This is a genomic window from Streptomyces sp. NPDC047022, assembly GCF_040644155.1.
GTDB lineage: Bacteria > Actinomycetota > Actinomycetes > Streptomycetales > Streptomycetaceae > Streptomyces.
Window position 1 is genome coordinate 56,943 of the sequence record NZ_JBEYVV010000023.1, and the last position, 55,778, is coordinate 112,720.

At 70.4% G+C, this 55,778-nt stretch carries 53 protein-coding genes and 3 tRNA genes (1 of these 56 only partly in view); 32 read left to right on the forward strand and 24 right to left on the reverse strand.

The features are described 5' to 3' along the window. A protein-coding gene (gene rdgB, locus ABZ845_RS22310) for an RdgB/HAM1 family non-canonical purine NTP pyrophosphatase (protein ID WP_360982307.1) crosses the window boundary here: on the forward strand, window positions 1-173 show its 3' portion. 430 nt of this gene lie to the left of the window's left edge; only the last 173 of its 603 coding nucleotides appear in the window; its start codon lies beyond the left edge, outside the window; it ends in the stop codon at window positions 171-173. Between the two features lie 70 nt (window positions 174-243). On the opposite strand, the gene ABZ845_RS22315 is transcribed toward rdgB, so the two are convergent. From ABZ845_RS22315 to ABZ845_RS22335, 5 genes are all read right to left on the reverse strand, one after another. Further along, window positions 244-327 (reverse strand) — tRNA-Leu (locus ABZ845_RS22315). 43 nt (window positions 328-370) lie between these two features. Then, window positions 371-1,393, reverse strand: coding sequence for an HNH endonuclease signature motif containing protein (locus ABZ845_RS22320; RefSeq protein WP_360982309.1), 1,023 nt, complete (start codon window positions 1,391-1,393; stop codon window positions 371-373). A gap of 224 nt (window positions 1,394-1,617) precedes the next feature. Further along, a complete protein-coding gene (locus ABZ845_RS22325) occupies window positions 1,618-3,411 on the reverse strand; it encodes an AMP-dependent synthetase/ligase (protein WP_360982311.1) in 1,794 nt (597 codons plus the stop codon). Window positions 3,412-3,728: 317 nt separating this feature from the next. Further along, on the reverse strand, window positions 3,729-4,070 hold the full coding sequence (locus ABZ845_RS22330) for a co-chaperone GroES (protein ID WP_360982313.1): 342 nt from the start codon (window positions 4,068-4,070) through the stop codon (window positions 3,729-3,731). A 43-nt stretch (window positions 4,071-4,113) separates the two neighbouring features. Next, the gene (locus ABZ845_RS22335) at window positions 4,114-4,452 is read right to left on the reverse strand and encodes a DUF3618 domain-containing protein (protein ID WP_360982315.1); all 339 of its coding nucleotides are present in this window, start codon (window positions 4,450-4,452) and stop codon (window positions 4,114-4,116) included. A 196-nt stretch (window positions 4,453-4,648) separates the two neighbouring features. Here ABZ845_RS22335 and bcp point away from each other — a divergent pair, with 196 nt between their 5' ends. Further along, a complete protein-coding gene (gene bcp / locus ABZ845_RS22340) occupies window positions 4,649-5,116 on the forward strand; it encodes a thioredoxin-dependent thiol peroxidase (RefSeq protein WP_360982317.1) in 468 nt (155 codons plus the stop codon). A 75-nt stretch (window positions 5,117-5,191) separates the two neighbouring features. Here bcp and ABZ845_RS22345 read toward each other — a convergent pair whose 3' ends face one another. Then, complete coding sequence (locus ABZ845_RS22345; RefSeq protein ID WP_360982318.1) at window positions 5,192-7,621, reverse strand: transglycosylase domain-containing protein; 2,430 nt, start codon at window positions 7,619-7,621, stop codon at window positions 5,192-5,194. 225 nt (window positions 7,622-7,846) lie between these two features. Here ABZ845_RS22345 and ABZ845_RS22350 point away from each other — a divergent pair, with 225 nt between their 5' ends. The 4 genes from ABZ845_RS22350 to ABZ845_RS22365 are packed head-to-tail and all read left to right on the forward strand — an operon-like array spanning window position 7,847 to window position 11,463. Continuing rightward, window positions 7,847-8,647 (forward strand): ABC-2 family transporter protein, encoded by an 801-nt coding sequence (locus ABZ845_RS22350; RefSeq protein ID WP_360982406.1) that lies wholly within the window; start codon window positions 7,847-7,849, stop codon window positions 8,645-8,647. Further along, window positions 8,640-9,485 carry an ABC transporter permease gene (locus tag ABZ845_RS22355; protein ID WP_360982319.1) on the forward strand — a complete coding sequence of 282 codons (846 nt, stop codon included), beginning with the start codon at window positions 8,640-8,642 and terminating at the stop codon, window positions 9,483-9,485. Before ABZ845_RS22350 ends, ABZ845_RS22355 begins: the two co-directional genes overlap by 8 nt. A gap of 7 nt (window positions 9,486-9,492) precedes the next feature. Next, the gene (locus tag ABZ845_RS22360; protein ID WP_360982321.1) at window positions 9,493-10,518 is read left to right on the forward strand and encodes an ATP-binding cassette domain-containing protein; all 1,026 of its coding nucleotides are present in this window, start codon (window positions 9,493-9,495) and stop codon (window positions 10,516-10,518) included. 33 nt (window positions 10,519-10,551) lie between these two features. After that, complete coding sequence (locus tag ABZ845_RS22365; RefSeq protein WP_360982322.1) at window positions 10,552-11,463, forward strand: DUF1707 domain-containing protein; 912 nt, start codon at window positions 10,552-10,554, stop codon at window positions 11,461-11,463. A gap of 42 nt (window positions 11,464-11,505) precedes the next feature. Here ABZ845_RS22365 and ABZ845_RS22370 read toward each other — a convergent pair whose 3' ends face one another. After that, window positions 11,506-12,843, reverse strand: coding sequence for an SGNH/GDSL hydrolase family protein (locus ABZ845_RS22370; protein ID WP_360982324.1), 1,338 nt, complete (start codon window positions 12,841-12,843; stop codon window positions 11,506-11,508). A gap of 341 nt (window positions 12,844-13,184) precedes the next feature. Between ABZ845_RS22370 and ABZ845_RS22375 the strand changes: the two genes are divergently transcribed. Further along, the gene (locus ABZ845_RS22375) at window positions 13,185-14,543 is read left to right on the forward strand and encodes a DUF445 domain-containing protein (protein ID WP_360982326.1); all 1,359 of its coding nucleotides are present in this window, start codon (window positions 13,185-13,187) and stop codon (window positions 14,541-14,543) included. Window positions 14,544-14,628: 85 nt separating this feature from the next. Then, window positions 14,629-16,095 carry an MFS transporter gene (locus ABZ845_RS22380; RefSeq protein WP_360982328.1) on the forward strand — a complete coding sequence of 489 codons (1,467 nt, stop codon included), beginning with the start codon at window positions 14,629-14,631 and terminating at the stop codon, window positions 16,093-16,095. Between the two features lie 100 nt (window positions 16,096-16,195). Here ABZ845_RS22380 and ABZ845_RS22385 read toward each other — a convergent pair whose 3' ends face one another. Beyond that, window positions 16,196-16,498: a hypothetical protein gene (locus tag ABZ845_RS22385; RefSeq protein ID WP_360982330.1), complete on the reverse strand. Its 303-nt coding sequence runs from the start codon at window positions 16,496-16,498 to the stop codon at window positions 16,196-16,198. Between the two features lie 215 nt (window positions 16,499-16,713). On the opposite strand from ABZ845_RS22385, the gene ABZ845_RS22390 reads away from it, so the two are divergent. Next, the gene (locus ABZ845_RS22390) at window positions 16,714-17,187 is read left to right on the forward strand and encodes a carboxymuconolactone decarboxylase family protein (protein ID WP_360982332.1); all 474 of its coding nucleotides are present in this window, start codon (window positions 16,714-16,716) and stop codon (window positions 17,185-17,187) included. Window positions 17,188-17,261: 74 nt separating this feature from the next. On the opposite strand, the gene ABZ845_RS22395 is transcribed toward ABZ845_RS22390, so the two are convergent. The 4 genes from ABZ845_RS22395 to ABZ845_RS22410 form a co-directional block, all read right to left on the reverse strand. Then, window positions 17,262-17,774 carry an NUDIX hydrolase gene (locus ABZ845_RS22395; protein ID WP_360982334.1) on the reverse strand — a complete coding sequence of 171 codons (513 nt, stop codon included), beginning with the start codon at window positions 17,772-17,774 and terminating at the stop codon, window positions 17,262-17,264. Next, complete coding sequence (locus ABZ845_RS22400) at window positions 17,771-18,955, reverse strand: XRE family transcriptional regulator (RefSeq protein WP_360982336.1); 1,185 nt, start codon at window positions 18,953-18,955, stop codon at window positions 17,771-17,773. Before ABZ845_RS22400 ends, ABZ845_RS22395 begins: the two co-directional genes overlap by 4 nt. 670 nt (window positions 18,956-19,625) lie before the next feature. Further along, window positions 19,626-22,766, reverse strand: a complete 3,141-nt coding sequence (locus tag ABZ845_RS22405) for a DUF3427 domain-containing protein (RefSeq protein ID WP_360982408.1) — start codon at window positions 22,764-22,766, stop codon at window positions 19,626-19,628. A 131-nt stretch (window positions 22,767-22,897) separates the two neighbouring features. After that, a complete protein-coding gene (locus ABZ845_RS22410; RefSeq protein ID WP_360982338.1) occupies window positions 22,898-23,917 on the reverse strand; it encodes an SEC-C domain-containing protein in 1,020 nt (339 codons plus the stop codon). 133 nt (window positions 23,918-24,050) lie between these two features. Between ABZ845_RS22410 and ABZ845_RS22415 the strand changes: the two genes are divergently transcribed. Next, on the forward strand, window positions 24,051-24,842 hold the full coding sequence (locus ABZ845_RS22415) for a class E sortase (RefSeq protein ID WP_360982340.1): 792 nt from the start codon (window positions 24,051-24,053) through the stop codon (window positions 24,840-24,842). A gap of 4 nt (window positions 24,843-24,846) precedes the next feature. Here the strand turns inward: ABZ845_RS22415 and ABZ845_RS22420 are convergent, their stop codons facing one another. Beyond that, a complete protein-coding gene (locus ABZ845_RS22420) occupies window positions 24,847-26,241 on the reverse strand; it encodes an MFS transporter (RefSeq protein ID WP_360982342.1) in 1,395 nt (464 codons plus the stop codon). A 200-nt stretch (window positions 26,242-26,441) separates the two neighbouring features. On the opposite strand from ABZ845_RS22420, the gene ABZ845_RS22425 reads away from it, so the two are divergent. The 4 genes from ABZ845_RS22425 (at window position 26,442) to ABZ845_RS22440 (ending at window position 29,406) form a co-directional block, all read left to right on the forward strand. After that, the gene (locus ABZ845_RS22425) at window positions 26,442-26,984 is read left to right on the forward strand and encodes a winged helix-turn-helix transcriptional regulator (RefSeq protein ID WP_360982344.1); all 543 of its coding nucleotides are present in this window, start codon (window positions 26,442-26,444) and stop codon (window positions 26,982-26,984) included. A gap of 44 nt (window positions 26,985-27,028) precedes the next feature. Then, window positions 27,029-27,364: a DUF6412 domain-containing protein gene (locus ABZ845_RS22430; RefSeq protein ID WP_360982410.1), complete on the forward strand. Its 336-nt coding sequence runs from the start codon at window positions 27,029-27,031 to the stop codon at window positions 27,362-27,364. A 147-nt stretch (window positions 27,365-27,511) separates the two neighbouring features. Beyond that, the gene (yidC, locus tag ABZ845_RS22435) at window positions 27,512-28,300 is read left to right on the forward strand and encodes a membrane protein insertase YidC (RefSeq protein ID WP_360982346.1); all 789 of its coding nucleotides are present in this window, start codon (window positions 27,512-27,514) and stop codon (window positions 28,298-28,300) included. Window positions 28,301-28,545: 245 nt separating this feature from the next. After that, the gene (locus ABZ845_RS22440) at window positions 28,546-29,406 is read left to right on the forward strand and encodes a fumarylacetoacetate hydrolase family protein (RefSeq protein ID WP_360982348.1); all 861 of its coding nucleotides are present in this window, start codon (window positions 28,546-28,548) and stop codon (window positions 29,404-29,406) included. A 60-nt stretch (window positions 29,407-29,466) separates the two neighbouring features. Here ABZ845_RS22440 and ABZ845_RS22445 read toward each other — a convergent pair whose 3' ends face one another. Continuing rightward, entirely contained in the window at window positions 29,467-29,982 is a 516-nt protein-coding gene (locus ABZ845_RS22445; protein ID WP_360982350.1) for a heme-degrading domain-containing protein, read from the reverse strand. Beyond that, window positions 29,979-31,046 (reverse strand): Gfo/Idh/MocA family oxidoreductase, encoded by a 1,068-nt coding sequence (locus ABZ845_RS22450; protein ID WP_360982352.1) that lies wholly within the window; start codon window positions 31,044-31,046, stop codon window positions 29,979-29,981. The genes ABZ845_RS22445 and ABZ845_RS22450 overlap by 4 nt, the downstream gene beginning before the upstream one ends. A 55-nt stretch (window positions 31,047-31,101) precedes the next feature. Between ABZ845_RS22450 and ABZ845_RS22455 the strand changes: the two genes are divergently transcribed. The 12 genes from ABZ845_RS22455 to ABZ845_RS22510 all read left to right on the forward strand — a co-directional run bounded on the left by ABZ845_RS22455 (window position 31,102) and on the right by ABZ845_RS22510 (window position 42,105). Beyond that, window positions 31,102-32,235, forward strand: a complete 1,134-nt coding sequence (locus tag ABZ845_RS22455) for an ROK family transcriptional regulator (protein ID WP_360982354.1) — start codon at window positions 31,102-31,104, stop codon at window positions 32,233-32,235. Between the two features lie 81 nt (window positions 32,236-32,316). Then, window positions 32,317-33,126, forward strand: coding sequence for a hypothetical protein (locus ABZ845_RS22460; protein ID WP_360982356.1), 810 nt, complete (start codon window positions 32,317-32,319; stop codon window positions 33,124-33,126). Window positions 33,127-33,184: 58 nt separating this feature from the next. Next, window positions 33,185-33,940 (forward strand): GntR family transcriptional regulator, encoded by a 756-nt coding sequence (locus ABZ845_RS22465; RefSeq protein WP_360982358.1) that lies wholly within the window; start codon window positions 33,185-33,187, stop codon window positions 33,938-33,940. Window positions 33,941-34,093: 153 nt separating this feature from the next. Continuing rightward, window positions 34,094-35,215 carry a TIGR03364 family FAD-dependent oxidoreductase gene (locus ABZ845_RS22470; RefSeq protein WP_360982360.1) on the forward strand — a complete coding sequence of 374 codons (1,122 nt, stop codon included), beginning with the start codon at window positions 34,094-34,096 and terminating at the stop codon, window positions 35,213-35,215. A 68-nt stretch (window positions 35,216-35,283) separates the two neighbouring features. Then, the gene (locus tag ABZ845_RS22475) at window positions 35,284-35,979 is read left to right on the forward strand and encodes a phosphonatase-like hydrolase (protein ID WP_360982362.1); all 696 of its coding nucleotides are present in this window, start codon (window positions 35,284-35,286) and stop codon (window positions 35,977-35,979) included. Then, window positions 35,976-37,043, forward strand: coding sequence for an ABC transporter ATP-binding protein (locus ABZ845_RS22480; RefSeq protein WP_360982364.1), 1,068 nt, complete (start codon window positions 35,976-35,978; stop codon window positions 37,041-37,043). Before ABZ845_RS22475 ends, ABZ845_RS22480 begins: the two co-directional genes overlap by 4 nt. Before the next feature lie 70 nt (window positions 37,044-37,113). Beyond that, window positions 37,114-37,917, forward strand: coding sequence for a 2-aminoethylphosphonate ABC transporter permease subunit (locus ABZ845_RS22485; protein WP_360982412.1), 804 nt, complete (start codon window positions 37,114-37,116; stop codon window positions 37,915-37,917). Next, window positions 37,904-38,701, forward strand: coding sequence for an ABC transporter permease subunit (locus tag ABZ845_RS22490; RefSeq protein ID WP_360982366.1), 798 nt, complete (start codon window positions 37,904-37,906; stop codon window positions 38,699-38,701). The genes ABZ845_RS22485 and ABZ845_RS22490 overlap by 14 nt, the downstream gene beginning before the upstream one ends. A 91-nt stretch (window positions 38,702-38,792) precedes the next feature. Then, entirely contained in the window at window positions 38,793-39,857 is a 1,065-nt protein-coding gene (locus ABZ845_RS22495; protein WP_360982368.1) for a 2-aminoethylphosphonate ABC transporter substrate-binding protein, read from the forward strand. Window positions 39,858-39,946: 89 nt separating this feature from the next. After that, complete coding sequence (locus ABZ845_RS22500; protein ID WP_360982370.1) at window positions 39,947-40,726, forward strand: HAD-IIA family hydrolase; 780 nt, start codon at window positions 39,947-39,949, stop codon at window positions 40,724-40,726. A gap of 102 nt (window positions 40,727-40,828) precedes the next feature. Continuing rightward, complete coding sequence (locus tag ABZ845_RS22505; RefSeq protein ID WP_360982372.1) at window positions 40,829-41,437, forward strand: hypothetical protein; 609 nt, start codon at window positions 40,829-40,831, stop codon at window positions 41,435-41,437. 2 nt (window positions 41,438-41,439) lie between these two features. After that, window positions 41,440-42,105: a class F sortase gene (locus ABZ845_RS22510; RefSeq protein WP_360982374.1), complete on the forward strand. Its 666-nt coding sequence runs from the start codon at window positions 41,440-41,442 to the stop codon at window positions 42,103-42,105. A gap of 77 nt (window positions 42,106-42,182) precedes the next feature. On the opposite strand, the gene ABZ845_RS22515 is transcribed toward ABZ845_RS22510, so the two are convergent. Both ABZ845_RS22515 and ABZ845_RS22520 read right to left on the reverse strand, forming a co-directional pair. After that, window positions 42,183-42,860, reverse strand: a complete 678-nt coding sequence (locus ABZ845_RS22515; protein WP_360982376.1) for a FadR/GntR family transcriptional regulator — start codon at window positions 42,858-42,860, stop codon at window positions 42,183-42,185. 92 nt (window positions 42,861-42,952) lie between these two features. Continuing rightward, window positions 42,953-43,026: transfer RNA gene (locus tag ABZ845_RS22520), tRNA-Lys, on the reverse strand. 222 nt (window positions 43,027-43,248) lie between these two features. Here ABZ845_RS22520 and ABZ845_RS22525 point away from each other — a divergent pair. The 4 genes from ABZ845_RS22525 (at window position 43,249) to ABZ845_RS22540 (ending at window position 48,226) form a co-directional block, all read left to right on the forward strand. Beyond that, window positions 43,249-44,421 (forward strand): peptidoglycan-binding protein, encoded by a 1,173-nt coding sequence (locus ABZ845_RS22525; protein ID WP_360982378.1) that lies wholly within the window; start codon window positions 43,249-43,251, stop codon window positions 44,419-44,421. Window positions 44,422-44,670: 249 nt separating this feature from the next. Next, complete coding sequence (locus ABZ845_RS22530) at window positions 44,671-45,816, forward strand: SPFH domain-containing protein (RefSeq protein ID WP_360982380.1); 1,146 nt, start codon at window positions 44,671-44,673, stop codon at window positions 45,814-45,816. 175 nt (window positions 45,817-45,991) lie between these two features. After that, window positions 45,992-46,456 (forward strand): DUF3592 domain-containing protein, encoded by a 465-nt coding sequence (locus ABZ845_RS22535; RefSeq protein WP_360982382.1) that lies wholly within the window; start codon window positions 45,992-45,994, stop codon window positions 46,454-46,456. Window positions 46,457-46,537: 81 nt separating this feature from the next. Further along, window positions 46,538-48,226 (forward strand): AMP-binding protein, encoded by a 1,689-nt coding sequence (locus tag ABZ845_RS22540; RefSeq protein WP_360982384.1) that lies wholly within the window; start codon window positions 46,538-46,540, stop codon window positions 48,224-48,226. An 89-nt stretch (window positions 48,227-48,315) separates the two neighbouring features. Here ABZ845_RS22540 and ABZ845_RS22545 read toward each other — a convergent pair. From ABZ845_RS22545 to ABZ845_RS22575, 7 genes are all read right to left on the reverse strand, one after another. Further along, window positions 48,316-48,389: transfer RNA gene (locus ABZ845_RS22545), tRNA-Lys, on the reverse strand. A 78-nt stretch (window positions 48,390-48,467) separates the two neighbouring features. After that, a complete protein-coding gene (locus ABZ845_RS22550) occupies window positions 48,468-49,247 on the reverse strand; it encodes an IclR family transcriptional regulator C-terminal domain-containing protein (RefSeq protein ID WP_360982386.1) in 780 nt (259 codons plus the stop codon). A gap of 110 nt (window positions 49,248-49,357) precedes the next feature. Then, the gene (gene ehuA, locus ABZ845_RS22555) at window positions 49,358-50,134 is read right to left on the reverse strand and encodes an ectoine/hydroxyectoine ABC transporter ATP-binding protein EhuA (RefSeq protein ID WP_360982388.1); all 777 of its coding nucleotides are present in this window, start codon (window positions 50,132-50,134) and stop codon (window positions 49,358-49,360) included. Window positions 50,135-50,144: 10 nt separating this feature from the next. Continuing rightward, entirely contained in the window at window positions 50,145-50,795 is a 651-nt protein-coding gene (gene ehuD / locus ABZ845_RS22560) for an ectoine/hydroxyectoine ABC transporter permease subunit EhuD (protein WP_360982390.1), read from the reverse strand. Next, the gene (ehuC, locus tag ABZ845_RS22565; RefSeq protein ID WP_360982392.1) at window positions 50,792-51,520 is read right to left on the reverse strand and encodes an ectoine/hydroxyectoine ABC transporter permease subunit EhuC; all 729 of its coding nucleotides are present in this window, start codon (window positions 51,518-51,520) and stop codon (window positions 50,792-50,794) included. The genes ehuD and ehuC overlap by 4 nt, the downstream gene beginning before the upstream one ends. Further along, the gene (gene ehuB, locus ABZ845_RS22570) at window positions 51,517-52,422 is read right to left on the reverse strand and encodes an ectoine/hydroxyectoine ABC transporter substrate-binding protein EhuB (RefSeq protein ID WP_360982394.1); all 906 of its coding nucleotides are present in this window, start codon (window positions 52,420-52,422) and stop codon (window positions 51,517-51,519) included. Before ehuB ends, ehuC begins: the two co-directional genes overlap by 4 nt. 131 nt (window positions 52,423-52,553) lie before the next feature. Further along, a complete protein-coding gene (locus ABZ845_RS22575) occupies window positions 52,554-53,519 on the reverse strand; it encodes a D-2-hydroxyacid dehydrogenase (RefSeq protein WP_360982396.1) in 966 nt (321 codons plus the stop codon). Window positions 53,520-53,827: 308 nt separating this feature from the next. Here ABZ845_RS22575 and ABZ845_RS22580 point away from each other — a divergent pair, with 308 nt between their 5' ends. Both ABZ845_RS22580 and ABZ845_RS22585 read left to right on the forward strand, forming a co-directional pair. Continuing rightward, on the forward strand, window positions 53,828-54,592 hold the full coding sequence (locus tag ABZ845_RS22580) for a decarboxylase (RefSeq protein ID WP_360982398.1): 765 nt from the start codon (window positions 53,828-53,830) through the stop codon (window positions 54,590-54,592). Between the two features lie 93 nt (window positions 54,593-54,685). Further along, complete coding sequence (locus ABZ845_RS22585; RefSeq protein ID WP_360982400.1) at window positions 54,686-55,768, forward strand: LLM class flavin-dependent oxidoreductase; 1,083 nt, start codon at window positions 54,686-54,688, stop codon at window positions 55,766-55,768. The last annotated feature ends 10 nt before the right edge of the window (window positions 55,769-55,778 follow it).

Below are 55,778 nucleotides of genomic sequence, written 5' to 3' on the forward strand. Positions count from 1 at the left end.
CCCTTCGCCGCACCCCGGCCGGCACGAACGGCTTCGGCTACGACCCGATCCTCCAGCCGGAGGGCGAGACGCGCACCTGCGCGGAACTGGCCCCGGACGAAAAGAACGCGATCAGCCACCGCGGCAAGGCATTCCGGTCCCTGGTACCGGTGGTACGGGAACTGCTGGGCTGAGGCACGACTGCGACAGGGCGACGAAAGGGCCCGGTCCGTCCGCTCCGGCCGGGCCCCGCTGTCGTTGCTGTGCGGTCGGTGGGACTCGAACCCACACGGGATTTCTCCCACGGGCACCTAAAACCCGCGCGGCTGCCTATTACGCCACGACCGCCTACAAAACGGACATTTTGTATCGCTGTGCCATTCCGTACCGCTCAGTGTACGGGGAGCCTCGCCCCCTTCGTGGCCTGCCCGCCTTGTCGGCGGCACCATGTCGCCGTCAGCGCATGACAGTTCGGGCACAGGTACCGGAGGTTTTCGATGCGGTTGTCCAGCCAGTCGCCACTGATGTGGTCGATCTGGAGCGTGATCGGCTCTCCCGGCCACTGCCCTTGGTTTCCGCACGACGCGCACAGGTAGGGGATGCCCGCCTTTTGGAGGGCAGTGTGCAGCCGTTGGCGGTTGGGGCGCGCCGAGCCTGCGGGGAGCACCACCAGCACCTCTCCCGGCGTGCGGGAGGCGTATCGGGCCGTTCGCTCGGCAGCCCAGGGACGCCGTAGGAAGTGGCTCGTGTCCAAGTCCAGTTGACCGACCTTGCGTCGGACGCGCCTGTGATTGGTGTCGTTCACCTCGAGGTTCAGTGCGCGCATGACGTCGGCGTAGCTGGTGGCTTCGGCCACCGCCGCGCGCAGTGACTCCTCGTGGATCGCCGAACGCGCATTGCGGAAATGGGACGTGTCGATGTCCCGTTCCCGGAATATGCGCCCCAATGCGCCACGTGACCGGCTGTCGTCGGGAACCCCCAGGACTCCGGCCGCCTGGCGCACGCTTCGGGCGGACGCCGCGGCTGCCCGGAGTTCGTCGTCGGTGAACGGCAGGTCCATCTGCGGGCGGTCGATGCCCGGGAAGTGGCTGATGTCGATACCGGCCGCCGCGATGCGACGCCGGATGTGCGAGAGAGTCCCGGTCGCGGGTGTGGCGCCCAGTCTCAGCGCGACCTCGCGCAATGTCGTGGACGACGCGGCTGCCGCGGCGATGGCGGCGTCAGGGTATCTGCGCCATGGACTGCGCTGTTTGAAGTGGCTGGTGTCGATCCCGTGGGCGGCGACCCGTTGCTGCAGAACGCGCCTCTGCCCGCCGCTCGGCTTGAGCCCCAGGCGGCGCATGAGGTCGTTCCAGCCGCGGGACCGGGCGACGGCCGCTGCCAGCGTCCCTCGGTCGTATGGGCCGGTCGTCATCGCGTCGTCCCCCCCGTTGGTCTTCGGCCGCCCGTTCGGGGCCTCGTACGCAATAACGATCCAATCGTCCGACAGTCACGCATTCCTTCGAACCGGCGGCGTGTCTCCTGGAGGGAGACCCCACCCTTTTCGCGACGTCATGTCGCCGTCGGCGCATGACAGTTCGGGAGGGCAGCCGAAGGCTGCCCTCCCCCTGTGCCCTGGATGTCCCCGGATGTCCCCGCTCAGGACGAGTAGATGGCCTCGATCTCGTCCGCGTAATCCCTCAGCACCACGTTCCGCTTCAGTTTGAGCGACGGCGTCAGATGGCCTGACGCCTCCGTGAACTGGATGTCGAGGACGCGGAACTTCCGGACCGACTCCGCCTTGGACACCGCGGCGTTGCCGTCGTCTATGGCGCGCTGGATCTCGGCGAGCAGGTCGGGGTCCTCGCGAAGGCGTGCCGCCGGGGTGTCCTCCGGCTTGCCGTGCTCCTTGGCCCAGCGAGGCAGGAACTCGGAGTCCAGCGTCACCAGTGCGCCGATGAAGGGCTTGCCGTCGCCGACCACCATGCACTCCCCGACCAGGGCGTGGGCCCGGATGCGGTCCTCGATCACCGCAGGGGCCACGTTCTTGCCGCCCGCGGTGACGATGATCTCCTTCTTGCGGCCGGTGATGCGCAGGTAGCCCTCGTCGTCCAGGGTCCCCAGGTCGCCGGTGTGGAACCAGCCGTCGACCAGCGCCTGGGCGGTCGCCTTCTCGTTGTTCCAGTAGCCCTGGAAGATGTGCTCGCCGCGCAGCAGGATCTCCCCGTCGTCGGCGATGCTCACGGAGGTGCACGGCAGGGGCAGACCGACCGTGCCGATCTTCTGACGGTCGTGGGGGTTGAGCGTGCTGGCGGCGCAGGACTCGGAAAGTCCGTAGCCCTCCAGGACGGTGAGGCCAAGGCCGCGGTAGAAGTGGCCGAGGCGTTCACCGAGGGCGGCGCCGCCGGAGATGGCGTGCGTGGTCCGGCCGCCGAGGGCCGCACGGAGCCTGCTGAGGACCAGCCGGTCCAGGACGCGGTGCTTGAGCTTCAGCCCGAATCCGGGGCCCGACGGGGTCTCCAGCGCTCGGCTGTAGGCGATGGCCGTGTCCGCGGCCAGCTCGAAGATCTTCTCTTTGCCGCCGGTTCGGGCCTGGGCGCGCGCCGAGTTGTACACCTTCTCGAAAACCCTGGGCACGCCGAGCAGGAAGGTGGGCCGGAACCGGCCCAGTTCCTCGGTGACGTTCTTGACGTCGCTGACGTGGCCGAGCTTCACCATTCCCATCATGGCGCCGACCTCGATCACTCGGGCCAGGACGTGCGCCAGCGGCAGGAAGAGGAGGACGGAGGAGTCCTCGCGGAACAGCGGGGTGTTGCGGGCCATGGTGTTGCCGCACTCCGCGAGGAAGTTGCGGTGGGTGAGGACGCAGCCCTTGGGCCTGCCGGTGGTGCCGGAGGTGTAGTTGATGGTGGCAAGGGAGTCTGGGCCGGCAGCCGAGGCCGCCTCGTCCACCTGGGCGTCCGTCACATCGTGCCCCGCGGCGATGAGTTCGTCGACGCCGCCCGCCTCGATCTGCCAGAGGTGGGTGAGCAGCGGGAGACGTGGCCGCACCTCCTCCAGTACCGACCGGTGCGCGTCGGTCTCGATGATGCACGCCACCGCGCCGGAGTCACTGATGATCCACTCGATCTGTTCGGCGGAGGAGGTCTCGTACACGGGGACCGGGACCGCCGCGGCGAGCCAGATCGCGAAGTCCAGCAGTGTCCACTCGTAGCGGGTGCGCGACATCAGGGCGACCCGGTCGCCCGGCCGCACACCGGAGCCGATCAGCCCCTTGGCCACCGTGCGGACCTCGGCGAGGAAGGCGGTCGTCGTGACGTCCTGCCACTGCCCGGAGACCTTGCGGGCGAGCACGGCCTTGTCGGGGTGTCTGGCCGCGTTGTCGATGACGATGCCGGCCAGGTTGGCCCCCGGGGGCACGTCGTACAAGCGCGGAACGCTCAACTCACGCAAGGCCGTTCTCCTTGTCGGTGTGGCTTCGGAGGCACGCGCCCCAGCGGGGGTCCGGACGCTGATGGCCCGGAGGTTACCAACTGGTACGGGTCAGGTACAGGCACTGCCACATGCGGATCGACCGCTTCCCGAGCAGTGGATCGACCGCTTCCCGATCACACGCTTCAGCGTTCGGGCCGGCGATGTCAGGGGGAGTCCGGGCGGCTGGGTCTCGTCGGTCGTGAGGGATGTGTCGGAGCCTCCGCGTGCCCGCCCGGTCTGCCGACGGCACGGCGAAGGGGGCCGGTGACCAGGTCACCGGCCCCCTCCGGATCGGTCTACAGGTACAGGCCCGTGGAGTCCTCGGACCCCTCGAAGCGGTCCGCTGCGACGGCGTGCAGGTCGCGTTCGCGCATCAGGACGTACGCGATCCCGCGCACCTCGACCTCGGCCCGGTCCTCCGGGTCGTACAGGACCCGGTCGCCCGGCTCCACGGTCCGTACGTTCTGCCCGACCGCTACGACCTCGGCCCAGGCGAGGCGGCGGCCGACGGCCGCGGTCGCGGGGATCAGGATGCCGCCGCCGGACCGGCGCTCGCCCTCGGCGGCGTCCTGCCGCACCAGCACGCGGTCGTGCAGCATCCGGATCGGCAACTTGTCGTGGTGGGTCTTCTCGCTCACGCCTCGAACCTACCTGCCCTCGAGGGCCTGGCGCGCGCCCGGGTCAGCCCTTGCGCCGCCGGGATCCGAGGGCGAGCAGCCCCACGATCCCGACCGCGACCAGTGCCACGGGCACGACGCGCTCCAGACGCGGGGTGCCCTCCTCAGTGACGAACTGCCCCTTCACCTCGGTGACGACCCGGTTCACCCCGACGTAGGCGCGCCCGAGGGTGTGGTCGATGTTGGAGACCACCTTGGCCTTGGCGTCCCCGACGATCGTCTTCGGGTGCACCCGGACGCCGATCTCGTCGAGCGTCTCGGCGAGGGTTTCGCGGCGGCGCTTGATGTCCGCCTCGATCTGCGCCGGAGTCCTGGTGTCCGGTGTGCTCGACGTGTCCGCCACCGCGCTTCCTCCGTGGTCGTGTGCGGCATGTTCCGCAATTTCCGTGTCTGTGGTCGACAGTCTGTCAGTTCCATGCCCCGCGCACGCCCCGGGCACCCCCGTGGAGGCCGTCCGGTGGGGCCGGAAAGGAGACGGATGCAGGCCCGAAGGCGATTAGGCTCGGCGGGTAAGCCGCCCCCTGCCACGTGAGGTACCGATGAGCGAGCGACTCCAGCCCGGCGACACCGCCCCCGCCTTCACCCTGCCGGACGCCGACGGCAACGAGGTCTCCCTGGCCGACCGCAAGGGCCGCAAGGTCATCGTGTACTTCTACCCGGCCGCGCTCACCCCGGGCTGCACCAAGCAGGCGTGCGACTTCACGGACAACCTCCAGCTGCTGGCCGGCGCGGGCTACGACGTCATCGGCGTCTCCCCGGACAAGCCGGAGAAGCTCGCCAAGTTCCGCGAGAAGGAGTCCCTGGAGGTCACCTTGGTCGCCGACCCGGACAAGAAGGTCCTGGAGGCGTACGGCGCCTTCGGAGAGAAGACGATGTACGGCAAGAAGGTCGTCGGCGTCATCCGCTCCACGGTGATCGTGGACGAGGAGGGCAAGGTCGAGCGCGCTCTGTACAACGTGCGGGCGACCGGGCACGTGGCGAAGATCATCAAGGATCTGGGGATCTGAGGCTCGCTCTTCGAGGCGGGCCGGCCGTCGGCGGGCGGTGACCGCACGCCGCCGCGGCCACCCGCCTTCCCCGGCTCAGAACCTCGGCCCTCCCGGGGGTCCGCCCGCGCCCGCGGCTCCCGCGTTGCCGCCGGTCGCGCCCCCGGCGCCGGTCACGCCTCCGGCACCGGTGGCGCCCCCGTCGCCCGTGGTGGCGCCCCCGTCACCAGTGGTTCCGCCTGCGCCCGTGGTGCCTCCGGCGCCCGTGGTGACGCCTCCGTCACCTGTCGTTCCGCCGCCGGTGGTGCCCCCGTCGCCCGTGGTACCGCCGGTCCCGGTGGTGCCGCCGTTGCCCGTGGTGCCGCCGTCGCCGGTGGTGCCCCCGTCACCTGTGGTGCCGCCGTTCGTCTGGCCCTGGTCCAGACCCTGTGTGCTGTCGTCGCCGCCCGTCATGCCGCCGTTGTCGCCCGGCCAGGGTGTGCCCGACTGACCGTCCGTGGGGCCCGTCGTGGGCTCCAGGGTCTGGTCCGCGCCGGGCTGGAGCTGGAGGGTGAAGTCCTGCACTGGCTCGTCCGCCAGCGCCTTCCTCGTGAACTCGGCCCAGATCTCCGCGGGCGCCCCGCCGCCGTTGATGCGGGCCTGGCCCAGCGCGCCGTACAGCGACTCGTGCTTGCCGGTGTCCGGGTCCTGGCCCATCACGGAGACCACCGTCGCGAGATTCGGGGTGTAGCCCGCGAACCAGGCGGCCTGGTCCTCCTCCGCCGTGCCCGTCTTGCCCGCGGCGGGCCGGTCGGCGGCCTGCGCGGCCGTCGCGGTGCCGCTGTCCACCACGCTCTGCAGGACCGCCGTCGTGGTGTCCGCGGCCTCCCGGCTGACCGCCTGCCTGGTGTCCGAGTGCGGCAGCGGGATGTCCGTGCCGTCCCGGGAGACCTTCTCGACCATCGTGTACGTGCCGTGCTCGCCGTGGTTGGCGAGCGTCGCGTACGCCTGAGCCATGTCGAGCACGCTCGCGGTGGCGGTGCCGAGCGCGATCGACGGGGAGGGGGTCAGGTCCGGGGTGTTCCCGGGCAGCCCCAGGTCGATCGCGGTCTGCTTGACCTTGGACGGGACGACGTCCACCGCCATCTGCGCGTACACCGCGTTCACCGACTTGTCGGTGGCCGTGCGGACGGTGATCGGGCCGTAGGAGACGTTGTCCTCGTTCTCGGGCGCGTACGGCCCGCCGTTCCAGCCCTGCACCGGGCGTTTGTCCGTGCCGTCGTACACCGTGTTCGGGGTGATCGTCTCGCCGTCCTGTGTGCGGGAGCCGTTCTCCACGGCCGAGGTGAGCACGAACGGCTTGAACGTGGAGCCGACCTGGTAGTCCCGGCGGGTCGCGTTGTTGACGTACTGCTTGGTGTAGTCGACGCCGCCGTACATCGCGACGACCTTGCCGGTCGCGGGGTCGATGGCCACGCCGCCCGCGCGGACATAGCGGTCGGCCTTGTTGTTCTTCTTGTCGAGCTTGCTCATCACCCGGTCGTCCACGGCCTTGGTGAAGGCGTCCTGCTTGGACTTCTGGAGGGTGGTGGTGATGCGGTAGCCGCCGCCCGCCAGGCTGTCCTCGTCGACGATGTTGTTCGCGATCAGGTAGTCCTTGACGGCTTGGACGAGGTAGCCGCGCTGCCCCGACATACCGGACCCGGCCACCTGGTCCCGCGGCATCGGGAACGGCACCTTCTGCCGCTGCGCCTCGCTCAGCCAGCGCTTCTTGACCATGCCGTCGAGGACGTAGTTCCAGCGGGCGACGGCCGGCGCCTTGTTCTCGGGGTGCGCGATCACGTCGTACTGGCTCGGCGCGTTCAGCAGGGCGGCGAGGTAGGCGGCCTGCCCGACCGTGAGGTCCTTGGCCTGCACGCCGTAGTAGGCCTGTGCGGCGGCCTGGATGCCGTACGCGTTACGGCCGTAGTAGCTGGTGTTGAGGTAGCCCTCGAGGATGTCGTCCTTGCTCTTCTCGCGGTCGAGCTTGATCGCGATGAAGAACTCCTTCACCTTGCGGGAGACGGTCTGCTCCTGGCCCAGGTAGTAGTTCTTGACGTACTGCTGGGTGATCGTCGAGCCGGACTGCTTGCCCTTGCCGGTGGCCGTGTTCCAGCCGGCGCGGAGCATGGCCTTCGGGTCGACGGCGGACTCGGAGTAGAAGTCGCGGTCCTCTGCGGCGAGCGCCGCGTGCTGGGCGTCCCTGGCGATCTGCGCGAGGGTCACGTTCTCGCGGTTGACGGTGCCGTCGCGGGCGAGTTCGCTGCCGTCCGCGTACAGGTACACGTTGCTCTGCTTGGTCGCCGCCGCGTTCGCCGCCGGGATCCTGACCGTGTAGTAGCCGAGCGCGAACAGACCCATCAGAAGCAGGACCACGGTCAGGAACGTGCCGAACACCATGCGCCAGGTCGGCACCAGGCGGCGCCACCCGGTGCGCCGGGGCCGCCCGGACCAGCCCGGGGGCGGGTCGGCCTGGCTGCTGTGCTGCGGCTGCGGCTCGTCGCTCATGGTCGTGACGGACTCCCGTTTCGCGTCGTACGTTCCTGTACGCCCTCGTACGCCTTCTGCGTCCCCTGATGAAGACTGTCGCACCTTGCGTTCCGTTCCCGGTACGAACGAGGTGTCGTGGGCGAAAAACGTGTGGAACGCCACTCCGCGCGCGCGTTAGGCTCCTGCGCTTCGCCCGCACACACGCCGAAGGAGGATCCCGTGGGGCTGCCCGTGAGGGTTCCCGTGGGGACGGGGCGGCTGTACGCCGCCGTCGCGGCCGGTGGATTCCGGCGGTACGCGACCTACCGCACCGCGACCGCGGCGGGGGTGTTCACCAACACGGTCTTCGGTCTGGTCCTGGCGTACACCTATCTCGCCCTGTGGGACGAGCGGCCCCACCTCGGGGGGTACGACCAGGCGCAGGCCCTGACGTTCGTCTGGGTGAGCCAGGGCCTGCTGATGACGGTGGCCGTCTTCGGCGGCGGCTTCGAGGACGAGCTGGCCGAGCGCATCCGCACCGGCGACATCGCGATCGACCTGTACCGGCCCGCCGACCTCCAGCTGTGGTGGCTGGCCTCGGACCTGGGACGGGCCCTGTTCCACCTGCTCGGCCGCGGAGTGCTGCCGCTGGTGTTCGGGGCGCTCGTCTTCCCGCTGGCGCTGCCCGCCCGCCCGCTGGCCTGGGCCGCCTTCGTGGTCGCGGCCGCGCTCGCCGTGGTGGTGAGCTTCGCGATCCGCTTCCTGGTCGCGCTGTCCGCCTTCTGGCTGCTCGACGGCGCGGGCGCCTCCCAGCTCGCGGGGCTGACCGCGGTCTTCTGCTCGGGCATGATGCTGCCGCTCAACGTCTTCCCCGGCGCCCTGGGCGAGGCCGTCCGTGTGCTGCCCTGGTCCGCCCTGCTCCAGGCACCCGTGGACGTGCTCCTCGGCACGGCCGCCCCGCTGCCCACCTACGCCTTCCAGGCCGCCTGGGCCGTCGCGCTGCTCGCCCTGGGGCGGCTGCTGCAGTCGGTGGCGACGCGGAGGGTGGTGGTCCAGGGTGGCTGACTCCGCGTACGGCCGCCCTGGCCGTTACGGCCGCGTGCGCGAAGGGGTGCGCGCCTACTTCCTGATCACCGCCATGTGGATCCGCTCCACCATGGCCTACCGCGTCTCCTTCGTGATGACCGCGTTCGGCAATTTCGCCGGCACCGCGCTCGACTTCGTCGCCATCCTGCTGATGTTCTCGCGTACCGACACGCTCGGCGGCTACGGCCTGCGCGAGGTCGCCTTCCTCTACGGCCTCTCCGCCACCGCCTTCGGCCTCGCCGACCTCGCGCTCGGCTCGATGGAGCGGCTCGGGCGGCGGGTGCGCGACGGCACACTGGACACGTTCATGGTCCGTCCGGTGCCCGTGCTCGCCCAGGTCGCGGCGGACCGCTTCGGGCTGCGCCGCGTCGGCCGGGTCACCCAGGGCGTACTGGTCCTCGGATACGCGATCGCCGTACTGCCTCTGTCCTGGACGCCGCTGAAGGTGCTGGTGATCCCGCTGACGCTGCTGAGCGGAGCCGCGATCTTCTGCGCCGTGTTCGTGGCGGGCGCGGCCTTCCAGTTCGCCGCGCAGGACGCCTCCGAGGTGCAGAACTCGTTCACCTACGGTGGTCAGACGCTGCTGCAGTACCCGCCCACCGTCTTCGCGAAGGACCTCGTGCGCGGGGTGACCTTCGTACTGCCGCTGGCATTCGTCAACTGGCTGCCCGCGCTGTATGTGCTGGGGAGGCCCTATCCGCTCGGGCTGCCGGCCTGGGCCGCCTTCGCCCCGCCGCTGGTGGCGGCGGGCTGTTGCGCGCTCGCGGGTCTCGCGTGGCGCGCGGGACTGCGTTCGTACCGGAGCACGGGGAGCTGAGGCACTGATGGACGAGGACATGGCGGACGGCGGCTTCATCGAACTGGACCGGGTCGAGAAGGTCTTCGACGTCCGCAAGCGCACCGGCTTCCTGCGCCGTGAGCTGCGGCGGGTACGGGCCGTCGACTCGATCTCCTTCACCGTGGCACGCGGCGAGATGGTCGGCTACATCGGGCCGAACGGCGCCGGGAAGTCCACCACGATCAAGATGCTGACCGGAATCCTGACACCGAGCGGGGGCCGCCTGCGGGTGGCCGGTATCGACCCTTCCCGGGAGCGGACCAGGCTGGCCCGGCGTATCGGGGTGGTGTTCGGGCAGCGCACGACCCTGTGGTGGGACCTGCCGCTGATCGACTCCTACCGGCTGATGCACCGTATGTACCGCATCCCGGACGGGCGTTACCGCGCGAACCTGGACCGTTGCGTCGAACTCCTCGACCTGGGCGGCCTGCTGGACGTCCCGGTGCGTCAACTGTCCCTGGGACAGCGGATGCGCGGCGACATCGCGGCGGCACTGCTGCACGACCCGGAGGTGCTCTACCTCGATGAACCGACCATCGGCCTGGACATCGTCTCCAAGGTCAAGGTCCGCGACTTCCTGCGGGAGCTGAACGCCGAGCGCGGCACGACGGTGCTGCTGACCACGCACGACCTCCAGGACATCGAGCAGTTGTGCTCCCGGGTGATGGTCATCGACCACGGGCGCCTGATGTACGACGGTCCCCTCGCGGGGCTGCACGAGGTGGGCGACAGCGAGCGCACCCTCGTGGTCGACCTGGAGCGGGAACTGCCGCCCATCGAGGTGCCGTCCGCGCGGGTGGTGCGGGTCGAGGGGCCCCGGCAGTGGCTGGCGTTCCCGGCGGCGCAGTCGGCGGCCCCGCTCGTGGCGCGCGTCGCGGCGGAGTATCCGCTGGTGGACCTGTCGGTACGGGAGCCGGACATCGAGGCGGTGATCGCCAGGATGTACGCGGGCCAGGCGGAGCAAGCGGGCCAGGCGGGCCAGGCGGAGCAAGGGGAGCGCGCGGTGTCGTAGCCCCGCGCCCGGCGGAACTCGTAGGCTGACCGTATGACCGACGCTGTGTCTTCCGGTGGGACACCTCCCAGGCCTCCCCTCCCCGACGTTCCCCGAGCCGCCGACGATCTCCGTGCCTCCGACGCCGACCGTGAACGGGTCGCCGAGGTCCTGCGGGACGCTCTCGCCGAGGGGCGTCTCGACATGGAGGAGTTCGAGGAGCGGCTGGAGGCGACCTACAAGGCGCGCACGTACGGGGAACTGGTGCCGGTCACCCGGGACCTGCCGGCCGCGGGCGTTCCGGCTCCCCCGGTGTCGCTGGTCAAGGAGCCCCTGGAGAGCGGTGGTTGGGCCGGCCGCATCGTGGGCGGCGACGGGTCGTCCAGCTGGGCGGTCGCCGTCATGTCCGGGTTCCAGCGCAAGGGGCGCTGGACGGCGCCGAAGCGGTTCAACTCCTTCGCCTTCTGGGGCGGCGGTGAGATCGACCTCCGCGAGGCGAACTTCGCGGACCGCGAGATCGAGATCAACTGCATCGCGATCATGGGCGGGATGAACGTCATCGTGCCGCAGGGCGTCGAGGTGATCGTGCGCGGCATCGGGATCATGGGCGGCTTCGACCACCGTGAGGAGGGCGTGCCGGGGGAGCCGGGCGCGCCGCGCGTGATCGTCACCGGATTCGCGTTCTGGGGCGGCGTCGGCGTGGAGCGCAAGCTGACCCGGGCCGAGCGGCAGCGTCTGAAGGAGGAGCGCCGCCAGGACAAGCTGGACCGCAAGGCCTCCCGCAAGGGGCTGGAGTCGACCGTCCGCGAGGCGATGGAGGAGCGGCACGAGCTGGTGCAGGAACGCTGGGAGGAACACCGGGAGGCGCGTCGCGAGCGGCACGAGGAGCGCCGCGAGCTCCATCGCGAACGCCGTGAGGCCCGGCGGGACGAGCGTCGCGACCGGCGGCGAGGCCGCGGGTACTGACGGGCGGCCGTACGCTTCGTACGCTCTGTCACCGCGCGTGCACTACGCCCTGACCGGTGCCGCCCCGCTCAGCGAGGTCAGGTCGAAGACCTCCGCCATCCGCCGGAAGCCCGCGTCGCTGGGGTGGAGATGGTCGCCCGAGTCGTAGTCCGGCCGCAGCCTGCGCGGGTCGTACGGGTCGCGCAGCGCCTTGTCGAAGTCGACGACCGCGTCGAACACCGTGCCCGAGCGGATCTGCGCGTTGACGGCCTGCCGCACCTGCTCCCGGTCGGTCCGGTAGCGCAGATGTCCCTGGAAGGGCATCAGCGTGGCGCCGATCACCTTCAGGCCGTGCGCGTGCGCCTCGCTCACCAGGGTCCGCAGCCCCCCGGTGATCCGGTTCGGATCGGCGTGGCCGGGGTCGAGCAGGATGTCGTTGACGCCGAGGTCGATGACTACCGCCTTCGCGCCGGTCCGCTCGAGGACGTCGCGCCCGAAGCGGTTGAGCCCGCTGGCGTTGCCCGCGGGGCGGCCGGGGCCGTCGGCCAGTACCTGGTTGCCGCTGATGCCCTCGTTGACCACGCTGTAGCGGGGCACGTCGCCGGACGCGGAAGCGGCGGCCCGGCGCAGCCGCTCACCGAGGACGTCGGTCCACCGGCGGTCGGCGTCCATGGTGGAGGTGACGCCGTCGGTGATCGAGTCCCCGAAGGCGACGACCGTGCCGACGGATTCATTGCTCAGCAGGTCTAGCGCGGTCAGATAGCGCCAGTACGGGGTCTGCTCGGTGTAGGCGGCTCCGCTCATGTCCTCGGTGCGGTCGCCCGGGGCCGCGTACGAGATCTGGCGTGCGCGCGCGTGGAAGGTGACCGGGCCCGAGGGGATGGGGGAGTACGTGGTCACGAGGACGTCCGAGGCGCCCGGGACCGCGATGCGCACGGCGTCGCTGACCACCTGCCGGCCGGGGGCGATGACCACGGAGGGGGAGCCGCCGAAGGCGAGACGGCGCATCGTGCCGGGGGCCGCGGTCGCGTCGCCGCTCGGGCCGGCGACGGCGATCGTGGCGTGTGTGATGTCCAGCGGCTGCTGCCCGTAGAGATTGGACAGGGTGATACGGGCGCTGGTGCCACCGATGGCCGTGTGGACGACGTTGCGTACGGACCTCCCGGCCATCCCGGAGGCCCCGGTACCCGGTTCGGCGCCGGAGGGCGCGGTAGCCCAGGCGCTGGTCCAGGTGCCGGCGGAGGCGGGTGCGGCGGAGCGCCGCGGTTCCGGACGGCCGTCGCCCAGCGGGCCGCCCCGGCTGCCGCTTTCGGCCCTGACGCCGGCGTATATGGCGGCCGATACAGCGAGGACGACCGCGCACAGGGCGGCGAGCAGGGCATAACCGTGTCGCTTGGTCATGCGGTGCGTGTTCTCCTCGGGGAAGGGGAGCCCGATGCTCCGGTACTGACCAACTCCATGATGCGGCATGGAGGGGGAGGAGACCCGAGGGGGCCCCTGAACCTCGACGGGGGCCTGAGCGGATCCCGGACGGGTTCGTGCGCGGATCCCGGCCCGGGGTCCCGGCCCGACTCCTGAGCGGACCCCCGCCCGGATCCCGGCCGGACCCCCGGCCCGACCCTGAAAAATCCCCGAGACCTCTCCTCTCCATCAGACGCCGGGAACTCCTGTTCCGTTCCAGGAGTCGGTCAGGAAGGGACAATGTGTACGGGGCGCACGGGGGACATGAACGGGTGGAGCGCATGGAACGGACCAAACGCGATGAGGGCGTCGAGGGGGCGGCCACGGAGCCGCCCGGCCGTCCGGCCGCCGCGACGGCCACTGTCACGAGCCGGACGATGACGTCCTTCAGCCCCGCGGACGAGGAGAAGCGGCGGGGCGTACGGCGGATGAAGGGCACGGCCACCGGGCTGCTGCTCCTGGTGGCGCTCGTGTATGTCCTCGCCACCTGGGCGCGGAACTCCGGCGCGGGCTCCTGGGCCGGATTCGTGGCCGCGGCGGCCGAGGCGGGCATGGTCGGCGCGCTCGCCGACTGGTTCGCGGTCACCGCGCTCTTCCGGCATCCCCTGGGCCTGCCCATCCCGCACACGGCGATCATCCCCAACAAGAAGGACCAGCTGGGCGTCTCCCTCGGCGAGTTCGTCGGCGAGAACTTCCTCTCCAAGGAGGTCGTACGACAGCGCCTGTGCTCCGTCGGTATCGCCGCCCGCCTGGGCACCTGGCTCTCCGAACCCCGGCACGCGGACCGGGTGACTGCTGAGCTGGCGACGGCCGTGCGCGGGGCGCTGACCGTGCTGCGCGACTCGGATGTCAAGGCGGTGGTGGGGGAGGCCATCACCCGGCGCGCGGAGGCCCAGGAGATAGCTCCGGGCCTCGGCAAGCTGCTGGAGAAGATCGTCGCGGACGGCGGCCACCGGCGGGTCGTGGACCTCATCTGCGTCCGCGCCCACGACTGGCTCGTGCTGCACGACGACCACGTCATGGCCGCCGTCCAGGGCGGGGCACCCGGCTGGACCCCCCGGTTCGTGGACAAGAAGGTCGGAGAACGGATCTACAAGGAGCTGCTCCGTTTCGTCACCGAGATGCGGGACTCGCCCACGCATCCGGCGCGCGGCGCCCTGGACCGGTTCCTGGCCGACTTCGCCTCCGACCTGCAGTCCGACACGGACACCCGGGCGCGCGTGGAGCGGCTCAAGGGGGAGGTGCTGGGGCGCGGCGAGGTCCAGGATCTGATCGCCTCCGCGTGGACCGCCGTCCGCTCCATGATCGTGTCGGCCGCCGAGGACGAGCGCAGCGAACTGCGGCTGCGCGTCCGGGCCTCGCTGATGTCACTCGGCGCCCGGATGGCGACCGAGCCGAGGACGCAGGCCAAGGTCGACACGTGGGTGGAGGGCGCGGCGGTGCACGTCGTGACGACGTACCGTAAGGAGATCACGTCCCTGATCACCGACACGGTCGCGAGCTGGGACGCCGCGCACACCACGCGGAAGATCGAGGCGCACATCGGCCGCGACCTGCAGTTCATCCGGATCAACGGCACCGTGGTGGGCTCCCTCGCGGGGCTGTTGATCTACACGGTGTCGCGGGTGCTCGGAGCGTAACCGGCGGCCGAGCGGGCACTCGGGGTGGATGCGGCGTCACCCGGCGTCCTGAGCAGTCTCAAAGGTCTCGAAGACGGAGGCAGCCATGCCCGTCACCGCGCCCCGGCCCGGCACGGTCACCACCGCGATTCCCGCCCGTCTCGACCGTCTTCCCTGGTCACGCTGGCACTGGACGATCGTGTTCGGCCTCGGCACGGTATGGATCCTCGACGGCCTCGAGGTCACGGTCGTCGGCAACATCGCCGGGCGGCTGTCCGAACCCGGCAGCGGACTGCCGATCTCCTCCGGCCAGGTCACGGGCATCGCCGCCGCGCTGTACGTGGCGGGCGCCTGCGCCGGCGCGCTCTTCTGGGGCCGGCTGACCGACCGCTACGGCCGCAAGAAACTCTTCATGATCACGCTCGCGGTCTATCTCGGGGCCACCGCGCTGACCGCGGTCTCCTTCTCGACCTGGTGGTTCTTTCTCTTCCGGTTCTTCACGGGCTTCGGGATCGGCGGCGAGTACGCGGCCATCAACTCCGCGATCGACGAGCTGATCCCGGCGAACTACCGCGGACGCGTCGACCTGATCATCAACGGCAGCTTCTGGGTGGGGGCGGTGGGGGGCGCGCTGCTGTCGATCGTCGCCCTGAACACGGACCTCCTGCCGAAGGACGTGGGCTGGCGCCTGACCTTCGCCCTGGGCGTGGTCCTGGGCCTGGTCATCCTGCTGGTACGGCGCAACGTCCCCGAGAGCCCGCGCTGGCTGCTGATCCACGGCAGGGAACAGGAGGCGGAGGAGGTGGTGTCCGGGATCGAACGGCAGATCGAGGCCCAGCGCGGGGAGTCCCTGCCGCGCGCCGAACGCGAGATCACCATCCACCAGCGCGAGAGCATCGGGTTCGGCGAGATCGCCCACACCGTCTTCAACCGCTACCGCAAGCGCTCCGTGCTCGGCTTCTCCCTCTTCATCGGCCAGGCGTTCCTCTACAACGCGATCACCTTCGGCTTCGGCGCGATCCTGACGAAATTCTTCGACGTCCCCACCGGGAACACGGGTTACTACTTCGTCGTCATCGCCGTGGGCAACTTCCTCGGCCCCCTGCTCCTCGGCAAACTCTTCGACACCGTGGGCCGACGGGTGATGATCTCGTCCACCTACCTGCTCTCGGGCCTGCTGCTGTTCGTCACGGCCTGGCTGTTCGGCCGGGGATCGCTGAACGCGGACACGCTGACGGCGTGCTGGTGCGCGGTGCTGTTCTTCGCCTCGGCGGGCGCGTCCAGCGCGTATCTGACGGTCTCCGAGGTGTTCCCGATGGAGACCCGGGCCATGTCGATCGCCTTCTTCTACGCCCTCGGAACCGCCACCGGAGGCATCAGCGGCCCGCTGCTGTTCGCGGACCTCACGAACACCGGCCGGATCGGCGACACGGTCCTCGCCTTCCAGATCGGCGCCGGTCTGATGTGCGCGGCGGGGCTGGTCGCGGCGCTGCTCGCGGTGAAGGCGGAGCGGCGCTCGCTGGAGGACATCGCCACACCGCTCACGGCGGCCACGGCGCAGGCGACGCCATGACCGGGACGGTCAGGCGCCGCGGAAGTACCGAGTGCCCTTCTCGATGAGGTGGGAGGCATGAACCCGGCCGATGGCGGGCTTGCCCAAGCCTCGCCGTGCGTCATCCGCGCCGGTCGGCCACGGCCCAGGAGGCGAGCGCGACGGCTCCGGCCACCCCGAACACCGCGGGCCATGCGCCGACCTTCTTGGCCAGGGGATGCGATCCGGCGAACGCGGCGACGTACGCGGCGGTCAGCGCCCCGGCCGCGGGAGTGCCCGCCTGCCTGTGCCAGCGCCGCGCGGCAGTGATGCCCGCGACGGCGAGCACGGCCCCGCCGAGCTGCCGCTTCCTCGTCCACCGGGCGACCCCGTAGCCACCGACAAGTCCGCCGGCGGCCACCACTGCCGTAGGAACCTTCGCCATCGCTGCATGCCTCCTGCTGTGCGCTCTCCGGACGACGCCTGAGGCTATCCCCGGGCCTCAGGGCGCGCCGAGGCCGGGTCCCGATCAGCAGCCACCGTCCACCCGTAGTCGAATGAGACCCAGGTCACACCAATTCCTCCCTTCCGGCTGTCACATCCCGCAGGACCACCCCGTCAGTGCTGTGTAACGGTCGACATCACCGCAAGGAGATCACCATGGAAGCCCGACTCGACCTCTTCGGCAACGCCGTCTCCGGCAAGTTCCTGCGCTACATCAACTCGGCGGGCAAGGTCCTCGACGACTCGACTCTGCCGACCTCGACCCAGGAACTGGTGAAGCTCCGCGCCAGCCAGATCAACGGCTGCGGCTTCTGCACCGACATGCACAGCAAGGACGCCGCCGCGGCGGGCGAGACCTCGCTGCGCCTGAACCTGGTCGCGGCCTGGAGGGAAGCCAAGGTCTTCACCGACGCCGAGCGCGCCGCGCTGGAACTGGTGGAGCAGGGCACCCGCATCGCCGACGCGGCGGGCGGCGTCACGGACGAGGCCTGGGCGAACGCGGCGAAGCACTACGACGAGGACCAGCTCGCGGCCCTGGTGTCGCTCATCGCGCTGATCAACGCGTACAACCGCATGAACGTGATCGTCCAGCAGCCGGCGGGCGACTACCAGCCGGGGATGTTCGGCTGACAGCGACCCCGGTCATGTTCACGGGCACGGTCCTGGTGGCGGGCACCGCCTACCGGGGCCGTGCGGTGTCCACCTCAAAGGGCTGGACGCCCGTCGTGCAGGTACAACGTCCGCCCGGTGGCGAGGGCTTTGAAGCTCGCATCGAGACGGCGTGCCATCCGCTCGCGAACCATCGACATGGCCGTGCCGAGGGACACGAACTTCGCGGCGGAAAGCTCGTCGTCACGAGGACGAAGCGATGAAACCGTGTGGTCGTCGAGCTGTCCGCCATCGAAGATGATTGAGATCTGATCGTCCCACGGTCCGTGCGGGGGCACCCAGTCGACCACCAGTAGCCCATGGAGAACGATCTCCAAGCCAAGTTCTTCGCCTAGCTCCCTCAGAGCAGCGTCATGCGGGGGTTCATTCACTTCGACCATCCCGCCAGGAAGGTCCCAGCCGGGCTTGTAGGTCGGGTCGACCAGCAGGACACGTCCGGCCGGATCCCGGATCAGGACGTCCGCGGCGACACGCTTGCGTGCCTGTGTGGCATTGCCCTCGGCAAGCCATTCCCTGTAGGCGTCCGGGTCGGTGGGAACGGGCCTCATACGGGTTGGCCTCCCTGAGAGGTGAGGATGTCTGCCAGCAGAAGCATTCTGGTCTTGCGCTCCGCTGTGAGCCGCATGAGGAGCTCCCGCGCTGGCCGGTGCGACTGGTGTGCTTCAAGCTGTGCGCTGAGCGAATCGAGGCGTCGCATGACTCTGACCGATCCCAGTGTGGGCGCGGTGGCGGCGAGGAGTTCCTCGGCGACGACAAGGGCTGCGTCGAGATTCCCGCATTGCAATTGGAGACTGGCCAGGGAGATTCGGGACAGCGCGAGCGAGCGGGCGCGCCCGGCTTCGCGCTGATCAACGGCTAGCTGTGCGTACTCGACGGCTTGTTGAAGCCGACCCAGGTCGCGTAGCGCGTCAGCGGTCTCACTCGCCAGCGCGGCGCTGTCGAAAGGGCTGACCCAGGGATGAGTGACTCTGGCGGGTGCGTCGCGAAGGGCGGCACGGGCTTGGTCGAGGGCGCTCTCGGCTGCGGTGTGCTGACCTGCTGCTGCGAGGGCGCGTGCCTGCATGGTGTGCAGCCGGGCAATCAGGGTTGGGACGCGCATCCCTTTCCTTACCGCGTCGAGTCCCGTCCGCGCCCAATGCGCTGCTGCGGCAGGGTCACCGCATTGCAGCGCTAAGTGTGAGCTGGACGCAGCGATGTTCGCGATCAACGGGGTGTCGCCGGAGGCGTGTGCGAGGGGCATTGCCCGAGTGAAATGTGCCTCCGCCACTTTGTCGCGCCCCGAGTCGTGAGCCATCCAGCCAGCCATCTCTGTGAGCACTGCCGCAGCGGCAAAGGCGTGGTCACTGTTGAGGTCGACCAGTCGTGGAGCGACATGCTCGCGGAGGTGAGTGATGACAGCGGTGTAGAGACGACCTCCGCCAGTTGCCCGATCCGCGTGCCGGAATGCATCCATGGTTGCCAAGTCGTCATCGTTCTCCGGACTGGCGAAAGAGGTGCGTGGCGCAGCATGAGGTCCGCTCTCTTCCGGTTCCCAGGGACGTCGAGCCAGACCGAGGCGATGTCCGGGAATGTGGAAGGCGTCGGCGATCTGCTCGAACATCGCCAAGCGCTCCACACGACTCTTCCCGTTCATGTAGTCGTACAGGCGGCCTTGTGCGATTCCGACCGCCGCGGCGATCTTGCGCGTGCTGACGCCACGGAGATTTAGCGTCCGAAACACGGTTCCCATGTCTCGCTCGGCGCATGCGGATAGGAACCTCTCATCGGCGAGAAGTCCGGCTACGACAGAACGTGGCTCTGGTGACAACTGAGGCCCCCCTGGGTGTAGTCCGAGGCTACCCCCGTGACTCCGCCCTGGAGTCACGTTGTGGAGTCACGCGAGCACAACGACACGTCGTTGACTGGACTGTGCGAGGTCAGGCGCGCGAGCTCGATCCCGTGCTCGGTCTCTTCTGCCGTGCCGGGATCGCTGTCACGCAATCACAAGAGAGGTTCGCTGATGACCATGTACAGCGGAGGTTCCGTAGTCGACCGACGCGCTCTGCTACTCGAGGCGCAACAAGCCACACAGCCCAGGCTCGACGTGCCTCCGCTTGCCGAGACCTTGCGACGCGCAGAGAGCTTGGCCCGCGGACTGAAAGCACTGACAAGTGAGTTGACGGGCGTAGACCGCGAGGCTGTGCGCACATTGAGTCGCTTGGCCGTACGCCTTTTGGAAGACCCTCCTGCGGACACGACCAGTCCGTTCAAGGCCTGGCAGTACCTTCTGAACGTAGCGCGAACCACACAGGCGCTTCTCGCTATCACCGGGAGGACGAGGTGACGCGTGACTGCCTTGTGCGTGCCAGATTGGGATCCCGGGGAGCGTCCACACTTCGCTCCCCGGGAGTGGCTGCGAGCTAGCTTGCGGTGATAGCGGCATACGTCCAGACGTCAGCCGACAGTTCGTGTTCCAACCGCCATGTGATCCCCATGGGCTTGCTGCCCGTGTGTGTCTCGAACGTGGCCGGGCCTAAGAGCATCCAGGGCTCGGACTTGCCGATGCTGTTGCGCTTGTAGCGGCGAAGGAAGAGCAGGACGTGGCTACCGAGCTGTTTATGATGTCGATAGCGGCGGCCCGTCGGGGAGTTCTCTGGTGTCGTGCTCTGCGACTCCCAGTGGAAGTGATTGGGGCTGAGTGCGTAGTCCTTGTAGCGGATCGTGGGAGAGAAATCCCGCTCATCTTTTTCCAGGGTGATGAGCAGAGCGTCAGTCTTTATGTCCTCGACCCAACACACGCCCTGGCCGAAGTCTCTGGGCATCTGTCCGCCCAGTCGCGCCACCCCCAAGGCAGCGAGGATCTCAGAGCGGTTGTACGCGCTGTGGACCTTCAGCGGGATGTGACTGTGTGGCCCTTCGAGCGGAAGGGGGAAGTGATCGGCTTCGTTGAGGACGTGTGTCAGAACCTGACGGAGTTCGTCACGGAAGATCCCCTCCGAGCCCAGCGACTCGAGCCCCTGTTGGTAGCTGCCGAAACCTCCAGCCTTATCCCACAAGTTGAAGAAGAGCATACGGGCGTACGTCTGCTCCATCGCGGAGAGGGAATCGTAAGCGGGGGCATCGTCTGCCAGTAGCTTCAGATAGGCCTGGACTCGTTCTGGGTCGTCTACGTGGAGAAAGGCGTGAACGCGCCTGAGTAGTTGCTCTTCGCTCGGCGAGGCGTTCTCACTGATGAGCCCAGCCCTACGCAGCACCTTGGTCCATGAGTTGTCGCTCTTGTAGAGCTCCTTGATCTCGCGACGACTCTCCCGGAGGTAGTCCGCCAGCTTGGGCGTGCTGTAGTCCCTGACCTCTTTCGCCAACGTTGTGATGGTGGCCCTGAGCTGCGTGCGGATGTTGTCCAGGACCAAGTCCTTGGACTTTCCCTCCAGGATGATCTGGCAGCCTGACGGAAGTTGCGGAAAGTCGTTTTCGATGCTGTCGACCAGGCGGTTGCGAGAGAGGTTGGTGAGGGCTCGGAACTGCTCCTCGAAGCGGAACTCTGCTCGATGCTGGCCTATGAAGTCGAGCACGGTCAGGACCGGCTTGTTCGACGTACGGCGCAGCCCGCGTCCAAGTTGCTGAAGGAAAACCGTTGCGCTGTTCGTGGGACGCAGGAGTAGCAGAGTATCGACCTCCGGGACGTCCAGTCCCTCATTGAACAGGTCGACGGAAAAGACCGCCTGAATGTGTCCGGACTTGAGGTGGGAAAGTGTGCGCTCGCGCACCGCGGGAGTCGAGTCGCTGTCCAGTGCTTCGGCTTGGAAGCCCGCCTCACGGAAGCACCGTGCCATGAAATGTGCATGCGCTTTGGTCACGCAGAAACCAAGCGCGCGCATCGCAGCCGGGTTGGCGATTTTGTCCTTGACCTGCTTGATGACGATACGGGCTCGAGCGTGGTCGCCCGTATAGAGGCTTCCGAGTTCATCTCGATCGTAAGTGCCGGAACGCCAGCCTAGGTTGGTGAGATCCATTCCATCGGGGAGTCCGAAGTAGTGGAACGGGCACAGCAGATCGTTTTCGAGAGCTTCCCACAGGCGCAACTCGGCAGCGATACGGCCGTCGAAGAACTCGTCCTGCACATTGAGCCCGTCCATCCGCTCCGGAGTCGCTGTGAGGCCGAGTAGTTCGGTCGGTCGGAAGTGATCGATGATGCGTCGGTACGTCTCGGCGGTCGCGTGGTGGAACTCGTCGATGACGATGACATCGAAGTGCCCGGGGTCGAACTGCTCCAGTCGGCGGGGACTGAGAGATTGGACGCTGGCGAAGACATGCGTCCAGTCGCGGGGTTCCTGACCGTTGTAGAGCAGTTCACCAAAGGAAGCGTCGTCCAGTACCTCGCGGTACGTCCGCAGCGACTGCTTCAGGATCTCCTTACGGTGCGCGACGAAGAGCAGTCGTGGGAGTGCTCCGCCGCGCTTGTCTCGCAGGCTCCGGTAGTCCAAGGCGGCCATGACCGTCTTGCCGGTGCCGGTGGCCGCGACCAGAAGGTTCTTGTGGCGGTGACGGATTTCGCGCTCGACCCGCAGGCGCTCGAGCATGTCCTTCTGGTACGGGTGCGGGTGGACTTCGAGTCCGGACAGACTGATCTTGAGTTCGCCCGTCGAACCGGTGCCGGATGCCCGCGCGAGCGCTTCGCTGAGCCGTTCGCCGTCACGGTCAGGGTCGTACGTTTCGAACGCCGGGTCGGCCCAGTACGCATCGAAAGTCGCTTCGAACTTGTCGAGCACCCTAGGCGTCGCGACCGACGACAGCCGCACGTTCCATTCGAGGCCGTCGAGGAGTGCCGCCTTCGACAGATTGGAACTGCCCACGTAAGCCGTATCGAACCCGGACTGTCGCCGGAACAGCCATGCCTTGGCGTGCAAGCGCGTGGACCTGATCTCGTAGTTGACCTTCACCTCGGCGCCGAACTCGCGGACCAGCCGGTCCAGGGCGTACCGATCCGTGGCACCAATGTAAGTGGTGGTAATGACGCGGATCGGGATGTTCCGCTCCTTTGCCGCGCGCAATGAGTCTTCGAGGACTCGTATGCCGTACCACTTCACGAAAGCGCAGAGCAGGTCGATGCGATCTGCTGTGGCGAGTTCCGCCCTCAGTTCTGTGCCCAAGCTTGGGTCGCCTGGGGCATTGGTGATCAGGGCTGTCTCGGAGAGCGGTGTGAGGGGACGAATGGCGTAGACGCCGGGGGCTTCCTGTTTGGCCAGAGCCATGAGTTGGCGCGGGCCTTCCGCGATGGCTGCGGCTGACTGGTCTTCGTCCGGGTCAGGAGCACTGACGGCCAGTGCCTGCATGATCTGATTGGCGGCAGCCACCTGCTCTTTCTGCGGCAACTGGCTCAACCGACGTCCTACGGCCTCGCCGATGTGGCGGGCCAGTACGTGGGGTGCCGAGGCTTCGCTCACCTCTGAGTCGATGATTTTCCAGCCTGCGGTCTCCAACTCCTCTATCCGGCCCTGCAGGCCTTCGGTGATGAGCTGTTCGTATACCCCCGCCGCAGGCCGTGACAGGTCCCCCGGTATTGCCACTACTGCTCCTTGAATGTTTGCCCAAGCACGAACCTTCGCGCCGACATAAGGGTGCTCTACAGGCCGTCGCTGGCACCCGGGGCCTACTCAGTGCGCCCAGCGTGCTGGACAGAGGCAAGCAGCGCTTACATCGCTGACCCGTGACACCCCTCATAACCCCGCCCAGACCCGCACCAGCACCCCGCCCCCCGCTCCGGCGGCCACGCCACCGCTCGTCCCCGGGCCGCGAGGGTCGTCGCGTACTGGGGGAGGAGGGACGTGTCCCCCGGGGAGGCGCTCTCTGAGGCTGCGAAGGCCTCGTACGACGGGACCGTGCCCGTCACGATGCCCAGGTTCGGGGTGCCCGAGGCCGCCAGTTCCCGCAGGGACGCCTCTATCGTCGCGAGGTGCTCGTCCCGGGACGGGTACTCGGTGGCCAGCGCCGGGTACGCCGACACCAGCTCGGTCATCTCGGTCGAGGGCCAGTGCAGGACCGCCACCGGGAACGGGCGGGACAGGGCCTCCCGGTAGGCGCCCAGTTCCGCGCGCAGGCGGCTGATCTCGGCCTCCAGTTCCGCGGGGTTGTCGGAGCCGAGGGACCAGATCCGCTTGGGGTCGTGGAGCTCGTCCAGGGAGACCTGGGAGGTGTGGAGGGTGTCCGCCAGCCTGTCCCGGTCGTCGTGTGCCGCGCCGAGCATCCGGCGAACCCGGTGGCGGCCGTAGAGGAGCGGGTGCGTGGACTGCGGGGGTTCCCCCGTGCTGTCGCCGAGCAGGAGGTCCAGGCCCTCCGTGAAGGTCGTCTCGGCCGCCTCCAACTCGTCGTGCGACTCCAGCGACTCCGCGACGATCACCCAGGGTGCCGCATGCCGGGGAGCGGCGGCGCGCACTCCGTCGATGATCGCGCGGGCCTCCGCCTCGTGGCCGTACTCCCACAGGTTCGACGCCTTGAGGGCGCGGACGAGATGGGGGTTGTCCAGCGGGCCGGAGGACGACAGCAGACGGTCGTACAGCGCGGTGGCTCCGGCGCGGTCACCGGCCAGCTCCCGGTGGGCCGCGGCCTGCGTCAGCAGGTGTTCCGCGTCCTCGGGGTAAAGGCCGGCAGTCCGCTCCAGGCGTGCTGCTTCGGCGTTGTGGTCGACGTTCTCGGCAGGCGTGTCGGGGCGCATGGTGGACACCGTACTGCCGCCGACCGACAAAGGAGAGAGATTCGCAGGCCAGGGGCGGCGCATCGCGGCGACCGGGGCGCGAATCCACGCGCGGCCATGGCCACTTCAGGCCCCACCCCTTATCGTCCGGCCCATGCGTGCCCCCGTCGTCCACCACGCCTCGCGGCGGCGGCGTGCCCTGCGCCGGCGGGCTCTGTGGACGGGGGGTGAACTGCTCGTCACCGTGGGTCTCGTGCTCATGCTGCTCGTCGTGCACCAGTTGTGGTGGACCAACCGGGAGGCCAGGCGCGGGGCCGAGCGGAAGGTGGAGGCGCTGGAGAGGCGGTGGGGGGAGCCGGGGAGTTCTCCGGGTTCTTCGAGTGCTTCGAGCTCTTCGGGTTCGCCGGCCGGGGCTCCCGCGCTTGGTCCGCGAGATGGGAGCGGGGGCGGAGGGCGCGTTCAACGGGCGCGGTCTTCCGCCGCCCGGCCCGCTTTCTCCGAGGCGTACGCCGTCCTCGTCGTGCCCCGGCTGTCCCTCCGCGCGCCCGTCGCCGAAGGTGTCGGCAAGGCCGAGGTGCTCAACAAGGGGTACGTGGGGCACTACCCGGGCACCGCGCAGCCCGGCCAGGCGGGAAACTTCGCGCTGGCCGGGCACCGCAACACCCACGGGGAACCCTTCCGGTACCTCGACCGCCTGCGCCGCGGGGACACGGTCACCGTGGAGACCGCGGCCGCCATGTACACCTACGTCGTCGGCCAGGTGCTCCCCCAGACCTCGGCGGCGGACGGGGGCGTCATCGCCCCCGTGCCGCGCAGTCGCGTCAAGCCGTCCTACGGCTACGACCGTCCCGGGTACTACATCACGCTCACCACCTGCACCCCCGAGTTCACCTCGCGCTACCGGCTGGTGGTGTGGGGCACGCTCATCTCGGCGCGGCCCCGCTGAACGGTCAGGCGCGCTCGCGCAGGCCCAGCACCGCCAGCGCGCCCACGACGGCCAGGCCCGCGGAGACGAACAGGGCGATGTCCGAGCCGTGCGCCGGTGAGCCGCCGCCCGAGGTGACCAGGGCGATCGTCAGGGCCACGCCCGCGCAGGAGCCGATGTAGCGGAACGTCTGCTGGGCGCCCGAGCCCATCGCCGCGCGCTCGATGGGGACGGACTCCACGGCGACCAGGGGGAGCGCCGCGTTCAGCAGGCCGCTGCCCGCTCCGCCGATCAACAGGCCCGGCAGCACCCGCACCCAGGAGCCCGAACCGATCGCGCCGAGCATGGTCAGGACACCCACCGCGTGCAGCGCGAAGCCGATGGCCAGCTGGTGGCGCGGTGAGATGCGGCCGGCCAGGCGCTTGGCCTGGAGCGCGACCAGGAAGGACAGCCCGGACCAGAGCAGGAACAGCCAGGCGGTGTCGATCGGGGACAGGCCCATCGTCCGCTGGAGCAGGGCCGGCAGGAAGGTGAACAGGCCGAGCACCCCCAGGCCCGTGAAGAAGCCGCCCGCCGCGGAGCCGAGGAAGCGCGGGCGGCGCAGCAGGGAAAGGTCGATCATCGGGGTACGGGTGCGGTGTTCGACCAGGGCGAAGAGGGCGATGAGGACCACGGCCGCGGCGAACAGCAGTGCCACCGGGGTGCGGAGCCAGCCGTCGCGGCCCAGTGTCAGCGCGGCCACCAGCGAGACCAGGGCGAGGCCGAAGACCAGGGCGCCCACCACGTCGGGCCTCCCGCCGCGCGGGGCGCGGGACTCCGTGAGAGCGCGCGCGGACAGGGCCGACACGACCAGCGTCACGACCGCGAGGAGCCAGTACGTCAGCCGCCAGCCCGGAAGTGCCCCGGCGATCACCGGGCCCACCGCGATGCCTCCGCTGACGCAGGCGCCCCATACGCCGGTCGCGTGCAGCCGGCCCCGGGCGGTGGGGAAGGCGTGCACCAGCAGGCCGAGGCTGCTGGCCAGGATGGCCGCGCTGGCCGCGCCCTGCGCGATACGGGCCAGGGTGAACAGCCAGGTCGAGGTCGCGAGGCCGCCGAGGGCGGTGGTGATGCCGAGGGCGACCGTGCCCGCCAGGAAGATCCGGCGGCGGCCGTAGTCGTCGGCCAGGCTGCCGGCCACCAGGAGCAGTGCCGCGAGACCCAGCGGGGTTCCGTTGAGCAGCCAGGCCTGCGCGGAGGCCGGGGTGTGCAGGGCGGCGGCGGTGTCGGGGAGCGTGACCGCGGGCGCGGTGTACGTCATCAGCGCCACGGCGGTGGCCACGCTGGTCAGCGCCAGGGTGGCGGTCGCGCGGGGCACCTGGGCCTGTTCCGCCGCGCGGGCGGTGGTGGCGGTCTGTGCGGTTCGTTCCAGCTGAGGCATGGCCTGCCCTTCCGGGGCGGGTCGGTTCAGGGTGCTGACCGACAGATGTGCGGAGATGTGGGATGTCGATATCAGGTTCGTTCACTGAACCTTGCTCGTCCATGACCGTAGCAGGCCTAGGTTCGTTCATCGAACCAAGAGTTGGAAAAGTCGATTCAGTCACCGAACCAATAGTTCGGGAAGTGGCTACAGTGGAGGGCATGGCACTGGGTAAGGACTACGCGACGCAGGTATGCCCCATGGCCCGCGCGCTGGAGATCGTGGGCGAGCGATGGACTCTGCTCGTCCTGCGCGACGCGTTCTACGGCGTACGCCGCTACAACGACTTCCTCGTTCACCTGGGGGCGCCGCGGGCCGTGCTCGCCTCCCGCCTCCAGACCCTCACCACCGAGGGCATCCTGGAGAAGCGCCGCTACCAGGAGTCGCCGCCCAGGGACGAGTACGTCCTCACCGCCCGCGGACTCGCCCTGTGGCCCACCCTGCGGTCGCTGACCCTGTGGGGCCGTGAGCACCTCGACCAGCAGTCCATGCTCGTCTTCCGGCACGCCGGCTGCGGCACGGGGACGGAACTCGGGCCGTACGGAGAATGCCCGGACTGTGGAACCGTCGTACCCGTCCCGGACGTCGAAATGGTGCCGGGACCCGCACGCGAACGGGTCCCGGCCGATCCGGTCAGCCAGGCCCTGCTGAGGCCGAAGAGGCTGCTGGAACCGCTGGAGATGGAGGCTGTGCCGCGACGGTGACCCGTCGGGAGAGCCGGGAGAGGGGAGGTCGGCCGATGATCCGGATGTCGCCGCGCGCGCTGCCGTTGCGCCCGCCGCCGATGCGTCCGCGCCCGGCCGCCCTCCTGCTGGTCCTGCTTCTCCAGGTGGCCGTCCTCGACACCGGCGGCCTGCCCGCGGCCGTCGCCTTCGCCGCGACCGCCGCGGCCGGTGCCGCCCTCGCCGTCTGCGCGCTGCTCAGCGCCCGGGGCGTGCCCGCCGTGCCGCCGACCCGGGTGCGCACGGCCATCCGCGACCGTGAGCACCGTACGGCGTTCCTGCCGCAACGGGACCCCGACGGGGCGGGCCGCATCCGGCCACGGGCACCGGGGCGAGCCCTCCCGGCGACGACCGCCGCGTAGGGCCGCACTCTTTCGCTCCCGTACGTCCCCTTTCCCGTACGTACGGTTCGTTCCGCACGTGTGACCCCGCGCGGGTCGTCATGCCGGCACCACCCTTCTCCACCCCGGCACGACGAGACCCCGGAGGGCTCAACCATGTCCACGTTCATGTCCGTGTTCGCAGGCCTGGTCGAGCGGCTGGCCGAACTGCTCCAGCCGCTCTTCCACGCTTCCGCCGCCGCCGCCGCGATCGTCCTGATCACCGCGCTCGTACGACTGCTCGTCCACCCCCTGTCCCGGGCCGCGGCACGCGGCCAGAGGGCGCGCGCCGCGCTCCAGCCGAGGATCGCCGAGCTGCGCGGGAAGCACGCGAAGAACCCGGAGAAGTTCCAGAAGGCGGTGCTCGAACTGCACGCCGAGGAGAACATCTCCCCGCTGTCCGGCCTTCTGCCCAGCCTTCTGCAGCTCCCCGCCTTCTTCGTCCTCTACCACCTGTTCTCGAGCACGACGATCGGCGGCCAGGGCAACGCCCTGCTCACGCACGCCCTGTTCGCCGCGCCGCTCGGCGAGCGGTGGGCCGACGCGCTCGGACACGGCGGGCTCCTCGGTCCGGCCGGGCTCGTGTACCTCGGGCTTTTCGCGCTCGTCGCGGCCGTCGCCGCGTACAACTACCGGCGTGCGAAGCGGGAGACGGCCGTGCTGCCGGTTCCGGCGGCCGACGGCGGCGGCGAGCGGGTGCCGGGGCTCGGCGCGATCACCAAAGCCATGCCGTTCCTGTCCTTCTTCACCCTGGTCACGGTCGCGGTGGTGCCGCTGGCCGCCGCGTTGTACGTGGTGACCAGTACGGCGTGGAGCGCGGTGGAGCGGACGGTGCTGTCCAAGGGGGCCAAGGGGCTCGGTGGGGCCGAGGGGGTCAAGGGGGCTCCTGGGACTTTGGCCAGGGGTGATGCGAAGTAGGGCGGAACCACTGCGCCGCCGCGGCCGGTCCGGCGGCGACGCTCCGAGGCGGGCCGCCCGCTCGCCCGGACCCGCCGTGGGCCCATGGCCGAGCGCTGGTGGCCGGCGGTCCAGTCCGTGAACGCGGGCTTGCGGGCCCGGCCGCGTGACTTGCAGGATCGACCGGTCCTCCGATAGCAGCGCGCCGGGCCGCACCCTGGTCGTGGCCGTCGGCCGGGCGCCCGCGATCGAGGGAGACTGTGATCATGAAGCTGCTGCGAGTCGGTGCGGCTGGATCGGAGCGGCCTGCGCTGCTCGACGCCCAGGGGACTCTGCGGGATCTGTCGGGGCTTGTCCCGGACATCGACGGGCCGCTGCTCGCCGACGAGGCGGCGCTCGGCCGGATCCGTGCCGCCGCCGCGGCGGGCGAGCTGCCGGCGCTGGACGCCGACGGCGGTCTGCGTGTCGGAGCGCCGCTCGCGCGGATCGGCAAGATCGTGTGCATCGGCCTCAACTACCACGACCACGCCCGTGAGACAGGTGCCCAGCCGCCCGCGGAGCCGGTGATCTTCTTCAAGGCGCCGGACACCGTGGTCGGGCCCTATGACACCGTGCTGGTGCCGCGCGGGTCCACGAAGACGGACTGGGAGGTCGAACTGGCGGTCGTCATCGGCCGCACGGCCCGGTACCTGGAGTCGCGGGAGGAGGCGTCGGCGCATGTCGCCGGGTACGCGGTGGCGCACGATGTCTCCGAGCGCGAGTTCCAGATCGAGCGCGGCGGGACGTGGGACAAGGGGAAGAACTGCGAGACGTTCAACCCGCTCGGGCCATGGCTGGTGACCGCGGACGAGGTGGCGGACCCGCAGGACCTGCCGCTGAAACTCTGGGTCAACGGCGAGCTGAAGCAGGACGGGAACACCGCCGGGCAGATCTTCCCGGTCGCCGAAGTCGTCCGGTACGTCAGCCAGTTCATGACCCTGTACCCGGGCGATGTAATCAACACCGGTACGCCGGCGGGGGTCGCGCTCGGCAGGCCCGAGCCGAAGCCGTATCTCCGGGCGGGGGATGTGGTGGAGCTGGAGGTCGGAGGTCTGGGGCGCCAGCGGCAGGTGCTCGCGGACGCTTAGGGCGGATCGCCGGGCGCCCTCGGGTCGCGCGGGTGGGCTCTGCACCCGCGCGACGCTCCGTCAGGCGGGCAGTCGTGACGCGCGCCGGACCGGTTGCTCCGAGCGCCCGGCCGACGAGCTGAACGCCTCCAGGGCCTCCACCACCAGCGCGTGGTCCTCCACCTGAGGCAGGCCCGAGACCACCACCGTGCCGATCACTCCCGCGCCCTCGACCGCCACCGGGAACGCGCCCCCGTGCGCCGCGTACACATCGGGGTCGAGGCGGGAGGACTCCTCGAACGTCGTGCCCTTCGCGCGGAAGCGGGAGCCGACCAGCAGGGACGAGCAGCCGTAGCGCTCTACGACGCGGCGTTTGCGGTCGATCCAGGCGTCGTTGTCCGGTGTCGATCCGGGAAGCGCCGCGTGGAAGAGCTGCTGGCCGCTGCGGCGGATGTCGATGGCGACCGGGGCCTTGCGGGCCCGCGCCAGCTCCACCAGCAGCGAGCCCAGCGCCCACGCGTCGTCGTGGGTGAAGCGGGGGAGCGTCAGCCGGTGCTCCTGCGCTTCGAGTTCGGCGATGTCCGGCGTGGTGGTCACAGCGCCACCACCACGCCCTCGCGGGCCGAGCGCCGTGCCGCCTCCAGGACGTCGAGGGCCGCCGCCGCCTCGTGCGCGGTCACCGGGCCGGGTCCACCCTCGCGCAGGGCCCGTGCGATCGCCGTGTAGTACTCCAGATAGTCGCCGGGCACGGTCGGTACGGGGGTGCCGCCGCCGGTCAGCGGGGACTCACCTGCGCCGATCCGGCCCCACAGCGACTCGGGCTCCTGGCCCCACCCGGGGCCAGGACGCAGGCCCTCGCGCAGGGCCGCCTCCTGGGGGTCGAGCCCGTATTTGACGTAACCGGCACCGGAGCCCAGCACCCTGAAGCGCGGGCCGAGCTGCGCCGTCGTCGCACTGACGTAGAGGTGGGAGCGCACGCCGCTCACGTGGGTGAGCGCGATGAACGTGTCGTCGTCCGTCTGCGCGCCCGCGCGCCGGACGTCCGCCTCGGCGTACACGGAGGCCGCCGGGCCGAACAGGACCAGCGCCTGGTCCACGACATGGCTGCCGAGGTCGTACAGCAGACCTCCGATCTCCGCGGGGTCGCCGGACTCGCGCCAGCCGCCCTTCGGCTCGGGGCGCCAGCGCTCGAAGCGGGACTCGAACCGCCGGACGTCGCCGAGCGCGCCCTCGGCGAGCAGCTTGCGGAGGGTGAGGAAGTCGTTGTCCCAGCGGCGGTTCTGGAAGACGGACAACAGCAGCCCGCGCTCCTCGGCCAGTGCCGCGAGGCCGCGTGCCTCGGCCGCGGTGCCCGCGATCGGCTTGTCGATCACGACGGGCAGTCCCGCGTCCAGGGCGGCCGTGGCGATCGGTACGTGCGTCCTGTTCGGGGAGGCGACGACGATCAGGTCCAGCTCACCCGCGCGGGGCCACAGCTCGTCGGCGCTCGCGCTGATCCGCACGTCGGGGAACCCGGCGCGGGCCTGCTCCTGCCGCTCGGGGTTCGAGGTGACGACGGTGTCGAGGACGAGGCCCTCGGTGGCGGCGATCAACGGGGCGTGGAAGACGGAGCCCGCGAGGCCGTAGCCGACCAGGCCCACGCGGAGAGAGGTACCAGTCATGACTCTACTTTCGCAACGCTGTTGCCAAAGTGCAAGCGCGAGGGAGAATGGGCGCGTGAACAGGACGTACGAGGGAGCGAGCGGGGTGAATCTGCCCGCGCTGCGCAGCCACAACACGGCGCTCGTGCTGGATCTGCTGCGCACGGCGGGGGAGGGCGGGATCAGCCGTCTGGAGCTCGCGGAGCAGAGCGGGCTGACCCCGCAGGCCGTCAGCAAGATCACGGCGCGGCTGCGCGAGGACGGCCTCGTGACGGAGGCGGGCCGCCGCGCCTCCACAGGGGGCAAGCCGCGCACCGTGCTGGGGCTGGTACCGGGAGCCGGGCACGCGGTGGGGCTGCATCTGGACCGGGACGAGCTGCGCGCCGTGCTGTGCGACCTGACGGGCGCGGTGGTCGCCGAGCGGCGGGCCCCGCTGGACCTGGGCGCCGGAGCGGAGGCCGTGGTGGAGGGCGCCGCCCGGGAGGCGGAGGCGCTGACGGCGGCAGGGCACTTCACCGTTCTCGGCGTCGGCGTCGCGCTGCCCGGTCCCCTCGACCACCGGCACGGGGTGCTGCACCGGGTCACCGGGTTCCCGGAGTGGGACGGGTTCCCGCTGGGGGAGGCGCTGGCGCGCAGGCTCCGGGTGCCCGTGGTCGTGGACAAGGACACCAACGCCGCCGCGCTCGGGCTGGCCCTGGGCGGTGCCGTGGAGGACGCGTACGCGTCGTTCGCCTATCTGCACCTCGGGACCGGGCTCGGCGCCGGGCTGGTCGTCGGCGGCACCGTGCACCGCGGGGCGCGTACCGGGGCCGGGGAGTTCGGCCACCAGGTCATCCAGCTCGACGGGCCGCCCTGCGGGTGCGGCGACCGGGGGTGCCTCGAGGCGCTGTGCCTCACCGCCGTAGCGCGCGGAGACATGGACGAGGCGGCGCGCGTCCTGGGCGCGGGCGCCGCGAACCTGGCGGGGCTGCTCGACATCGACCTGGTGCTGCTCGGCGGCCGGACCGTGGCCGCACACCCGCGGGACTTCCTGCGGGGGGTGGGTGCCGTGCTCGGCGCGCACGCCCGGCGCCAGGGCTCGACCATGGCCGTCCCGGTGCGGATCGCGCCCGGCGGGGCGCGCGGTGTCGCGGAGGGCGCCGCACAACTGCTGCTCGCGCCGCTGTTCGGGCGGGCGGAAGCGCACCGTGCGGGTCCGGGCATCCGCTGATCGAGGGGACTTGGGCCGTCGGCCCCTGCGGTCAGGGCGTGGCGTCCCCGAGTGCCGCCACCCATGAACGGTCATATTTTCATGCGACTGTGTATGTGGCTGTCCCGACGAATCCGGCCGCTGCCCTGGCGGCCCTGGCTGTCCCTGGCGGTGTGGTGCGTCCTCGCCACCGCCCTGCTTCCGCAGGCGCGCGCGGGAGCCCTCCCCGGCGGTCAGCCCGAGTGCGCCGCCGCCCACGGCTCGTCGTTCCCGCTCGCCACCAGCATCCACGGCGGCCCGGCCGCGTACGAGTCCGGCGGCGCGAGCCACACCTGGTTCATCGACCTCAAGAACACCACCACGCGACGCTGCGGCAGCATCCACCCGGTGGTCGTCCTGGTCGACGCGGAGAAGGCGCTGACGGCCGCTCAGCCGAAACTGGAGTTCTTCGACGGCGACCGCGCGCACCCGGTCTCCTTCGTACACACCGACCGCGCCGAACTGGTCGGCGTCTTCGACGACGGCTTCCCCGGATTCACGGTGGAACCCGGGCAGACGGTCAGCGTGAAGGTGCGGCTCGCCCTCTCGTCCGGCACCCGGTCCAACGACGTCGTGGTGAACGCCGCGATCGTGCAGCGGCGCGGGAACGACGGCGAGTGGGTCGGCGAGTCGAACGACTACCGGTTCCGGATCGAGGGGAGCAAGGCGGCCGACGCGCGACCGGACGCCGACCGCACGACACCGTCTCCTTCCGCGTGGCACAGCCCGGCCGGGCAGGCACTGGCCGACACCGGGCCGCGGCGGTCGGACGGCCTGAGCGGCATGCTGGGCACACTGCTGCCGGTGGCCTTCGTGGTCCTTTGCGCGGGCCTGTCCGTCCTGCTGTATCGCAGACACCGCGGACAGAGCTGAGGCCGCCCGCCGCGCAGCCCCGGCCGGAGGCGCACGCCCCGTCTGCGACGATCGCAGGGTGGACTACCCGAACAACCAGGATCCCGGCGCCCCCATCCGCGCCGGTATCCCAGAGCACGGCCGGATCCCCAAGTACTACGCGGTGAAGGCACAGATCGCGGAACTCGTCACGGAGCTGGGCGAGGGAGGGCTGCTCCCCACCGAGCGCGACCTGTCCGAGCGCTACGACGTGGCACGCGAGACCGTACGACAGGCACTGCGCGACCTCCTCCTCGAAGGAAAGCTGCGCCGGCAGGGGCGGGGAACCGTCGTCGCCGGGCCCAAGCTGGAGCAGCCGCTGTCGCTGGCCAGCTACACCGAGGGCGTACGCAGACAGGGGCTCACCCCGAGCCGCGCCCTCATCGGCCTCGACAGGTTCCCCTGCAACGACGCCCTCGCCGCCGAGACGGGCCTGACCCGCGGTGAACCGGTCTGGCACATGGAGCGAGTGCTCCTGGCCGACGACGAGCGGGTGGGCCTGGAGAGCACATACGTGGCGGTCGCGCGGCTCCCGCGGCTGGACACCGACTTCGCCCCCGACTCCTCCTTCTACCGCTACCTCCGTGAACAGGGCATCGTCTTCGCCGCCGCCGACGAGCGCATCGAGACGGTGCTCGCGGCCCCGCGCGAGGCACTCCTCATCGGTACGCCGCCGGCCCTGCCGATGCTGCTGATCCACCGCTTCTCGCGCGACGCCGAGGGACAGCCGCTGGAGCGGGTGCGGACGCTGTACCGGGGCGATCGGTTCTCCTTCACGGCTCATCTCAGCGGCTGAGGCGGAGCGCGCGGACAAGCAGGACACCCGTTCACAACAGGTGCCTGTTTATAACGAGAAGATAACGGGTCTAGCCCAAACTTGGAAGGCGGTTCACCATCTGGTTGCCGACAGGACCCTTCAGATTTCCCGATCCCGAGGAGCGTGGTCGTCGTGAGAGTGACAGTCGTCGGAGCCGGCGTGGTGGGAACCATGCACGCCTGGCAAGCAGTGGAACGCGGCCATGAGGTCGTACAGATCGAGCGCGAGGCCGAGGCCAGGGGCGCCTCCCTGCGCAACTTCGGGCAGATCTGGGTGAGCGGCCGAGCGGGCGGCGAGGAGCTGGAGACCGCCCTGCGCGCCCGTGAGCTGTGGGAACGGATCGGTGCCCGCGTGCCGGGGCTGGGCTTCCGCCCCAATGGCTCGCTGACCCCCGTACGCACCGCACTCGAACTGGCCGTCGCCGAGGAGGCGCTTGCCCGCCCCGACGCCGCGGCGCGCGGCTACAAGCTGCTCACCCCGGCCGAGGCGCGCGAGAAGAACCCCGCCCTGCGCGGGGAGTACGAGGCGGCCCTGTACTGCGAGCGGGACGCGGCCGTCGAGCCCCGCACCGCCCAGCTCGCCCTGCGCGAGGAACTGCTGAGGTCGCCGAACTACACCTTCCTGCCCGGCCGCGAGGTCCGCGAGGTCACCGGCCCCGGCACGGTCCGCGACGACCACGGCGACGTACACCACGCCGACGCCGTCGTGCTGTGCACCGGCGCCTGGCTCGGCGGGCTCGTGAAGGAGCTGGTCCCGGACCTGCCCGTGCGCCGGGTGCGGCTGCAGATGATGCAGACCGACCCGCTCGGCGAGTCGCTGCCCACCTCGGTCGCCGACGCCGACAGCTTCCGCTACTACCCCGCCTACCGGGGAGCGGCCCTCGACAGCCTCGAGGCGGAGCAGCCCCAGCCCGAGGTCCCCGCCGCCCACCGTATGCAGCTGCTGATGGTGCAGCGCGCGGACGGCGGGCTGACCATCGGGGACACCCACGAGTACGAGCACCCGTTCGCCTTCGACGTGGTCGAGGAGCCGTACGACCACCTTCGCGAGGTCGTCGAGGGATTCCTCGGCCGCCCGCTGCCGAAGATCCGCCGCCGCTGGGCGGGGGTGTACGCGCAGTGCACCGACACATCTCGGGTCGTGCACCGGCAGCAGGTGCGCGAGGGGGTGTGGCTGGTCACCGGGCCCGGTGGGCGCGGTATGACCTGCTCGCCCGCGATAGCCGAGACCACCGCGAACGAACTGGGCTGGTGAGTCACCCCATGAACCCCATGAACCCCATGAACCCCATGAACTCGGGGACGAACCACGTGATTCGCTCCATGGACACCGACATCCGTCTTGTCGTCCTCGACATGGCCGGAACCACCGTCGCCGACGGCGGCCTGGTGGAGCGGGCCTTCGCCGCTGCCGCCGCCGAACTCGGAGTGGAGCCGGGCTCCGAGGACCACGCCGAGAAGCTGGCCTACGTACGGGCCACCATGGGCGAGTCCAAGATCTCCGTCTTCCGGCATCTGTTCGGAGAGGAAGGCCTCGCCCAGCGGGCCAACTCCGCCTTCGAGAAGGCCTACGGGCAACTCGTCGACGGCGGACTCGTCTCCGAGGTGCCCGGAGCCCGCGCGGCCATCGAGGAACTGCTCGCCGACGGGCGGACGGTGGTCCTCACCACCGGGTTCGCCCGGGTCACCCAGGACGCGATCCTCGACGCCCTCGGCTGGCGGGACCTGGTCCCGCTGACCCTGTGCCCCGCCGACGCGGGAGGCCGCGGACGGCCCTACCCCGACATGGTCCTGGCGGCCTTCCTGCGCACCGCGGCCGCCGACGGCGTACAGCGGATCGCCGTCGCCGGCGACACCTCGTACGACATGCTCAGCGGTGTACGCGCCGGAGCGGGCGTGGTGGCCGGAGTGCTCACCGGCGCCCACGACGGTGAGGCGCTGCGCACAGCCGGGGCCACGCATGTGCTCGACTCGGTGACCGCGCTCCCGGCGCTGCTGAGGGGAGCCGACCAGGCATGAGCGGCATTCGCTTCGACCGGGTCTCGGTGGCGTACGGCGGGACCACCGTCCTTGACACGCTCGACCTGACCGTCGAACCCGGCGAGGTCATGGCGCTGCTCGGGCCGTCCGGATCCGGCAAGACGACCGCCCTGCGGGCCGTCGCCGGGTTCGTACGGGCCGCCTCGGGCCGGGTCTTCGTGGGCGGGCAGGACGTCACCGGCCTGCCGCCGCACCGGCGCGGAATCGGAATGGTCGTCCAGCAGTACGCGCTCTTCCCGCACATGAGGGTCGAGGACAACGTGGCCTTCGGGCTCAAGGCGCAGAAGGTGCCCCGGCGGGAGATCCCCGGGCGGGTGGCCGAGGCGCTGGAGATGACCGGCATGGGGGAGTACGCGCGCCGCTACCCGCGCGAGCTGTCCGGCGGACAGCAGCAGCGGGTCGCCATCGCGAGGGCGCTCGCCGTACGCCCCGGTGTGCTCCTCCTCGACGAGCCGCTGTCCGCCCTGGACGCCCGGCTGCGCTCCGGGATGCTCGCCGAACTCGCCCGGCTGCACCGCGAACTGCCCGACGTGACCATCCTCTACGTCACCCACGACCAGGTCGAGGCGCTCACGCTCGCGGACCGTATCGCGGTCATGGACCGTGCGCGGCTCCAGGACGTGGGAACCCCGCGCGATCTGTACCGGTCGCCGCGCACCGAGTTCACGGCGTCCTTCGTCGGGAACGCGAACCTGCTGCCCGTGACCGTCGGCGCGGGCGCCACGTCGGTCGCCTTCGGCGGCGTGAAGCTGGAGGTCGACACGCAAGGGGTGGCCGAAGGCGCCGCCGCTACCCTGTGCATACGGCCCCACCTCCTCGGACTCGGCCCGGGAACCGGCCCCAATCAACTCACCGGAACCGTCGGCGAGATCCAGTGGCGGGGTGCCACCCACCGCGTCTACGTGGACGTGAACGGCCACCGCATGATGGCCGACGTACGGGAGCTGCGGCGCCCGCCCGTGCCGGGCGACGACGTCGAGGTGCACTTCGCGTCCGAGGACGCCGTGCTGCTGGCCGCAGGGGTGGGCCGTGACGACGACTGACCCGGCGCCGAAGACGGCGCCGCCGGCCCCCGCCGCAACCGGGCCCCGGAACCGGGAGTACCGGACCTGGCTGTGGGCCCTGCCCCCCGTGGTCCTGATCGGCTGCGCCTTCCTCTACCCGCTGGCCCTCGTCGTCCGGCAGTCCTTCCAGCCGGACAGCGGCGGCACATCCCTCAAGCCCTACACCGACGTCTTCGCGTCCGCCGCGTTCCGGCAGGCCCTGTGGACCACCGTCTGGCTGGCGCTCGCCGCCACCGCCTGCTGCCTGGTCCTCGGGTTCTTCCTGTCGCTCGTCATCGCGTTCGTACCGTTCCCCGGGGCGAAGGCCGTCGCCCGGTTCGTGGACGTCTTCCTGTCCTTCCCCTCCTTCCTCATCACGCTCGCGCTCCTGTTCCTCTACGGCACGGTGGGCATGGCCAACGGGATGTGGACCGAGGTGACCGGCGCGGCCTCGGGGCCGTTCCAGTTCCTGACCACCCCCTGGGGCGTCCTCCTCGCGGAGGTCACCTACTTCACCCCCTTCGTGATGCGCCCCCTCCTCGCCGCGTTCTCGGGGCTCGACACCGCGCAGCTGGAGGTGGCCGCTTCGCTCGGCGCGCGGCCGGTGCGCATCGTACGGCGGGTGGTCCTGCCCGAGGCGTTTCCCGCGCTGACAGCCGGTGGTGGCCTCGTCCTCGTGCTGTGTCTGAACGAGTTCGGCATCGTCCTGTTCACCGGCGCCAAGGGGGTCACCACCCTGCCGACGCTGGTCTACAGCAAGGCGATCCTGGAGTCCGACTACCCGGGAGCCTGTGTCGTCGCCGTCGTCAACGTCCTCGTGTCCGTGGGCCTGTACGGCCTGTACCGGGTGGTGAGCCGTCGTGCTGGTGCATAGCCGCACCGGGAAGTGGACCCTGTGGGGCCTCTTCCTCGTCCTCTTCCTTCCCCTCTTCGCGCTGCCCCTGCTCGTGATCCTCGCGGCCTCGTTCGCCGGTCACTGGTCGGGCGCGCTGCCGTCGGACTTCACGACCGGGCACTACACCGCCGCCACCCGCGGCGAATCGCTCCAGGCGCTCACCACCAGCCTGGTCACCGCCCTCACCGCCAGCCTGGGGGCACTCGCCGTCGGCACCTGGGGCGCGCTCGCCGCGCACGCCCTGCCCAGGCCTCTGCGCCGGGTGCTCGACGCGCTGTTCGTGCTGCCCGTCGCCGTGCCCTCGGTCGTGGTCGGGCTCGCCGTCCTCGTCGCCTTCTCCCAGCCGCCGGTGCTGCTCAACGGCACCCGGTGGATCGTGATCCTGGCCCACACCGTCCTGGTCACGGCCTTCGCCTACCAGTCCGTCTCCGCGGCCATCCTCCGGCTCGACCCCGCCTACGAGCAGGCCGCGGCCTCGCTCGGCGCCCGCCCCGCCTATGTGCTGTGGCGGGTCAGGCTGCCGCTGCTGCTGCCGTCGCTCACGGCCGCGGCCGGGCTCTGCTTCGCCCTGTCCATGGGCGAGCTGAGCGCCACGATGATGCTCTACCCGCCCGACTGGACCCCGCTGCCGGTCCAGATCTACGCCGCGACCGACCGCGGCGAGCTGTTCACCGGCTCCGCCCTCGCGGTGGTCCTGATGACTGCCACCCTGATCGTCCTGTTCGCCGTCGCCCGGCTCCGTACGCGGGCCTCCTACCGCTGACCGCCCACTCCGAACCGCCCACCGCCGGCCTCCGGCCGTTACCGTCTGACGCGCTCCGACTCGCCCAAAACATCAAGGAGTTCAACCCGCCATGCCCAGAACCACCCACCTGATGCCCGCTGTCGCCGTCCTCGGCAGCCTCGCCCTCGCCGGATCCCTCACCGCCTGCGGCGGCGACTCCTCCGCCTCCGACGCCAAGGTCGTCACCGTCTACAGCGCGGACGGCCTCAAGGGCGAGAACGGCGACGGCTGGTACGACCGGGTCTTCAAGGACTTCGAGAAGAAGACCGGAATCAAGGTCAAGTACGTCGAGGGCGGCTCGGGCGAGATGGTGCAGCGCGCCCTGCGCGAGCGCTCCAACCCCCAGGCCGACCTCATCGTCACCCTGCCCCCGTTCATCCAGCAGGCCGACGGCAAGGGGCTGCTCGCCAAGTACGCCCCGCAGGGCTCCGACCAGGTCTCCGGCGCCGACAAGGCCGCGGACGGCACCTGGACCTCCGTCGTCAACAACTACTTCGGGTTCGTCTACAACAAGAAGGAGCTGAAGCAGGCCCCCACCACCTGGGAGGAGCTGCTCGACGGCAAGTACAAGAACAAGCTCCAGTACTCCACCCCGGGTGTCGCGGGCGACGGAACCGCCGTGCTGGTCAAGGCGATCCACGACTTCGGCGGCAAGCAGGCCGCGCTCGACTACCTGAAGAAGCTCCAGGCCAACAACGTCGGCCCGTCCGCGTCCACCGGCAAGCTCGCGCCCAAGGTCGACAAGGGCGAACTGCTCGTGGCCAACGGTGACGTCCAGATGAACTTCGCCCAGTCCAAGACCATGCCGAACCTCGGCATCTGGTTCCCGGCCGAGCAGGGCGGCAAGGCCACCACCTTCGCGCTGCCGTACGCGGCCGGTCTGCTGAACAAGGCCCCGCACAGCGAGAACGGCAAGAAGCTCCTCGACTTCATGCTCGGCCAGGGGGCGCAGCAGGAGGTCAGCGAGATCGGCGGCGGCTTCAGCGCCCGCTCCGACGTCAAGGCGACCGACGCCAACGCCATCGCCCTCACCAAGCTGATGGACGGCGTCGAGGTCTTCGAGCCGGACTGGAACGACATCAACACGAACCTCACGACGTACGTCGACGCCTGGAAGTCCGCCACCGGCAGCTGATCGCCGACAGCGGTGGCTCTACGCTGGGACTCACGCAGCATCGGGTACGGAAAACACACGTACGGAACGCGTACGGCAGGAGATCGCACATGGCAGAGCGCAAGCCCATCGAATCGTGGCTCACCGACATGGACGGTGTACTGATCCACGAGGGCGTTCCGATCCCCGGCGCCGACACGTTCATCAAGAAGCTGCGTGAGTCCGGCAGGCCGTTCCTGGTCCTGACGAACAACTCCATCTACACCGCGCGCGATCTTCACGCCCGGCTGCACCGCATGGGCCTGGAGGTCCCGGTCGAGAACATATGGACCTCGGCGCTGTCCACGGCCCAGTTCCTGGACGACCAGCGCCCCGGCGGCACTGCGTATGTCCTCGGCGAGGCCGGCCTGACCACGGCGCTCCACGACATCGGCTACATCCTGACCGACCAGGAGCCCGACTACGTCGTCCTCGGCGAGACACGCACCTACTCCTTCGAGGCCATGACGAAGGCGGTACGGCTGATCAAGGACGGCGCCCGGTTCATCTGCACCAACCCGGACGAGACCGGACCCTCGCCCGAGGGTCCGCTGCCCGCCACCGGCGCGGTCGCCGCACTGATCACCAAGGCGACCGGCAAGAAGCCGTACTTCGCGGGCAAGCCGAACCCGCTGATGATGCGGACCGGGCTCAACGCGCTCGGGGCGCACTCCGAGACCAGCGCGATGATCGGCGACCGTATGGACACCGACGTACTGGCCGGCATGGAGGCCGGGATGCAGACGTTCCTGGTGCTCACCGGACTGACCGCGCCCGAGGACATCGACCAGTACCCCTTCCGCCCCTCCCACGTCGTGAATTCCATCGCGGACATCGTCGACCTGGTCTGAGCCCCGGCCCGGGCCCCGTCCCTCCGATGGAGCAGTCGGCGGTCCCGTCCGGATGCGCCACGGTGCGGAAAGAGGGAATCTCCTGGTATCGGGAGGTTCACGATGGGTTCACTGCGTCTCACTCTGAGTGCTGGGGCCGTCGCGGCTGCCGCCCTCGCTCCGACCGCGTACGCGGCGGACGGCGTGGGCGTCTCGCTGACTCCTGCGTCACCCGCGCCCGGCACGGACATCCATCTCCTAGTACGGGGCTGCCCCGGCACGACCGGCATCGCGGTCTCGGACGCGTTCGTCGCGCAGGCCCGCCTCGTCGGCGGGGACGGCGGGGACGGCACGCTGACCGGTGACACCCGGGTCCGCACCACGCTGTCGCCCGGCAGCTACGCCGTCACGGTCGACTGCGACGACCAGCAGGTCAAGGGCGTGGTGACCGTCGTGGGACCGGCAGCCTCAGCGGCGGCCACGGCGGTGGCCCCGTCCGGCCCGGCGTCCCCGAGCGGCCCACCCTCCGCCACGGCCGCACCCACGAGTCGGCCGAGCGCCGCCTCCTCGCCGGTCGCGCCGGTGAGCGCGGGCGGTGGCGGTGCCGCCCACAAGCAGTCCGCCGGCGCCCGGGTCGAGGGGCCCGGTGCCCGCCATGCGGTGATCGGCCTGGTGCTCGCGGGCGCCGCGCTCGCCGCGGTCGTCGCCCGCCGGGGCCGGAGCGCGGAGTGAACATGTCAGAACATGAACGTTCGTGCGGCACGGGGCGTCTGCTCGTGGGGGTGGCCTGGGTGGTCCTGCTGCTCGGGCTCTGGCAGTGGGGCAGCGTGGTCACCGATGTACGCCAGGGGATCTCCACGCCGATGACCGGCGACATGGCCGCCGCGGGCCGCCCCCCGGGGCCCGGCCTCCCCTCGGCGCTGCCGCCCTTGCGGCAGGCGGTACCGCTGCGTGTCGACATCCCCGGCCTGGGCGTGCAGGCGCCGGTCGTGGCGCGCGGCCTCGACGCGCGGGGAGCGGTGGATCCGCCGCCCTACGACCAGCCGGGCGTGGTGGGCTGGTACCAGACGGGTGTGGCGCCCGGAGCCGAGGGCACCGCGCTGTTCGTCGGGCATGTGGACACCGAGACCAAGCCGGCCGTCTTCTACCGGCTCGGTGAACTGCGCCGCGGCGCCAAGGTGCGCGTCGCCCGCGACGACGGCAGGATCGCCGAGTTCACCGTCGAGGACGTGAAGATGCTCTCCCGTGACACCTTCGACGCCCGCCAGGAGTACGGCACCCGGGAACCGGGCCGCGCCGAACTGCGGCTGATCACCTGCGGCGGCACCTACGACGCGGGGAGCAAGGCGTACTCGGCGAACGTGGTCGTGTCGGCGTATCTGACGGGCAGCGGGTCCTAGGGTCTTTCGTTTGGATCAGGCCGGATCAGGGCGCGGTGCCAGACCCCGCGAGCCCGGTCTGATCCAAACCCAAGGCTCTAACGGCCGGTCGAGGCCACCCTCTGGCGGATGTTGAGGAAGTGGTCCCTTATGGCCCGTTCCGCCCGTACGGAATCGCCGGACCGCACGGCGTCGAGGATCTCCCGGTGCTGCCGACAGGTGACCTCAGGGTTTTGCGGCACCTCCACCAGATCCGTGCGGACCCGGTGGAACGCGTCCCAGAACGCCTCCAGCACCTCGCTGAGCAGCACGTTCCCCAGACCTCGGTAGAGGGTCGCGTGAAAGGCGCGGTCGGTCTCGGCGAGGCCCGACCCCTGCTCGGCCTCCCGCTCCATGCGGTCGACCAGCGCATCCAGCTCGGCGAGGTCCGGCTCCGGTATCCGGCCCGCCAGCCGCGAGACCAGTCCGGCCTCCACCGCCTCGCGCAGCTCGAGGAGCTCCAGCAGGCTGTCCTCTCCCCGGTAGTGCCCGGCGACCGTGCGGAAGGCGAGGCCCTCGATCATCGGAGCCAGGGACATCGGGCCGACATAGGTCCCGAAGCCGTGCCGGATCTCGACGATGCCCATCGCCTGTAGTGCCTTGAGGGCCTCGCGCACCGAGTTCCGGCTGGCGCCGAGCAGCGCCATCAGCTCGGGCTCGGTCGGCAGCACGGCTCCCGAGGGCAGCCGGCGGTCGATGATGAGCTTCTTGATCCGCTCCTGTAGGTCGCGCGCCATGGCGAGAGGGTATCCGGGCGACCGCCGCGGTTCCCCTGGATGTGCACGCATGCGGAAAGGTCCCCCGCTGATGCGAGGGACCTTTCCGGTCGTGCGCCGCCAGGGACTCGAACCCCGGACCCGCTGATTAAGAGTCAGCTGCTCTAACCAACTGAGCTAGCGGCGCCTGCTGACCTGGAGAACTCTACCCGACATCGAGGTGTGCTCCCGACAGCGGGCGCGGGACGGCGGCCTCCGTCCGGCGGCGCCGCGTACCCCCTCACGGGCGGCACGCCCGTACATGTGAACCGTAATCGCGCAATTCCGGTGCATAGTTGTGAAAGTAACGTACATGCAGAAAACCAGACAAACTATTCAGTGTGTCTACGGGGAGTGTGAGGGACGGCGTATGGAGACTCCGGTGTTCGAGGAATGGGAACCCCAGGGCGGATGTGACTGCATCGGCTGCGCGAACCGGCGTCATACCGTCCCCTCTCCTTCACGTGCCGGACTGACCGGTCGCCTGACGGTACGTCAGGCACTCGCGCTGGCCGCGGTGACGGGCACGGCGCTCGGTGCGGGCCAGTCGGCGCCCGCCGTGGCCGCCGCTCACGCACCGGTCCGCCGGGGCGCCCCCGCCGGTGACCAGCCGACCCCGGACACTCCCCAGGGCCACACCATGCCGCTGCACGGCCCCGGTGGTGCCCGGACCCCTTCCGTGCTGCCCGCGACGACCCGCACGGCGATCATCACCCGGGCCAAGGGGTGGGTGGCGGCCAAGGTGCCGTACAGCATGGACGACTACTGGTCGGACGGGTACCGGCAGGACTGCTCCGGTTTCGTGTCGATGGCCTGGAACCTCGGCACCAACGAATGGACGGGCAGCCTCGACCAGTTCGGCGTGCGTATCACCAAGGAGCAGCTGCAGCCCGGCGACATCCTGCTCTTCCACAACCCGGCCAACCCGGAGAAGGGGTCGCACGTCGTCATCTTCGGCGGCTGGACGGACTACACGCACAAGCGCTACACGGCCTACGAGGAGACGCCGCCGGTGGCCCGGCGGCTGACGACCCCGTACGCGTACTGGAGCAACTCCAGCCGCTATGTGCCGTACCGCTACAAGAACCTGACGGGGAGCCAGAGCGCGGCGGAGGGCAAGGAGCTGCCGTTGTCTCCGGGCTCCCCGGGCTCCCCGGGCTCCTCGGGGGCATCGGCCGGCGACGTGCCGGGCTTCTTCCCCGGCTATCCGGGTGGTGGTACGAGGGGCGCCCAGGCCGGCCCGTACACGGCCGCCGGGCCGCGCGGTGCCGTCGCCGGGCTCCGGGCCGCCGCCCCCAACGGGTCGCCCGGCTTTCCCGGTCCGGGCATGTTCCGCCCTGGCGCCGAGAACCCTCATGTCGCCGAGCTGGGCCGGCAGCTGATCAGGAAGGGGTTCGGCAAGCACTACACCGGCGGGGCCGGCCCACGCTGGGGGGAGATGGACCGGCGCAACGTCGAGGCGTTCCAGCAGGCCCAGGGCTGGAGCGGCCGTCACGCTGACGGATACCCCGGCCCGGAGACGTGGAGGCGCCTGTTCCACTGAGTCCCCGGCCTGTCTCCCGCCCCTTTCCCTGCCTGCAGCCCCTTCGTCTCGCTCCTTGCCCACCGTCCACCTTTGCCCCTGCTCGGTCCCGCCCCTTTGCCCCCCGGCCCCAGTCCCGGTCCCTTGTCCCAGTCCCAGGTCCGTTGTCCCTGTCCCCTGTCCCGATCCCCTGTCCCAGTCCCTCCCTCTCCTCGTCCGTATTCCGACGCGCCCGGCCGGCATCGCCGGCGCGGAGGCTTGGAGGCACGCATGAGCACCACGACATCGCAGAACTCGGAGCCCGAAGGGGGTCCGGACGAGTCCGACCTCCGGCAACCCCGCCTCATCCACAGTGAGTCGACCGCCGAGATCCCCGTCCACATGCTGTTCCGCGAGGATCCCGACGCGGGCCCGCTGCCGCTCGCCCCCGCGGTGGTGGGGCGGCGGCTCGGCACCGGCGAGCAGCCTCGGGTGCGTACGGCCGTCCCGCCGCGGCGGCGGCTGCCGGAGCTCGACCCCACGCTGATCGAGCGGCGCGCCCTGGTGCTGCCCGGTTCGCTCGGTGTGCTCATCGGCCTCGGCGGGGTGGCGGGCATTGCGGTCACCACGTGGTGGGTGGGCTACGTGTCGCCCGCCGCGGTGCGCCTGCTGGAGCTTCCGGTATCCCCGTCCACCGGTCTTGGGCTCCCGCAGCTGGCCGCCTATGTCGGCTCCGGTGTGCTCTTCCTCCTCGGCTTCGGGGGACTCATGCGCGGGCAGACCGGCCTGGCCTGGGTGATGAGCGTGTTCGGGCGCTACCGGGGCACGATCCGCCGCTCCGGCCTGATGTGGGTGAACCCGCTGGTGATGCGCCGCCGCGCCGATGTGCGGCTGCGGCACTGGCGCAGCGAGCCCATGCCGGCGGTCGACGCCAACGGGGTCACGCTGAACGTGGTCGTCATGATGACCTGGCAGGTCAAGGACACCGCGCGCGCCGTGCTCGGCATCGACGACCATGAGGCGTATCTGCGGGAGTGCGTCGAGTCGGCGCTCGCGAGGGTGCTCCCGCAGGTGCCGGCGGATGTGCCCGCCTCGATGGCCATGGTGAGCCTGCACAACGTCGAGGCGGTCGGTGAGGCGCTGACCCGGCTGGTGGCGGCGGAGGCGGCGCCGGTCGGCCTCGAGGTGTTCTCGGTGCAGCCGACACGGCTCGAGTACGCGCCCGAGGCCGCGGCGCGGCTGCAGCGGCGCCGGATCGCCGCGCTCGACGCCCGGCACCGGGACACCGTCCTCAGCTCGGTCGTCGACTCGGTCGAGGACACGGTGATCCGCCTGACCACCCGGGGCCTTGTCGAACTGGACGACTACGAGCGCAAGGCGCTGGTGAAGGATCTGACGGTGGCCTTCTACACGGGGCGGACGACCGACGGGGGGTGACAGCCACCGTGTGCCGCGCCGCACCGTTCTGCCCCCGCATCGTCCCGAATCCGTACCGAACGGTTTTCTGAGCCTGCGTTGAGGAGCGGGAGCACCGCGGGCGGGTACGTTCCACGCACCGCCGCTGCCAGGTCGTGACGGCGTGCGTGGGACCGTACCGAAACGTGGGGGAGACATGGACTTCTTGTTCTACGGGATACCGAGCCTGATGATCGCCGGTGTGGTGGCCATGGCGGCGATAATCGTCCGCCGTTCGCTCCAGATGCGGAGCAACTGGAAGAGCGGTCTGACCGCCGAGGCGCGGTGCCTGCGGACGTACACGACGACCAGCGGGGGCGGTGACACCTCGGTGACCACCACGCTGCACCATGTGTACGAGTTCACGACCCGCGAGGGCCGTACGGTCCGCTTCGAGGAGGCCAACGGTCCGGCGACGGCGCTCGAGGGCGACATCGTGCCCGTGCACTACACGGCCGAGCATCCTGAGCGGGCCACCGCGCATGCGCCGGCCATGGGCAAGGTCGTGGCGGGCGCGACGGGCCTGCTGGTGTTTCTGTCGGTGATCGTCGTGTTCTGCGTCGGGTTCATGGTGACGTACACCGAGGTCTTCGCGGACGGTCCGTTCGCGGACATGCCGTGAGCGCGGCGCACGGCTTCGGGCGGGGCTGATCCTGGCGTTCCCGGGGTCCCCATCTGATGGCATGTCAGCTACCGTCGGTTCATGGAGGCCATGAGGGGCAGTGCTGCCGAGCTTGTGGGGGCGCGGTGGGGGGACCGGCGGCCGGCGGTGTGGTTCGAGGGGCGGGTGCTCAGCGGGCATGACGTGGCGGCGGGGGCCGCGGCGCGTGCGGCGCTGCTGGCCGATCTGCTGCCGCCGGGCTCCGTACCGCACCTCGGCGTGCTGCTCGACAACACGCCCGAGTTCCCGTTGTGGCTGAGCGCGGCGGCCCTCGGGGGCGCGGCCGTCGCCGGGGTCAATCCCACCCGCCGTGGGCCCGAGCTGGCCCGGGACATCCTGCACACCGAGTGCGGGGTCCTGGTCACCGAGCGGGCCCGCCTCCCGCTGCTGGACGGGCTCGAACTGCCGGGTGTCCGCATCCTGGTGACCGACACGGACGCCTATGTGAAGCTCCTCGCCGGATACCGGGGCGCCGAGCCCGACGTCTCGAAGGCCACCCCGGCCGACCGCCTCCTCCTCTACTTCACCTCTGGTTCCACCGGCGCCCCCAAGGCGGCGATCTGCAGTCAGGGGCGGCTCGCGGAGGCCGGCCGCTCCCTGGTCCGCCGGCTCGGGCTGGGCGCCGACGACGTCCACTACGTCTGCATGCCGATGTTCCACGGCAACGCGGTCATCGCCGGCTGGGCCCCGGCGCTCGTCACGGGCGCCCCGGTCGTGCTCAGGCGCCGCTTCTCGGCGTCGGGGTTCCTTGATGACGTACGGGCGTACGGGGCGACGTACTTCACCTACATCGGACGTGCCGTGCAGTACGTCCTGGAGACCGGAGAGCGGCCCGACGACCGGGACAACCCGCTGCGGCTCGGCTTCGGCACGGAGGCGGGGGCGGTGGACGCGGCGGCCTTCGAGCGACGCTTCGGGGTGCGGCTTCAGGAGGGGTACGGATCGTCGGAGGGCGGGGCGGCCGTCCAGTGGTCGCCGGGAACCCCCGCCGGCGCCGTGGGACGCGCGGCCCCCGGGCTCGTCGTCCTCGACCCCGCTACCGGCCAGGAGTGCCCGCCCGCCCGCTTCGACGCCGCCGGGCGGCTGCTGAACGGGGACGAGGCCATAGGCGAACTGGTCAACCGCGGCCCGAGTCCGTTCGAGGGCTACTGGCGCAACCCCGCCGCGGAGGCCGCCCGGCGGAGACGGGGAGCACCGCGCCCGGACGGAGCCGGGGGAGGGGACGACTGGTACTGGACGGGTGACCTCTTCCACCGGGACGCCGACGGGTTCCTCTACTTCGCGGGCCGCACCGAGGACCGCCTCCGCGTCGACGGCGAGAATCTGGCCGCGGCGTTGATCGAGAACATCCTCGCCAGGTACGCGGGCGCCGCCGCCGTGGCGGTCTACGCGGTTCCGGACCCGGCGTCCGGGGACCAGGTGATGGCGGCCATGGCGCTCGGGGACGAGGAGATCTTCGAGCCGGGGGCCTTCTCCGCCTTCCTCGCCGCCCAGCCCGATCTCGGTACCAAGATGGCGCCCCGGTTCGTGCGGGTCGTGGAACGGATGCCCGTCACCGCCACCAACAAGATCCACCGGGCGGGGCTGAGGCGGGAGGGCTTCCGGTGCGCGGATCCGGTGTGGTGGCGGCCACCCGGGCAGGACGGCTACCGGAGGTTCACCGAGGAGGACGGGGCGGTACTCGTCGCCGAGTACCGGGCGCGGGGCCGTGAGGAGCTGCTTTCCCGCTAGTGCCGCAGCCGCCGGATGACCAGCACTCGTACGACCGCTGTCGTACGACGAGAAGAGGCCCCCCGCTGTCGCGAGGAGCCTCTCACTTGTGCGCCGCCAGGGACTCGAACCCCGGACCCGCTGATTAAGAGTCAGCTGCTCTAACCAACTGAGCTAGCGGCGCAGACTCTGTCGCGTTTCGCTTGTGCGTCCGACGACAAAAGAAATACTACCTGGTCTTGCGGAGTGCTGATGACCATCCTCAAGGCCGCCCTCGGATCGCCAGTGACAGCAGGACCGGGGCGGCCCCCCTGTTCAGCGTGTCCGCCGCCTGCCGCAGCCGGTGGGCGTGCTCCACCGGCAGGGACAGCGCCAGACAGCCGACCGCGGAGCCCGCGGTGACCGGGACGGCAGCGCAGACCGTGCCCACCGCGTACTCCTGGAGGTCGAGGACCGGGACCGTGGGCGGATGGGCGTCGAGGCGGGACAGCAGGTCCCTCTCGCTGGTGATCGTCCGGGAGGTCAGCCGGGCCGGCTTGTGGCGGGCGAGGTGGTCCCGGCGGCCGTCCAGGTCCAGCTGTCCGAGCAGGCTCTTGCCGACCGCGCTGGCATGGGCCGAGGAGCGGAAGTCCACCCACTCGTGCACCGCCGGCGCCGCGAGGCTCTCGGCGCACTGGGCGACATGCACCTCACCGTCGACATAGCGGCTGAAGTAGACCGCGGCGCCCACCGAGTCGCGCAGCCGGTCCAGGGTGCGCTGGAGCCTCTCGCGCAGCGCCTGGTCGCGGCCGTGGGCGGATCCCAGGCGGCCGAGGGCGGCGCCCGTGACGTAGGCGCCGTCGGACGTCTGCTCGACGTACCCCTCCCCGCGCAGCATCCGCAGGAGCGCGGTCAGCTGCCGGGTGCCGAGGCCGGTCCCGCGGGCGAGCTCGGTGCCGGTGACACCGGTGGGGCGCCGTGACACCGTCTCCAGGACACGCAGCGCGTCCTGGGCCGAGTGGTACGGGACAGTCGGGTCGGTCGGCTCATGGATCAGCGCCACGGTTTCCCCCTGCGTTTCGGGGCCGTTCTCCAGGCAGCTCGGCTGCCTCCACGATAGGGCCCAAAAGCCGCCAGGGGAGAGGGCGTTGACGAATCCGGCGGGTCTGGCGGTCAGAGCACCGCGCTGAGGAACTCCCGGGTCCGGCTGTGCTCGGGCTCGGTGAAGATCTTCTCCGGGCCGCCCGCCTCGATGACCTTCCCGGAGTCGAACATCAGCACACGGTCCGAGATGTCGCGGGCGAAATTCATCTCATGCGTCACGCACAGCATGGTGATGTCCGTGCTGCGAGCGATGTCACGCAGAACGTCGAGGACCCCGGCGACCAGCTCCGGGTCGAGCGCCGACGTCACTTCGTCCAGCAGCAGCACCTGAGGGCGCATGGCCAGCGCCCGGGCGATGGCGACGCGCTGCTGCTGCCCGCCGGAGAGCTGGTTCGGGTACTTGTCGAGGTGGTCGCTCAGCCCGACCAGGTCCAGCAGGTCGCGCGCCCGCTGCTCTGCCTCGTCCTTCGGCAGGCCGAGCACGGTCACCGGCGCCTCGGTGATGTTCCGCAGCACCTTCATGTTCGGGAACAGATTGAACTGCTGGAAGACCATCCCGATGTTCTTCCGTATCTCCCGGACCTGCCTCTCGTCCGCCGGGAACAGCTGCTGCCCGCCGACCGTGATGGTGCCCTCCTCGGGCTTGGCCAGGGTCATCAGCAGGCGCAGGATCGTGGTCTTCCCGGACCCCGAGGGGCCGATCAGCGTGACGTGCTTGCCCGTCTCGACGGAGAAGTCCAGCTTGTCGAGGACGGTGTGGTCGCCGAAACGCTTGGTGACCTGGTCGAAGCGGATGAGCTCGCCGGTCGCGGCCGGCGAGCTCGCGGGGGCGTCGGGTTGCTTCATCAGGGGAGTGTCAGCGGACAAGACGTCGCTCCAGGGCTCGCAGGAGGAGGGAGGCGGGGTAGGAGATCAGGACGAAGGCCACACCGATGACGGTGAGGGGCTCGGTGAACTGGAAGTGCTGCTGGGAGAAGAGCCGCGCCTGGCCGAGCATGTCGAGCACGGTGATCGTCATCAGCATCGGTGTGTCCTTGAGCATCGAGATCACGTAGTTGCCCAGCGCGGGCACGACCCGGCGGATGGCCTGCGGCAGGATCACGGCGGTCCAGGTGCGGCGCACGGGAAGGCTCAGCGCCGTGGCCGCCTCCCACTGTCCGGGGGGCACCGCCTCGATACCGGCCCGGTAGACCTGCATCGTGTAGGTCGAGTAGTGCAGCCCGATCGCGAAGACACCGGTCGTCAGCGCGGAGAAGGTGACTCCCCACTCCGGCAGCACGTAGAAGAGGAAGAACAGCTGCACCAGCAGCGGTGTGTCCCGGATGAACTCGGTCACGATCCCCACCGGCCAGCGCACCAGCCGGGTCCGGGTGCGCATCAGCAGCGCCCATACGAGGCCGAGGGCGAACGAGATCAGCGAACCCAGGGCGAGTGCCTCGAGAGTGACGAGCAGGCCGTCCCAGAAGTGCGGCATGAAGGCGCGTACGGCGCCCCAGTCCCAGTTCACGAGACACCGCCTCCAACCGTGGTCGGGGTCGTGGCCGTCGTCCCGGGCCGCCGTACGGAGCTTTCGGGCCGCCGCGGCGCCTTGCCGATCCCTGCCTTCAAGCGGCGTTCAAGACCGCGCATCAGCCGGGTGAGCAGGAACGCGATCACGAAGTAGATGAGCAGGATGTACGTGTAGATGTGCGCGCTCTCCTGCAGGGCGAGCCGCACCAGATTGCCGCTGAACGCCAGGTCGCCCATGCCCATGACGGAGACCAGCGCGGTTCCCTTGAGCAGTTCGACCAGGAGGTTGGAGAAGGGCGGGATCATCTCCGGCACCGCCTGCGGCAGCAGGATCTTGCGCAGGCGCTGCCACGGGGTGAAGCTCAGCGCGATCCCGCCCTCCCGCTGCGCCGGGTCCACGGAGTTCAGGGCGCCGCGGACGATCTCGGCGCCGTACGCCCCGTACGTCAGGCCGAGCGCGAGCGTGCCTGCCCACAGCGGCACCAGCTGCCAGCCGAAGGCGAGCGGCAGCACGAAGAACACCCAGAAGATCATGATCAGGGCCGAGGTGCCCCGGAACACCTCGGTGTAGAAGCCGGCGAGGAAGCGGACGATCCACCGCCGGTGGGTGCGCGCGACGCCGACGGCGAACGAGACGGCCGTCGCCAGCAGCGAGCTGAGCACGAGCAACTGGACGGTGGTCCATATGCCCTTCAGTACGATTTCCCAGAGGCCCGAGGTCATCCGCGGCACAGCTCCTTCGCGGTCATGTCGGTCATCTCGGCCTTGCCGAAACCGAACGGACGCAGAATGCGGTAGACCTCGTCGTTCGCCTTCATCTTCCTCAGTTCGACGTTGAAGGCGTCCCGCAGCCCCGTCTCGGTGGACCGGAACGCGAATCCACCGCCGTCGACATGGGGTTTGCCCTTCACCAGCGGAGCGAAGGGCGTGGTGGCCTCGGCCTTGCCGGACTTCTTGACCACCTCGCGCGTGGTGAGAGCGGTACCGGCGAACACATCGACCCGCCCGGCCTCCACGGCGTTCAGCCCGGCGACCTGATCGGGCACGATCAGGATGTCGCTCTCCTTGTATCCGGCCTCGACGGCGTACTGGATCTCCGCGTATCCGGTGCCGGTGGCGAACTTCGCCTTCTTCTCGACCACGTCCCGATACGTGTGCAGCCCCTTCGGGTTGCCCTTGCGGACGATGAAGGAGTCGAGCATCTGGTAGTCGGGGTCGGCGAATATGACCTGTTGACAGCGTTCCGGGTTGATGTACATCCCGGCGGAGACGACATCGAACTGCTGTGAGTTCAGCCCGGGTATCAGAGAGCCGAACTCGGTCGGCACGGGCTGGACGCGGCCGACGCCGAGCCGTTTGAAGATGGCCTTCGCCAACTCCGGTGCCTCGCCGGTTAGTTCTCCGTTCTTGTCGATATATCCGAAGGGGATCTCACCGGCGATGCCGAGGCGGACCACGCCCTGGGCCCTGAGCCGGTTGAGCAGACCGCCGCCGTGGGCGGTCGATGCCGTGGCCACGCGGCTGCAGCCGGCGGCGCCGAGCGCGCCCAGCGCGGCGGCACCGGCGAGCAGTGACCGTCTGGTCGTTCCGGGTTTCCCCGCGTCCTTCGTCCGTGGTGGAGCCATGGGCGCGCGGCTACCCGGGACCATGCGATGTATTCAGGCCTGTTTCGGCCCCGCTCGGCGCGCGAGTCCGGCACGAAGGCCGCCGCCGGGCCCCGGCAGGGTGCTGACCGGCGACGATTCCGCTGGGCTGCTCACCGGCCGGGAACGTAGCCGCGTACTTTGTCGACCACGTTCACCAGCGGTCGCCCCGCCTCCCACCGCTCGTACAGGGAGACGAACTGCGCACCGAGTTCGTCCCTCCAGCCGGCCGTGTCACCGCTCATGCGCGGGGACACGAGCAGACCGGGGACACCCCACAACCGGCTGTCGGGGGTGAGCGGTTCTCGCTGGAAGGCATCCAGTGCGGCGCCCGCGATCCACCGCCGCGACAGCGCCTCGGCGAGCGCGTCCTCCACCACGAGCTGCCCGCGCCCCACGTTGATGAAGCGGGCCGAGGGCTGCATGACGCCGAAGCGCCGGAGGTCGAACATGCCCCGTGTCTGCTCGGTCAGCGGAGCCGCGGCGATCACCCAGTCGGCCCGGGCGATCAGCCGGTCCAGGTCGGCCGGGCCGTGGATACCGGTGCGCGGGATGCGGCCCACGACCGACGCCGTGACACCGAGCGCCTTGAGCGTTCGGGCGATGGTCCGTCCGATCGGCCCGGAGCCGACCACGCACGCCCGCGTGCCCGCCACCCGCGTCGTCTCGCGGTGCCGCCACTTCCGTTCCCGTTGGAGGTCCCAGGTGCGGGGGAGGTCCTTGGCCATCGCGAGGACGAGCGCGGCCACGTACTCGGCGACCGGGAGGTCGAAGACGCCCCGCGCGTTCGTCACCACCGTGTCGGACGCGGTCAGTTCGGGGCACATCAGATGGTCCACGGCCGCACTCGCGGTGTGCACCCAGCGCGGCCTGGGTTCCTCTCCGGGCCATGCGTCGCGCACCGCGAGGGAGACGAAGTCCCAGACGAGCAGGACATCGGCGTACGGGAGGCGCTGTGCGAGCGTCGAGTCGTCCGCGTGCTCGATCCGCACCCGGCCGGTGAGCCGCCCGAGCCGGGGCGGTGGATCGGCGTCCAGGACGAGCAGGGTGGGTCGGCTGCCGGGCGGGGAAGCGGGCATACGTGAACCGGGCCTCCCTTCGGCGGCCGGCGGCGGTCGAAGGCGGTCGGCCGGGCGTCTGACATGCGCGGATGGAACACGTTGGCACCCGCGGCCACCGCCGTCAACATGCCTGCGGCGCCTGGCCGCGCCAAGCGCCGGTCCGCTCCCTCGGCCAACCAGGTGACGAGAGCGGGCTGGTTTGCGTCACCTGGGTACCCGGGCGCCGGGTCCCCATCAGGCTCTGCTCGACAAGACTCACAAAGACGTAGAACACGGACCGTACCCGTACCTGTACCCGTACCGCCGGAAGAACAGGAAGGTTGGGCATGACCGCACTCGGTTTTCTCTACCCGGGCCACCACGCAGAGGACGACTATCCGCGCATCGAGCAGTTGCTGGCCAGCGACATCCGGGTGGACCTCGTGCACATCCCCGCCGGAGAGGGCGGTCCCCGGGCGGACGAGATGCGCACGGGGACGCCGCCGGGCGGCCCCGGGAGTCCCGGGGAGGACACGCCGCGACAACTCGCTGCGGGCGTCGAGGAACTGCGCCTCGCGGGGGCGGAGGCGGTGGTGTGGGCCTCCACCAGCGGAAGCTTCGCACCCGGCTGGGAGGGCGCCCACGAGCAGGTGCGCGCCCTGGCCCGCGCGGCCGGGATGCCCGCCTCCTCGACCTCGTTCGCCTTCGCGCACGCGGCGCGGGAGATCAAGGCGCGAAGGGTGGCGGTCGCCGCTACGTACCCGGACGGCGGGGCGGAGCTGTTCGCCCGCTTTCTGCGGGCGGCGCACGTGGAAGTGGTGTCGGCGCACGCCGCGGGCGTCGCCACGGCGGCGGAGGTGGCCACCTGGGGAGCCAAGGAGGTGCTCGCGCTCGCCCACGCGGGCGATCACTCCGACGCCGAGGCGGTTCTGCTGCCCGATACGGCGCTGCACACGGTCGCGCATCTGACACTCCTGGAGAAGGAGCTGGCCAAGCCGGTCCTCACCGCCAACCAGGTCACGGTCTGGGAGGCGCTGCGGCTGGTGGACCGCCGGGTGAACGCGCCGAACCTGGGGAGCCTGTTCACCAGGGAACCGATCGTGCAGGTGTGAGCCGGGGCTTCGCCGCGGGGTCCGGGAATAACCGGGGAGTGCCTCCTGTTGTGCCGCCGGGAGAAAAGAGACGAGCGCGCAGGAGGCAGTTCGGTGGACGAGATCCGAGGCACGGCACAGGGCACCGCCCCCGTTCCCCTGTCCGTACTTGACCTGGTCACAGTGGGTACGGGCCGCACCGCCACCGAGGCCCTGCGCACCAGCGTCGCCATCGCCCGGTTCGCGGAGTCCCGAGGTTTCCACCGCTACTGGGTCGCCGAGCACCACTCGATGCCGGGCGTCGCGTCCTCCTCACCCGCGGTGATCCTCGCCCACCTCGCCGCCCACACGGACCGCATCCGGCTCGGCTCGGGCGGGGTGATGCTGCCCAACCATGCTCCGCTCGCCATCGCGGAACAGTTCGGCACGCTGGAGGCCATGGCCCCCGGCCGCGTCGACCTCGGGCTCGGGCGCGCCCCCGGCACGGACGGCGCCACCGCCGCCGCACTGCGCCGCGCCGACCATCTCTCCGAGGGCGCCGACGACTTCCCCCAGCAGCTCATGGAGCTGACCCGCTTCCTCGACGACGACTTCCCGGACGGCCACCCCTACGCCCGCATCCACGCGGTCCCGGGTCCCGTCCAGGCCACCTCCCCGGGCGGCGTCCAGTCCCCTCACCGGCCGCCGGTCTGGCTGCTCGGCTCCTCCGGGTTCAGCGCCCGGCTGGCCGGAACACTGGGGCTGCCCTTCGCCTTCGCGCACCACTTCTCGGCGCAGAACACCATCCCGGCGCTCGACCTGTACCGCGAGTCCTTCCGCCCGTCCGGGGTCCTCGACGCCCCGTACGCGCTCATCGGCGTCGCGGCCCTCGCCACCGACGAGGAGAAGGAGGCCCGCCGCCAGGTCCGTGCCGCCGCGCTCAACATGATCCGTCTGCGCATGGGCCGCCCCGGCCTCGTGCCCACCCCGGAGGAGGCGGAGGCGTACGAGTTCAGCCCGATGGAGCAGGAGTTCTTCGAGTCCTGGACGGCGAACGTCGTCCACGGCACCTCCGACGAGGTCCGCTCCGGCCTGGACGCCCTCCAGAAGCGCACGGGAGCGGACGAACTGATGCTCACGTCCAACGCCCACGACGGCGCCGTCCGCCTCCGCTCGTACGACTTGATCGCCGAGACCTACAACCTGCCGACGCTCTGAGCCGAGGGCG

Bases quoted from the DNA above. Each gene is read 5' to 3' on its own strand.
- ABZ845_RS22320 (WP_360982309.1), bottom strand. From the start codon at position 1,393: ATGACGACCGGCCCATACGACCGAGGGACGCTGGCAGCGGCCGTCGCC.
- bcp (WP_360982317.1), top strand. From the start codon at position 4,649: ATGAGCGAGCGACTCCAGCCCGGCGACACCGCCCCCGCCTTCACCCTG.
- ABZ845_RS22345 (WP_360982318.1), bottom strand. From the start codon at position 7,621: ATGAGCGACGAGCCGCAGCCGCAGCACAGCAGCCAGGCCGACCCGCCC.
- ABZ845_RS22360 (WP_360982321.1), top strand. From the start codon at position 9,493: ATGGACGAGGACATGGCGGACGGCGGCTTCATCGAACTGGACCGGGTC.
- ABZ845_RS22365 (WP_360982322.1), top strand. From the start codon at position 10,552: ATGACCGACGCTGTGTCTTCCGGTGGGACACCTCCCAGGCCTCCCCTC.
- ABZ845_RS22370 (WP_360982324.1), bottom strand. From the start codon at position 12,843: ATGACCAAGCGACACGGTTATGCCCTGCTCGCCGCCCTGTGCGCGGTC.
- ABZ845_RS22375 (WP_360982326.1), top strand. From the start codon at position 13,185: ATGGAACGGACCAAACGCGATGAGGGCGTCGAGGGGGCGGCCACGGAG.
- ABZ845_RS22380 (WP_360982328.1), top strand. From the start codon at position 14,629: ATGCCCGTCACCGCGCCCCGGCCCGGCACGGTCACCACCGCGATTCCC.
- ABZ845_RS22385 (WP_360982330.1), bottom strand. From the start codon at position 16,498: ATGGCGAAGGTTCCTACGGCAGTGGTGGCCGCCGGCGGACTTGTCGGT.
- ABZ845_RS22390 (WP_360982332.1), top strand. From the start codon at position 16,714: ATGGAAGCCCGACTCGACCTCTTCGGCAACGCCGTCTCCGGCAAGTTC.
- ABZ845_RS22395 (WP_360982334.1), bottom strand. From the start codon at position 17,774: ATGAGGCCCGTTCCCACCGACCCGGACGCCTACAGGGAATGGCTTGCC.
- ABZ845_RS22400 (WP_360982336.1), bottom strand. From the start codon at position 18,955: ATGGGAACCGTGTTTCGGACGCTAAATCTCCGTGGCGTCAGCACGCGC.
- ABZ845_RS22410 (WP_360982338.1), bottom strand. From the start codon at position 23,917: ATGCGCCCCGACACGCCTGCCGAGAACGTCGACCACAACGCCGAAGCA.
- ABZ845_RS22415 (WP_360982340.1), top strand. From the start codon at position 24,051: ATGCGTGCCCCCGTCGTCCACCACGCCTCGCGGCGGCGGCGTGCCCTG.
- ABZ845_RS22420 (WP_360982342.1), bottom strand. From the start codon at position 26,241: ATGCCTCAGCTGGAACGAACCGCACAGACCGCCACCACCGCCCGCGCG.
- ABZ845_RS22425 (WP_360982344.1), top strand. From the start codon at position 26,442: ATGGCACTGGGTAAGGACTACGCGACGCAGGTATGCCCCATGGCCCGC.
- ABZ845_RS22430 (WP_360982410.1), top strand. From the start codon at position 27,029: ATGTCGCCGCGCGCGCTGCCGTTGCGCCCGCCGCCGATGCGTCCGCGC.
- yidC (WP_360982346.1), top strand. From the start codon at position 27,512: ATGTCCGTGTTCGCAGGCCTGGTCGAGCGGCTGGCCGAACTGCTCCAG.
- ABZ845_RS22440 (WP_360982348.1), top strand. From the start codon at position 28,546: ATGAAGCTGCTGCGAGTCGGTGCGGCTGGATCGGAGCGGCCTGCGCTG.
- ABZ845_RS22450 (WP_360982352.1), bottom strand. From the start codon at position 31,046: ATGACTGGTACCTCTCTCCGCGTGGGCCTGGTCGGCTACGGCCTCGCG.
- ABZ845_RS22460 (WP_360982356.1), top strand. From the start codon at position 32,317: ATGCGACTGTGTATGTGGCTGTCCCGACGAATCCGGCCGCTGCCCTGG.
- ABZ845_RS22475 (WP_360982362.1), top strand. From the start codon at position 35,284: ATGGACACCGACATCCGTCTTGTCGTCCTCGACATGGCCGGAACCACC.
- ABZ845_RS22480 (WP_360982364.1), top strand. From the start codon at position 35,976: ATGAGCGGCATTCGCTTCGACCGGGTCTCGGTGGCGTACGGCGGGACC.
- ABZ845_RS22495 (WP_360982368.1), top strand. From the start codon at position 38,793: ATGCCCAGAACCACCCACCTGATGCCCGCTGTCGCCGTCCTCGGCAGC.
- ABZ845_RS22500 (WP_360982370.1), top strand. From the start codon at position 39,947: ATGGCAGAGCGCAAGCCCATCGAATCGTGGCTCACCGACATGGACGGT.
- ABZ845_RS22505 (WP_360982372.1), top strand. From the start codon at position 40,829: ATGGGTTCACTGCGTCTCACTCTGAGTGCTGGGGCCGTCGCGGCTGCC.
- ABZ845_RS22510 (WP_360982374.1), top strand. From the start codon at position 41,440: ATGTCAGAACATGAACGTTCGTGCGGCACGGGGCGTCTGCTCGTGGGG.
- ABZ845_RS22515 (WP_360982376.1), bottom strand. From the start codon at position 42,860: ATGGCGCGCGACCTACAGGAGCGGATCAAGAAGCTCATCATCGACCGC.
- ABZ845_RS22525 (WP_360982378.1), top strand. From the start codon at position 43,249: ATGGAGACTCCGGTGTTCGAGGAATGGGAACCCCAGGGCGGATGTGAC.
- ABZ845_RS22530 (WP_360982380.1), top strand. From the start codon at position 44,671: ATGAGCACCACGACATCGCAGAACTCGGAGCCCGAAGGGGGTCCGGAC.
- ABZ845_RS22535 (WP_360982382.1), top strand. From the start codon at position 45,992: ATGGACTTCTTGTTCTACGGGATACCGAGCCTGATGATCGCCGGTGTG.
- ABZ845_RS22540 (WP_360982384.1), top strand. From the start codon at position 46,538: ATGGAGGCCATGAGGGGCAGTGCTGCCGAGCTTGTGGGGGCGCGGTGG.
- ehuA (WP_360982388.1), bottom strand. From the start codon at position 50,134: ATGAAGCAACCCGACGCCCCCGCGAGCTCGCCGGCCGCGACCGGCGAG.
- ehuC (WP_360982392.1), bottom strand. From the start codon at position 51,520: ATGACCTCGGGCCTCTGGGAAATCGTACTGAAGGGCATATGGACCACC.
- ehuB (WP_360982394.1), bottom strand. From the start codon at position 52,422: ATGGCTCCACCACGGACGAAGGACGCGGGGAAACCCGGAACGACCAGA.
- ABZ845_RS22575 (WP_360982396.1), bottom strand. From the start codon at position 53,519: ATGCCCGCTTCCCCGCCCGGCAGCCGACCCACCCTGCTCGTCCTGGAC.
- ABZ845_RS22580 (WP_360982398.1), top strand. From the start codon at position 53,828: ATGACCGCACTCGGTTTTCTCTACCCGGGCCACCACGCAGAGGACGAC.